Origin of the sequence: Pseudomonas sp. 2(2015) (assembly GCF_000955865.1) — a bacterium.
Taxonomy (GTDB): domain Bacteria; phylum Pseudomonadota; class Gammaproteobacteria; order Pseudomonadales; family Pseudomonadaceae; genus Aquipseudomonas.
On the sequence record NZ_JYOF01000011.1, the window covers coordinates 1 to 57671 of the forward strand.

A 57671-nucleotide genomic window follows, 5' to 3' on the forward strand; every position below is an offset into this window, starting at 1 on the left:
CGATCAAGGACGAAGTGGTTGCCCGGGTCAAAGCCGCCTATGCCAAGGTTCGTATCGGCGACCCGCGTAAAGACAACCTGGTCGGTCCGCTGATCGACAAGCAGTCCTTCAGCGCCATGCACAATGCCCTGACCCAGGCCCGCGATGAAGGCGGCCAGGTATTCGGTGGCGAGCGGCAGCTGCAGGAGCAGTACCCGAATGCCTACTACGTGGCCCCGGCGATCGTCGAGATGCCTGGCCAGAGCGCCGTGGTTCGTCATGAAACCTTTGCACCGATTCTCTACGTGCTGGCCTACGACGAGTTCGAAGAAGCCCTGCGCCTGAACAACGAAGTGCCGCAAGGCTTGTCGTCGTGCATCTTCACCACCGACCTGCGCGAAGCCGAGCGCTTCCAGAGCGCCGCGGGCAGTGACTGCGGGATTGCCAACGTCAACATCGGCACCAGCGGTGCGGAGATTGGCGGCGCCTTTGGCGGTGAGAAGGAAACCGGCGGTGGCCGTGAGTCGGGCTCGGATTCGTGGAAGGCCTACATGCGCCGGCAGACCAATACCGTGAACTATTCCCGCGAGCTGCCGTTGGCGCAGGGGATTGTCTTCGACTGAATACCGAGTCGGCCCCATCGCTGGCAAGCCAGCTCCCACAAGGATTCTGTGGGAGCTGGCTTGCCAGCGATGGCCGCGCCACCAATCCCGCCAGTGGAACAATAAAAACGCTTTCACCCTACCAGTAGAGGGTTACCCATGGCATCGCTACAACAAAAGAAACAGCGTTCGCTGCAACACGGTCTGACCTCGCGCCAGGTGTCGATGATCTCCATTGCCGGGATCATCGGCGCCGGGCTGTTCATCGGCTCGTCAACGGCCATCGCCACCGCCGGGCCGGCCATTCTGATTTCCTACACCATGACCGGCCTGCTGGTGCTATTGGTGATGCGCATGCTCGGGGAGATGGCCATCGCCAACCCCAACAGCGGCTCGTTCTCCACCTACGCCAGCCAGGCCATCGGGCCCTGGGCCGGGTTTACCATCGGCTGGCTGTACTGGTGGTTCTGGGTGCTGATCATTCCGGTCGAGGCGATTGCCGGTGCCGATATCCTGCATGCCTACTTCCCCGGCGTGCCGTCGTGGCTGTTTGCCTTTCTGATCATGATCGTGCTGTCGGGCACCAACCTGATCAGCGTGAAGAACTTCGGCGAGTTCGAGTACTGGTTCGCGCTGATCAAGGTCATTGCCATTCTTGCCTTTATTGGCGTCTGCACCCTGGCGGTGTTCGGCTTCTGGCCACTGGCCGAAGTCTCCGGCGTGCAGCAACTGTGGGCCACTGGCGGCTTCATGCCCAACGGCTTTGGCGCGGTGCTCGGCGGCGTGCTGGTGACCATTTTCTCGTTCTTCGGCGCCGAGATCGTCACCATCGCCGCCGACGAAACGTCCAACCCCAAGGACAAGATCCGCAGGGCCACCAACCTGGTGGTGTACCGCATCGCGATCTTCTACATCGTCTCGATCTTCTTCATCGTTTCGCTGGTAGCCTGGAACGACCCGGGCCTCAAGGCCGTTGGCTCGTTCCAGCGCGTGCTGGAAGTGCTCAACGTGCCGGGCGCCAAGCTGATGGTCGACCTGGTGGTGCTGGTGGCGGTGACCAGTTGCATGAACTCGGGGCTTTATACCGCCTCGCGCATGCTCTACTCGCTGGGCTCGCGGGGCGAGGCGCTGAAGATGACCAAGCGTATCTCCGGCAACGGCGTGCCGACCGTGGCGGTGATTCTCTCGACCTTCGCAGGCTTTGCCGGTTGCCTGGTCAACTATGTGTTCCCGGGCAAGGTCTTCGGCTTCTTGCTCTCGACCACCGGCGCCATCGCCTTGCTGGTGTACCTGGTGATTGCTGTGTCGCAGCTGCGCATGCGCGCCATCACCGATCGCCAGGGCACGGAGCTTGCGTTCAAGATGTGGCTGTTCCCGTGGCTGACCTGGCTGGTCATCGGCCTGATTACCCTGGTGCTCGGCTACATGCTGATCAGCCCGGCCTACCGCTATGAAACCCTGATGACCGCGGGGGTGACCCTGGCCATCCTGCTGATCTCGCTGACCCGCCGTAAAACACCGGCCAGCGAGCCGGCCGGCAGCCCGGCGGTATCGGCCAAAGGCCTCTAGCGCGGCGCTTGGCACGGCAAAAGCCCATGACCGGTTCATGGGCTTTTTCGTTGTCCGGCGTTACTATCGGCGTTGCTTTCCCTTTAAAAAACAGACAATCAGGAAGCCTATGAGTACCCAAGCCTTATCCCTGCAGGAACTGGCCGCCCCCGAAGGCGTCTGCTACGGCTGTGGCTGTTCCCACCCCAGCGGCCTGCACCTGAAAAGCCACTGGGACGCCGACGGTATCCACCTGCTGTGCCGCCACTCGCCCGACAGCACCTTCCTCGGCTGGCCGGGGCTGGTCTATGGCGGTTTGCTGGCGATGCTGGTCGACTGCCATTCGAACTGGACCGCCATGGCCTACCACTACCGCGCCGAAGGCCGCGAGCCGGGCAGCCTGCCGCGTATCGACTGCGTCACCGGCCAACTCAACCTGACCTACCTGAAACCCACGCCGATGGGCGTCGAGCTGCTGCTCAAGGCCCGGGTCGAGGGTGAAGTGGGGCGTAAGAGCCGGGTGATCTGCGAAGTCTGGGCCGACGACGTGCTGACCGTCAGCGCTGACTCGGTGTTCGTCCGGGTCGACACCGAAAAGCTCAAGCACAAGGCCCACGGCACCGCTTAAAACGGCACGGCAATGGTCAACTGGCTGTAGACGTTGGTGCCATTGCCGCCAACCTGGTTGCCGCCGTCATCGCTGCTCTTGCGCGGCTGGTACAGGCCCAGCAGCGGGCTGATGATCAGGTGCTCGCTGACCGCCCATTCGGCGTACAGGTCCAGCTCGCGGCCGTCGAGGTTCAGCGTGCCGCGCTCGTGCAGGGTCTTGTAGTTGAACAGCAGCACGCCCAGGGTCAGGGCCTCGACCGGGGTGGCCTTGAGGCCGACCAAGTGCACGTCGTTGTTGCTGTTGAACGGGCCTGAATAGTTGCCCGTGACCTCGCCCTGGAACCAGGTGCCGTAGCCGCGGTTCATGCCGTTGAACATCGAGTCCCAGCCTTCGGAATAGCGGCTGTAGCGGTAGGTCAGGTCCGGGCGCCAGGGCACCTCGGCAAAGGTGTAGCCGGCTTCGGCGTACCAGGCTTTCTCCGGCCCTGCGTGCTTGTTTTGCCAGGCATATTCGAAGGCGAAATGCGCGTTCTCGACCCCAGCATCACCGGCGCCGCGCAGGCTGTAGATGTCCATGCCTTCACGTTGTTTCTGGAACTCGCTGGCATAGCGATCATCGACATTCAGGCCGCGAATGTAAGTCAGTTCCAGGGTGCCGGGGGCAGCGCTGTAGGCCAGGGTGCCGGCGGCCAGTTCGCTGTTGGCCTGGGCGCGGTTGTCCGACTTCATCCACAACAGGCTGCCATGCAGGCCATCCTTGGCGCCCAGGCGCAGTACTGCGGTCTTGTCGAAAGCATGGCGGGCGGCCAGATAATAGGCGCCGCCGCGATTGAGCTCGCCGTCGGCCGGGCCCTTGCCGAAGTTCAGGCCGTCGTCGTTGATGATGAAGCCATCGCCGAGGGTGATGACCTGGCGACCGAACGACAGGTCCAGGCCATCCTCGCCCAGTGCCGGGATCAGTTTGCCCGAGCGCCAGCCGGCGAAGGCTTCGTCGAATTTAGTCGTGCGTTCGCTGCCATCGCTGATGCCGGCAGCATCGCCGTCGCCCCAGGTCGCCGAGCTGACCAGGTTGGCGGTGCCATAAACCGTGCCCAGTTCGCCCAGGCGCTGGTCGGCGCTCAAGCCATATTTGATAAAGCCTTCGCGCCAGGTCGAGCCGCCTGGGGTGCCGTCGTAATTCTTGCGGCTGTTGAACAGGCCGTACACGGCGAGGAAGTTGGCGTTCAGGTGGGTGTCGTCATCGGCATACAGCTCAAGTGCCTGAACCGGGGGCAGGGCCAGCAGCAGGCTGAGGCTGGTGCCCTTGAGCAAATGGGGGAGGCGGGTGGTCATGGCGCAGGTTCCCTAAAGGAGGCGTTGGTGGCCGCCATTTAGGGTTCGAAGGCCCCGGCAGGTCTTTGCTTTGCCTGCCAGGGCGGTTGATCCTGCTCGCCAGCAGGTTTAGCGCAGGGTAGCGGCCATCTTCGCGAACACGTCGAGCACGGCGCTGGCCAGGTCCTTGCTGCGTTGGCCGTTCCAGCCGGTTTCGGCGTTGGGCGCGTCGTCGTGGTCTTTGAACGGCATCTCAAGGGTCAGCGACAGGCAGTCATGGGCCTGGCCGACGCTGTTGCAGGCCAGGGTCATGTTGGCCTGGCCAGGGGCGGAGCGCGGGTAGCCATGGACCTGCTGGAAGTCCACGGTGCGCTTGCACAGGCTGTCGCGGAAGGTGGTTTCCAGGGCAGCGATACGCGCGTTGTAGCCGGGGTTGCCTTCGCAGCCGGCGGTGAACACGTGGGGGATTTCTTCGTCGCCGTGCACGTCGAGGAACAGGTCGACGCCGTGCAGCTTCATCTGCTGCTGGGCGAAGAATACCTCCGGGCTCTTGTCGATGCTCGCATCCTGCCAGGCGCGGTTCAGGTCCTGGCCCTTGGCGTTGGTGCGCAGGTGGCCGTGGATGGCGCCGTCGGGGTTCATGTTCGCGATCAGGTACAGGTCGGCTTCCTGCAGCAAGGCCTGGATCGTCGGGTCATTGTCTTGCAAGCGGTCGATCACCCCTTCCATGAACCACTCGGCCATGTGCTCACCCGGGTGCTGCTGGGCGATGATCCACAGTTTGCGCTTGGTTGCGGCGCCGTCGCCGGCGCGCAGCAACTGGATGTCACGGCCTTCGACGCTGCGGCCGGTGGCCAGCAGTTCAACGCCAGACAGGCGGGTGGCGCGTTCAATCAACTGATTGTGGCGCGCGCGCGGGTAGGGCTCGAAATAGGCAAACCAGGCCTGGGGCTGTTCGGCCTTGAGGCTGAATTCGAGGGCCTTGCCGTCGAAAGTGGTGGGCACCCGGAACCACTGTTGCTGGTCGTAGGAGGCCACGGCCTGGTAACCGCTCCAGGCCTCGTGGTAGGACGAGGCACCGGCGTTTTCCAGGACAAAACCATGGGTCTGGCCCGGGGTCAGCCCCGCAGCCTTGAAGTGGAACCACTGGAAGTGCTCGCTGCGGGTGTCGGGGCGGATCTCCAGGCGCACCCGTGCAGGGTCACTGGCATCCTTGACGAGGATGTTGCCGGAATCGAAATCGCAGTCGATGTGCAGGGGGGACAGCGTCACGGTCATCACCAGGCTCCATGTAGAGTTGTTGTGGCAACTACTCTACACGCCTGGCTCAGGACCAGAAACCGATCGCTGCCAATGCCGCCAGGCCCAGGCCGATGGCCACCGAGCAACCGCCCAGCGACAGTGCGGCGCGTGGTTGCCGGTACCAGCCGTCCTCGCCCAGTTGGCGCGCCGGAGCCAGCAGCGAGCGCCAGCGCAGCTCGGTGGCGTGGAACGCCTCGCGGTGTGCCGGGGCGCTGTCTAGCCAGCGGCGAAAATCGATGCGTTCGCTGGCCGTCACGTCCGGGCTTTGCAGGCGTACGTACCACTGGCCGGCGATGCTCGCCAGGGCGTCGCGCTCTTCGCGGGCAATCTGCAGCGCCTGGTTCATGTGGCGCTCGACAGTGATGGCCGGCAGGTCGAGGCGCTCGGCAATGCTGGCGAACGACAGTTGATCGAGGCGGCTGAGGAGAAATACCTGCTGAACGCGGCGCGGCAGCTTTTTCAGGCGCTGCAGCAGGGCATCGTCCGCCAGATGGTGGGAAAGGGGATTGTGTTCAAGGGGCAGCAACAGACGGGTCATGTACAAGCTCCTTGCTGGTCGGTGGAGTGGGGGCGTCTTCCTTGACGCTGCAACAGCTTATTCGTAACGAGATTGATTCTCAAGTGCTAATTCCGCAAAGCGCTGTTACAACCATTCACTGTGCGACATTCATTTGCTATCATCGCGGCCATTCAAGCAACACCCATCTTCATTAGCCTGAAGACCAAAAAAAAGACCCGGCAAAAAGCCGGGTCAAAAACCGTGATTAGCCTGATGAGGAGATAATCTGAGAGTCCGACCTAAGGGCTTTCAGTTTATCCAACCAGTCTCGCGACCAGTCGTGAGCAATAATAATCGTTATCATTTGCAAGTCAAATGAATTTTCTGTCATTGCGTAAAAACTTTTACGCAGTGCGCTCCCTCCTGACCGGCGGACACCAGCACCCGCCTTCGGTCGACTCCCACGTAACGTTCTGCAACAGGCTCAGGAATGCTCCTGATTGGCTGCCGTGCGCTCGAGCATGGCCCTGGCCATGTTGATCATGTGCATCGACGCCAGCGCCAGGTCGCGCGGTACGCCTTGCATGCCGTCAGCCGATTCGTAGGCGGTGGCGGCAGCGCAGCGCAATATATTGCTGGCATGGGCGGTGGCCTGGGCGCTGCTGAGGCCCTCACGGGCGACCAGCAGCGGCTCGTCGGGGCCAAAGGTCACCGGTGCCGGGTTGAGGTAGTAATCCAGCGCGCGCCGGGCGGCATCACTGTTACTTAATGCTTCGGAATCAAGGCTGAGGTCCGTTTCAGGGGATATCGGTTTCATGCGTCTGCCTGCTGTTTGGGTAAGCGATGAAAGGTGTTGGTAGATATTAATACGCTATGTAGTTATGACTATTGTTTAAATACTACAATATGTGTATTGAGCGCCAGAGGGCAGTCCGTATCGTGCCAGCGATGGATAAATGGACTGACCTGGTTAAAGCCAGGATGCGTGAACTGAAAGTCACGCAGGAAAATCTCGCCGAACGCATCGGAGTCACCCAGGGCGCCGTGGGCCACTGGCTGCGCGAGGAGCGCGAGCCGAAACTGCGGGTGCTCAACCAGATTCTGGTGGAAGTGGGGCTGCCGCCGCTGCAGATGGTTTTCCCCAATCAGGTGTCGGAAAGCAACGGTTCCTACACGGTATCGGGCAACCCGACTACTGTGGCTGGCGCCGATGGCCTACAGCACGAACTGTATTTTCGCTACCCGATTCTGGCCTGGGGCAATCTTGACCCGGTTGAGGTGGCCGATGACACGCCGTTGCAGTCAACCGACTATAAAGCGCAGGGGCGGGCGTTCTGGCTCAGGGTCGAAGGCGACGCGATGACCGCGCCGTTGGGCTTGAGCGTGCCGGAGGGCATGCTGATCCTGGTCGATACCGGGCTTGCGGCCGAACCCGGCAAACTGGTGATCGCGCGTTCGCCAGGCAGCACGGCAACGAGTTTTCGCCAGTTGAGCGAGGAGGGCGGCCAGCGCTACTTGCGCCCGCTCAACCCGACCTATCCCAAGGCCTTGTGCAGCGAGCAGTGTGAGTTGCTGGGGGTGGTGGTGCAGGCGTTGGTGAAATTCTGAAATTGCGCGTCGCCCGCATCGCCGGCAAGGCCGGCTCCCACAAAGGGCCTGTATCGACCCTTACTGTGGGAGCCGGCCTTGCCGGCGATAGGCTGCGCTAGCAGCCCCTTGGACTCAAGCCTCGTCCAGCTCCACCAGCACAGCCCCTTCACTGACCATCTCGCCTTCCTGGCAGAACAGCGCCTTGACTGTCCCGGCATGGGGCGCGCGGATGCTGTGTTCCATCTTCATGGCTTCCAGCACCACCAGCTGCGCACCGGCTTCCACCGCCTGGCCAACCTCCACCAGCACCCGTACGATACTGCCATTCATTGGCGCGCCAAGGCCGCCCTGATGGCTGTGGCTGGCATCGGCCTCGGCAATCGGGTCGTAGCGGTTGACGCTGTGCAGCTCGCCGTCCCATTGCAGGTACAGGGTCTGGCCACGGCGGATTGCCCGGTGCCGGCGGCGCAGGCCGTCTTCGTCGATCAGTAGCTGCTCGCCGTCCAGGGTCAGCTTCGATGCACCCGCCTGAGTCAGGTTGATGACCTGAGCTTCACCGTTGCAGGTCAAGTGCAGGCTGACCTGCGCCGGCACGCCGGCACGAAAGCCGTGGTTGGCGGCCCACGGCGAGTGACGGTCATCGTCACGCGGTCGCAGCGGCTGGCTCTGGATGAAGGCTTCGGCCGCCGCCTGCCAGAACGCCGCTGGCAAGGCTTGCGGTGCCGGTAGCAATTGTTCCTGATAACGCGGGATGAACCCGGTATCCAGCTCGGCCTCGGCAAATGCCGGGTGGGCGAGGATGCGCCGCAGAAAGGCGATATTGGTTTTCAGCCCGCCGATGGCAAACTCGTCGAGCATCGCCAGCAAGCGCAAGCGCGCCTGCTCGCGGGTTTCGCCCCAGGCGATCAGCTTGCCGAGCATCGGGTCATAGAACGGCGAGACCTCGTCGCCTTCGCTGACGCCGCTGTCCACCCGTCGGCCTTCGCCCGGCGCCGACTCGCGGTACAGCGCCAGGTGGCCGGTGGCCGGGAGAAAGTCATTGGCCGGGTCTTCGGCATACAGGCGCACTTCGATGGCATGGCCGTTGAGCGGCACCTGCGCCTGGGTGATTGGCAATGGCTCGCCACAGGCGACGCGGATCTGCCAGGCGACCAGGTCCAGGCCGGTGATCGCTTCGGTGACCGGGTGCTCGACCTGCAGGCGGGTGTTCATCTCCATGAAGAAGAACTCGCCGCGGGCATCGAGCAGAAACTCCACGGTACCGGCACCGACATAGCCGATGGCCTGGGCCGCCTTGACCGCCGCTTCGCCCATGGCCTGGCGCTGGGCGCTGCTCAGGCCCGGGGCAGGGGCTTCTTCGACGACCTTCTGGTGCCGGCGCTGGATCGAGCAGTCGCGCTCGTTGAGGTACAGGCAGTTGCCGTGCTGGTCGGCGAACACCTGGATCTCTACGTGGCGCGGCTTGAGCACGTATTTTTCCACCAGCATGCGCGCATCGCCGAACGACGACTGCGCTTCACGCTGGGCCGAGGCCAGGGCTTCGCCGAGCTGGCTTTCGTGCTCGACCACCTTCATGCCTTTGCCGCCGCCGCCAGCGGTAGCCTTGAGCAGCACCGGGTAGCCGATTTTCTCGGCGGCGGCGCGGAAGGTTTCCAGGTCCTGGGCTTCGCCGTGATAACCCGGCACCAGCGGCACGCCGGCCTGTTCCATCAGGGCCTTGGCCGCCGACTTGCTGCCCATGGCATCGATGGCGCTGGCCGGTGGGCCGAGGAAAATCAGCCCGGCCTGCTCGATGGCACGGGCAAAGCCTGCGTTCTCGGACAAAAAGCCGTAGCCGGGGTGGATCGCCTGGGCGCCGCTGGCTTTGGCCGCGGCCAGCAGCTTGTCGATGTCCAGGTAGCTGTCAGCGGCCTTGGCGCCGCCGAGGTCGACGCGAATGTCAGCTTCGCGGCTGTGCCGCGCTTCACGGTCGATGGCGCTGTGCACGGCCACAGTGGTCAGGCCCAGGGCCTTGGCGGTGCGCATCACCCGGCAGGCGATCTCGCCGCGGTTGGCGACCAGCAGGGTGGTCAACGGGGTGCGGCTCATGGGCGCGGCTCCTTGTGCGACGGTTGGCCCTGCCAGGCCGGGCTGCGTTTTTCCAGGAAGGCGCGCAGGCCTTCCTGGCCTTCAGGGCTGACGCGAATGCGGGCGATGGCGTTTTCGCAGTAGCGGCGGATGGCCGGGGTCAGCTCGCCGGGGCCGACTTCACGCAGCAGCTCCTTGCTGGCACGCATGGCCTGCGGGCTGTTGAGCAGCAGGTTGTCGATCCAGTTGTCGACCTGCTGTTCCAGCTCGGCGGCCGGGTAGGCTTCGGCCAGCAGGCCCAGCTCACGGGCGCGCTCACCGCTGAAGCGTTCGGCGGTGAGGGCGTAGCGGCGTGCGGCGCGCTCGCCCATGGCCTGGACCACGAACGGGCTGATCACAGCTGGCGCCAAGCCGATGCGCACTTCCGACAGGCACAACTGCGCGTCACTGGCGCCAATGGCCATGTCGCAGCAGCTGATCAGGCCCAGGGCGCCACCAAAGGCTGCGCCTTGCACCACCGCCAGGGTCGGCACCTTGAGCCGCGCCAGGTTGTACATCAGCTCGGCCAGCTCGCGGGCGTCGTCAAGGTTGGTGTTGTAGTCCAGTTGCGCCGACTGCTGCATCCAGGCCAGGTCGGCACCGGCGCTGAAGTGCCGGCCACGGCCGCGCAGCAGCACGAAACGCAGGCTGCTGTCGGCGCCGATATGGTCGATGGCGATGATCAGCTCGCGGATCATCTGCGCGTTGAAGGCGTTGTTCTTGTCTTCCCGGCTCAGCCACAGGGTGGCGAAACCACGGGGGTCCTTGATCAGTTCAAGGGTAGTGAAGTCGCTCATGGTCACATCCGGAAAATGCCGAAACGGCTCTGTTCGATCGGTGCGTTGAGGGCCGCGGACAACGCCAGGCCAAGGATCTCGCGGGTTTGCGCCGGGTCGATGACGCCGTCGTCCCACAGCCGGGCGCTGGAGTAGTAAGGGTGACCCTGGTGCTCGTACTGGTCGAGGATCGGCTGCTTCAGACGCGCTTCGTCTTCGGCGCTGAAGGCCTGGCCGCTGCGCTCGCTCTGCTCGCGCTTGACCTGGGCGAGCACGCCGGCGGCCTGTTCGGCGCCCATCACGCCGATCCGTGCGTTTGGCCACATCCACAAGAAGCGCGGGTCGTAGGCGCGGCCGCACATGCCGTAGTTGCCGGCGCCAAAGCTGCCGCCGATGATCACGGTGAACTTCGGCACCTGGGCGCAGGCCACCGCGGTGACCAGCTTGGCGCCATGCTTGGCGATGCCACCGGCCTCGTACTTCTGGCCGACCATGAAGCCGGTAATGTTCTGCAAGAACAGCAGCGGGATGCCGCGCTGGCAGGCCAGCTCGATGAAGTGCGCGCCTTTTTGCGCAGCTTCTGCGAAGAGGATGCCGTTGTTGGCCAGGATCGCTACCGGATACCCGTGCAGGTGGGCAAAGCCGCACACCAGAGTGGTGCCGAACAACGCCTTGAACTCATCGAATACCGAGCCGTCGACCAGCCGCGCAATTACCTCGCGCACATCGAACGGCTGCTTGGCATCGGCCGGCACCACGCCGTACAGCTCTTCACTGCTGTACAGCGGCGCCACCGGCGCGCGCTGCTGCAACTCGCCGAGCTTGTGCCAGTTGAGGTTGGCCACGCAGCGCCGGGCGATGGCCAGGGCGTGTTCGTCATTGTCGGCATAGTGGTCGGCGACGCCGCTGGTCTTGCAGTGCACATCGGCGCCGCCGAGGTCTTCGGCGCTGACCACTTCGCCGGTGGCAGCCTTGACCAGCGGCGGACCTGCAAGAAAGATCGTCGCCTGCTGGCGGACCATGATCGCTTCGTCGGCCATGGCCGGCACATAGGCGCCGCCGGCGGTGCACGAGCCCATGACCACGGCGATCTGGGGAATGCCGAGGGCGCTCATGTTGGCCTGGTTGAAGAAGATCCGCCCGAAGTGCTCGCGGTCGGGGAACACTTCATCCTGGCGCGGCAGGTTGGCGCCACCGGAGTCCACCAGGTACAGGCACGGCAGGCGGTTCTGCAGGGCGATGGCCTGGGCGCGCAGGTGTTTTTTCACCGTTAGCGGGTAGTAGGAGCCGCCTTTGACCGTGGCGTCGTTGGCGACGATCATGCATTCGACGCCTTCGACCCGGCCAATGCCGGCGATCACGCCTGCGGCCGGGACGTCTTCGCCGTACACCTCATGGGCGGCCAGCTGGCCGATTTCAAGGAACGGCGAACCTGCGTCGAGCAGGCGGTCGATACGTTCGCGTGGCAGCAGTTTGCCCCGCGAGGTGTGCCGCTCCTGGGCCTTGGGCCCACCGCCCTGGTGAACCTGGGCGATCAGGCTGCGCAAGGCGTCGACCTGGTTCGCCATGGCGGCGTAGCTCTGCGCGAACTCTGCTGACTTCGGATTGATGTGAGACTTGATGATCATTGTGGTTCCTCACGCAGAATCAAGCGACAAGCTTCAAGCTGCAAGACTGATCTGTGTTATGGCGGCAGTCGCGAGCCGTCAGCACTGCGCGGGCTGCATCGACTTGCCGCTTGTAGCTTGCTGCTAAGCGCTTCAGCGCGTCTCTTGGAAGAGTTCGCGGCCGATCAGCATCCGGCGGATCTCACTGGTGCCGGCGCCGATCTCGTAGAGCTTGGCATCGCGCAGCAGGCGGCCGGCCGGGAATTCGTTGATGTAGCCGTTGCCTCCCAGAATCTGGATCGCCTCAAGGGCCATCTGGGTGGCGCGCTCGGCGGTGTAGAGGATGACCCCGGCGGCGTCCTTGCGCGTGGTTTCGGCGCGGTCGCAGGCCTGGGCCACGGCGTACAGGTAGGCGCGGCTGGCGTTGAGCTGGGTGTACATGTCGGCGATTTTGCCCTGGATCAGCTGGAACTCGCCGATGCTCTGGCCGAACTGCTTGCGGTCGTGGATGTAGGGCACCACCAGGTCCATGCAGGCCTGCATGATCCCGGTCGGGCCGCCGGAGAGCACCACACGCTCGTAGTCCAGGCCGCTCATCAGTACTTTGACGCCGCCGTTGAGCACGCCGAGGATGTTCTCTTTGGGTACTTCGACGTTGTCGAAGAACAGCTCGCAGGTGTTCGAGCCGCGCATGCCCAGCTTGTCGAACTTGTTGCTGCGGCTGAAGCCTTTCCAGTCGCGTTCGACAATAAAGGCGGTGATGCCGTGGGCGCCTTTGTCAAGGTCGGTCTTGGCGTAGATCACGTAGGTGTTGGCGTCCGGGCCGTTGGTGATCCAGGTCTTGCTGCCGTTGAGGACGAAGTGGTCGCCGCGCTGTTCGGCGCGCAGTTTCATCGATACCACGTCGGAACCGGCATTCGGCTCGCTCATGGCCAGGGCGCCGATGTGCTCGCCACTGATCAGCTTGGGCAGGTACTTGGCTTTCTGCTCGGCGTTGCCGTTGCGGTTGATCTGGTTGACGCAGAGGTTGGAATGGGCGCCGTAGGAGAGGGCGACCGAGGCCGAGCCGCGGCTGATTTCTTCCATGGCCACCACGTGGGCCAGGTAGCCCAGGCCGGCGCCGCCGTATTCTTCACTGACGGTGATGCCCAGCAGGCCCATGTCACCGAACTTGCGCCACATGTCGGCGGGGAACAGGTTGTCCTGGTCGATCTGTGCGGCGCGCGGCGCCAGCTCTGCGGCGACGAAGGACTGCACCTGGTCGCGAAGCATGTCGATGGTTTCGCCCAGGGCGAAGTTCAGGGTCGGATAACGCATGCGGGCACCTTCTATTTGTTCTTGGCTCAGGGTGTGGTGTCTGCCCTCATCGCTGGCAAGCCAGCTCCCACAAGTAGCGAGTGCACCGAACACTGTGGGAGCTGGCTTGCCAGCGATGGGCTTGTAACCTTTACGTTAACGTAAACCTGCCATCGTTAGCTGTCAATCTCGCCATGACCTTTACGTTAACGTAAATATGCGCCAGAGTAAGTCGCGCTTGAATCAGCTCCCAGAACAACCACAAAAAGGGACCGCCATGAATCAACCGAGCTATACCCAGGGCCGTCAGGACAAGCCGTTGCTGGCCATGACCATCGGCCAGGCATTCGACCAGACGGTCGCCCGCTTTGCCCAGCGCGAGGCGCTGGTGGTGCGACATCAGCAGCAGCGTTACACCTGGCAGACGCTGGCCGCCAGCGTCGACCTGCATGCCCGCGCGCTGATGGCGCTGGGGCTGAAAACCGGCGATCGCTTAGGCATCTGGGCACCCAATTGCGCGCAGTGGTGCATTGCCCAGTTCGCCAGCGCCAAGATCGGCGTGATCCTGGTCAACATCAACCCGGCGTATCGCACCAGCGAGCTTGAATACGTGCTCAAGCAGTCGGGCTGCCAGTGGCTGATCAGTGCCGGTGCCTTCAAGACTTGCGATTACCACGCCATGCTTGGCGAGCTGCTGCCCAACCTCGCCCAGCAAGCGCCAGGGCAGCTACGCAGCGAACGCCTGCCGGAGCTGCGCGGGTTGATCAGCCTTGATGCCCAGCCGCCGGTGGGCTTTTTGCCGTGGGAGCGCCTGGCCTGGCTGGCCAGCGAAACCGACCCGGCCGACTTCCAGGCCCGTCAGCACAGCCTGCAGTTCGACCAGCCAGTGAACATCCAGTACACCTCCGGCACCACCGGCTTCCCCAAGGGCGCGACCCTCAGCCACTACAACATCCTCAACAACGGCTACATGGTCGGCGAGAGCCTGGGCCTGAGCGAGCACGACCGCATGGTGATCCCGGTGCCGCTGTACCACTGCTTCGGCATGGTCATGGGCAACCTCGGCTGTGTCACCCATGGCAGCACCATGATCTACCCCAACGACGCCTTCGATCCGCTGCTGACGTTGAACTGCGTCATCGAGGAGAGGGCCACCGCCCTGTATGGCGTGCCGACCATGTTCATCGCCATGCTCGATCACCCGCAGCGTAGCGAGATGGACCTGTCGACCCTGCGCACCGGGATCATGGCCGGCGCCACCTGCCCGATCGAGGTGATGCGCCGGGTGATCGGCGAGATGCACATGGGCGAGGTGCAGATCGCCTACGGCATGACCGAAACCAGCCCGGTGTCGTTGCAGACCGGCGCCGACGACGACCTTGAACTTCGCGTGACCACGGTAGGGCGGACCCAGCCGCAGCTGGAAAGCAAGATCATCGATGAGCAGGGCTGCATTGTGCCGCGCGGGCAGATCGGCGAGCTGTGCACCCGCGGTTACAGCGTGATGCTCGGTTACTGGGGCAACCCGGCGGCCACCAGCGAAGCCATCGATCCGGCCGGCTGGATGCACACCGGGGACCTCGCGAGCATGAACGAGGCCGGCTATGTGTGCATCGCCGGGCGCAACAAGGACATGATCATTCGCGGCGGTGAGAACATCTATCCGCGCGAGCTGGAAGAGTTCTTCTTTACCCACCCGGCGGTGGCGGATGTGCAGGTGATCGGCATACCCGATGAGCGTTATGGCGAAGAGATCGTCGCCTGGATCAAGTTTCACCCCGGCCACAGCGCCAGCGAGATCGAACTGCAACAGTGGTGCAAGAGCCGCATTGCCCACTTCAAGGCCCCGCGCTACTTCCGCTTTGTCGATGAGTTTCCGATGACGGTGACCGGCAAGGTGCAGAAGTTCAGGATGCGCGAGATCAGCATTGAAGAGCTGATCAAACGCTGATTTTTCGCGGGGCCAGCCCGCTCCTAGATATTGTAGGAGCGGGCTTGCCCCGCGATGTCTACGCTTTCACCGGCGGCTCGTTACTCGGCGGGTCGCCCACGGTGGGCGGCACCGTCGGTTGCACCGGCACCTCATCAGGGTCCTGCTCTGGCACCGGCGGTGGCAGTGTCGGGTCGTCGATATTCGGATCGGGCGTTTCAGCCGGGATGGGAATGTTCATGGCCTGACCTCGCAACGGGGTTGTGGATGGCATGCTCAGGGTTTCGACCCCGGGCCCGGCCAATCGCTCATTTTTTTTGAACCCCGGGCCGCGCCCCCGCTCTGAACCTTTACCGCCACTTCATAACGGAGCAACGTTCGATGACCCGCGATGAGCCCTTCGAAACCGACCGTATGACTGCGGCTAGCGACCACCCGGACCAGGCCCTGAGCCTGTCCCAGGCCTTGCTCGAACCGCGGATCGTGATCGAGAACACCGTGCCGGTGCTTGATGGCGGGCTGTTTGCGGTCAAGGCGGTGGTCGCTGAGCCGGTGCAGGTCAGCAGCAAGGTTTACGCCGACGGTCATGACGCCCTGGCAGTGATGCTCAACTGGCGCCAGGCCCACAGCCGGCGCTGGCACTGCGTGCCGATGCAGTTTGCCGGCAATGACCTGTGGCAGGCCGAGTTCACCGTCAGCGAGCAGGGCCGCCACCTGTTCAGCATCGAGGCCTGGATCGACCCGTTCGCCACCTATTGCCACGACCTGGAGAAGAAATTCAACGCAGGCGTCGCGGTGCCCCTGGAGCTGCAGGAAGGGCTGCTGCAGATCGAGCACAATATCGGTCGCAGCAACGGCCCCCTGCGTGACCAGCTGCAGGCCCTGTACCAGCACCTGCCCGGTTTGCCCGTCGACGAGCAGGTGGCCTTGCTGCTGCACCCGGACACCGCCGTTCTGATGGCCGAGGCCGAGCACCGTACCTACCTCAGCCGCAGCCCTGAATACCCGCTGGATGTCGAACGCATCCAGGCCCGGTTCGCCAGTTGGTACGAGCTGTTTCCGCGCTCGGTCACCGACGACCCCGAACGGCACGGTACCTTCAATGACGTGCACCAACGCTTGCCGATGATCCGCGACATGGGCTTTGACGTGCTGTACTTCCCGCCCATCCACCCGATCGGTATGCGCCACCGCAAGGGCCGCAACAATGCCTTGCAGGCCGAGCCCGGTGACCCCGGCAGCCCTTATGCGATTGGCGGCGCCGAGGGCGGGCACGAGGCGATTCACCCACAACTGGGCAGCCGCGAGGATTTTCGCCGGCTGGTGGCCGCCGCCGCCGGGCATGGCCTGGAAATCGCCCTGGATTTTGCCATCCAGTGTTCCCAGGACCACCCCTGGCTCAAGGAGCACCCGGGTTGGTTTTCCTGGCGCCCGGACGGCAGCATCCGCTACGCCGAGAACCCGCCGAAAAAGTACCAGGACATCGTTAACGTCGACTTCTATGCCGCCGATTCGGTACCGGCCCTGTGGCTGGCCCTGCGCGACGTAGTGGTGGGCTGGGTCAAGGAGGGGGTCAAGACCTTTCGCGTCGACAACCCGCACACCAAGCCCTTGCCGTTCTGGCATTGGCTGATCGCCAATGTGCGCAGCCAGTACCCGGACGTTATCTTCCTCGCCGAGGCCTTCACCAAGCCTGCGATGATGGCGCGCCTGGGCAAGGTCGGTTACTCCCAGAGCTACAGCTACTTCACCTGGCGCAACACCAAGGCCGAGCTGCAAAGCTACTTCGAGGAGCTCAACCAGCCGCCGTGGTGCTACTGCTACCGGCCGAACTTCTTCGTCAATACCCCGGACATCAACCCGTACTTTCTGCATGAATCGGGGCGCGCCGGCTTCCTTATTCGCGCCGCGCTGGCGGCCATGGGCTCGGGCCTGTGGGGCATGTACTCAGGGTTCGAGCTGTGCGAGGCGACGCCGGTGCCAGGCAAGGAGGAATACCTGGATTCGGAGAAGTACCAGATCCGCCCGCGCGACTTCAGCCAGCCAGGCAACATCATCGCCGAAATCGCCCAGCTCAACCGCATCCGCCGGCAGAATCCGGCCTTGCACACCCACCTGGGCGTGGCCTTCTATAACGCCTGGAACGACAACATCCTGTACTTCGGCAAACGCACTGCCGAGCGCGACAACTTCATCCTCATCGCCGTCAGCCTCGACCCGCACAACGCCCAGGAGGCGCACTTCGAACTGCCGTTGTGGGAGCTGGGCCTGGACGACCATGCCGACACCTTCGGCGAAGACCTGATGAGCGGCCATCGCTGGACCTGGCATGGCAAGACCCAATGGATGCGCATCGAGCCCTGGCACCTGCCGTTCGCTGTCTGGCGTATCGAAAAAGCCCACTAGAAAGGAGTCGAGCATGGCCAAGCGCGCCCGCCCAGCCGCCTTTATCGATGATCCGTTGTGGTACAAGGACGCGATCATCTACCAGGTACACGTCAAATCCTTCTTTGATTCCAACAACGATGGCATCGGTGACTTCCCCGGCCTGATCGCCAAGCTCGACTACATCGCCGAGCTTGGGGTCAACACCCTGTGGCTGCTGCCGTTCTACCCTTCGCCACGGCGCGATGATGGCTACGACATCGCCGAGTACAAGGCAGTGCACCCCGACTACGGCACCCTGGCTGACGTAAAACGCTTCATTGCCGAGGCGCACAAGCGCGGCCTGCGGGTGATCACTGAACTTGTCATCAACCACACCTCCGACCAGCATCCGTGGTTCCAGAAAGCCCGGCGCGCCAAGCCGGGGAGCAAGGCCCGGGACTTTTACGTGTGGTCCGACAGCGACCAGAAGTACGACGGCACGCGGATCATCTTCCTCGACACCGAGAAATCCAACTGGACCTGGGACCCGGTGGCCGGCCAATACTTCTGGCACCGCTTCTACTCGCACCAGCCGGACCTCAATTTCGACAACCCGCAGGTGCTCAAGGCGGTGCTCGGGGTCATGCGCTACTGGCTCGACCTGGGCGTCGACGGCCTGCGCCTGGACGCCATCCCTTACCTGATCGAGCGCGACGGCACCAACAACGAGAACCTGCCCGAAACCCACCAGGTGCTGAAAAAGATCCGTGCCGAGATCGATGCCAACTACCCCGACCGCATGCTCCTGGCCGAGGCCAACCAGTGGCCGGAAGACACCCAGTTGTACTTTGGCGAAGGGCAGGGCGATGAATGCCACATGGCTTTTCACTTCCCGCTGATGCCGCGCATGTACATGGCCGTGGCCCAGGAAGACCGCTTTCCGATCACCGACATCCTGCGTCAGACCCCGGAGATCCCGGCCAACTGCCAATGGGCGATCTTCTTGCGCAACCACGATGAGCTGACCCTGGAGATGGTCACCGACCGCGAGCGCGACTACTTGTGGAACTACTACGCCGAGGATCGCCGGGCGCGGATCAACCTCGGCATTCGTCGGCGCCTGGCGCCATTGCTGCAGCGCGACCGGCGCCGGGTCGAGCTTTTGTGCAGCCTGCTGCTGTCGATGCCCGGCACGCCGACCCTGTACTACGGCGACGAAATCGGCATGGGCGACAACATCTACCTGGGCGACCGCGATGGCGTGCGCACGCCGATGCAGTGGTCGATCGACCGCAACGGCGGGTTCTCGCGCGCCGACCCGGCGCGCCTGGTGCTGCCGCCGATCATGGACCCGCTGTACGGCTTCCAGTCGGTCAACGTCGAGGCCCAGGCCCACGACCCGCATTCGCTATTGAACTGGAACCGCCGCCTGCTGGCGGTGCGCAAGCAGCAAAAAGCCTTCGGCCGCGGCGCACTGAAGATGCTCACGCCGAGCAACCGGCGGATTCTCGCCTACATCCGCGAGTACACCGGCAGCGACGGCAAGACCGAGATCATCCTCTGCGTGGCCAACGTCTCGCGCGCCGCACAGGCGGCTGAGCTTGAGCTGCAGCAGTACGCCGACAAGGTGCCGGTGGAGATGCTCGGCGGCAGTGCCTTCCCGCCGATCGGCCAGTTGCCGTTTCTGCTGACCTTGCCGCCTTACGGCTTTTACTGGTTCCTGCTCGCTGACAAGGACCAGATGCCCAGCTGGCACATGGAACCGGCCCAGAGCCTGCCGGAGTTCACCACCCTGGTGCTGAAAAAGCGCATGGAAGAGCTGCTTGAAGCGCCGTCGCGGGCCACTTTGCAAGACAGCATCCTGCCCCAGTACCTGCCCAAGCGCCGCTGGTTTGCCGGCAAGGAAAGCCGCATCGAACAGGTGCAGATCGCCTACGGCGTGCGTTTTGGCGACGCCACCAGCCCGGTGCTGCTCAGCGAGATCGACGTGCAGGGCGGCGGCCAGAGCAGCCGCTATCAACTGCCGTTCGGCCTGATCGGCGAAGAAAACATCAACAGCCCGGCGCCGCAGCAACTGGCCCTGGCGCGGGTGCGCCGCGGCCGCCAGGTGGGGCTGATCACCGATGGCTTCGTGCTTGAGAGCTTCGTGCGCGCGGTATTGGCCGGCTGCAAGGACGGCTTGCGCTTGCCGTGCAGCGAGGGTGAGCTGCGTTTTACCGCCACAGAACAACTGGCGGCATTGAACCTGGGCGACGACGCGCAAGTGCGCTACCTGAGCGCCGAGCAGTCCAACAGTTCGGTGGTGGTCGGTGGCAGCCTGGTGCTCAAGCTGATCCGCCGGGTCAACCCCGGGGTGCACCCCGAGCTGGAGATGAGCGCCTACCTGACGGCCGCAGGCTTTGCCAATATCTCGCCGCTGCTGGCCTGGGTCAGCCGCGTCGACGCCCAGGGGCAACCGCACCTGCTGATGATCGCCCAGGGCTACCTGAGCAATCAGGGCGACGCCTGGGACTGGACCCAGAACAACCTCGAACGGGCCATCCGCGACGAGATGGAGCCTTCGAGCAACGATCAGGACGTGCACACCGATGCCCTGCAGGACCTTGCCGATTTTGCCGCCTTGCTCGGCCAGCGCCTGGGCGAGATGCACCTGCTGCTGGCGGCGCCCAGCGCCGATCCGGCGTTCCAGCCGCGGGCCAGCAGCAGCCGCGACAGCCAGGCCTGGAACACGCACATCAGCGCCCAGCTGAGCCGCGCCCTGGAGCTGCTGCAAGCACATCGCGCCAGCCTCGACAGCGCCAGCCAGGCCCTGGTCGACGACCTGCAACAGCAACGCAAGAGCCTGCTCAAGCACATAGCCGAACTGAGCAAACAGGCGGTCGGCGGGCTGTTAATGCGTGTACATGGCGACTTGCACCTGGGCCAGGTGCTGGTGGTGCAGGGCGATGCCTACCTGATCGATTTCGAAGGCGAACCGGCGCGACCGCTGGATGAGCGGCGGGCAAGGCACAGCCCGTACAAGGATGTCAGCGGCGTACTGCGTTCCTTCGACTATGCTGCAGCGATGGTGCTGCGCAGTGCTTCTGCTGTCGACCTTTGCGAGGCTGCCCGTCAGGCGCGTCAGCGCGTCGCCCGCCGTTACCTGCACCAGGCCCGGCATGCTTTTGTCGAGGCCTATGGGCTGGCCACCGCGGCCATGCCCCATGCCTGGCAGCAGGCTGACGGCGAGCAGGCGGCGCTGGCGTTGTTCAGCCTCGAGAAAGTCGCCTACGAAATCCTCTACGAAGCCGAGAACCGTCCGCATTGGCTGGCCGTGCCTTTGCATGGCCTGCATGGTCTGATCAGTACCTGGGGAGAGCAGTAAATGACGCAACGCAAGCGCGAGGAAGGAGGACTGGGGCAGCGCGATATCGATGCCCTGGTAAGAGCCGAACATACCGACCCGTTCGCGGTGCTCGGTCCGCACCCGGATGGTGCCGGTGGCCAGTTTGTCCGCGCCTACCTGCCCAACGCTCTGAACGTACGGGTGCTGGCCCGTGACGACAGTCGCGTGCTGGCAGAGCTGGAGCAGGGGCCGGTACCGGGGTTGTTCATCACACATCTGCGCGAATCGCAGCCGTACCTGTTGCAGATCAACTGGGCCGGCGGCGAGCAGATCACCGAAGACCCTTACAGCTTCGGGCCGTTGCTCGGCGACATGGACCTGTACCTGTTTGCCGAGGGCAACCACCGTGATCTTGCGGCGGCGATGGGCGCGCAACCGCTGAATGTCGAAGGCGTCGATGGCGTGCGCTTTTCGGTGTGGGCACCGAACGCCCGGCGGGTCTCGGTGGTTGGTGATTTCAACAACTGGGACGGCCGCCGTCACCCCATGCGCCTGCGCCATCCGTCCGGGGTCTGGGAACTGTTTGTGCCGCGCCTGCGGGCCGGCGAAGCGTACAAATACGAAGTGCTCGGGCGCGACGGCATCCTGCCGCTCAAGGCCGACCCGCTGGCCCGCGCCACCGAATTACCGCCGAGCACCGCCTCAAGGGTCGCCGGCCCCCTGGCCCATGAGTGGCAAGACCAGGACTGGATGCAGCTGCGTGGTGAACGCCAGGCCAGCAGCGCGCCGCTGTCGATCTACGAACTGCACGCCGGCTCCTGGCAATGTGAGCTGGACGACAATGGCGAAGTGGCGCGCTTTTACAACTGGCGCGAGCTGGCCGAGCGCCTGGTGCCCTATATCCAGCAGCTGGGTTTTACCCATATCGAGCTGATGCCGATCATGGAGCATCCGTTTGGCGGCTCCTGGGGTTACCAGCCACTGTCGATGTTCGCGCCGACCGCGCGCTACGGCAGTGCCGAAGACTTTGCCGCCTTCATCGACGCCTGCCACCAGGCGCAGATCGGCGTGATCCTCGACTGGGTGCCGGCGCATTTCCCCACCGACACCCACGGCCTGGCGCGCTTCGACGGCACCGCGCTGTACGAGTACGACAACCCGCTGGAGGGCTTCCACCAGGACTGGGACACGCTGATCTACAACCTTGGGCGCACCGAAGTGCACGGCTTCATGCTGGCCTCGGCGCTGCACTGGCTCAAGCATTTTCATATCGACGGCCTGCGCGTCGATGCCGTGGCCTCGATGCTCTACCGCGACTACTCGCGCAAGGCCGGCGAGTGGGTGCCGAATCGCCATGGCGGGCGCGAGAACCTCGAAGCCATCGACTTTTTGCGTCACCTCAACGACGTGGTGGCCCTGGAGGCCCCCGGCGCCCTGGTGATTGCCGAAGAGTCCACGGCCTGGCCAGGCGTCAGCCAGCCGACCCAGCAGGGCGGCCTGGGCTTTGCCTACAAGTGGAACATGGGCTGGATGCACGACACCCTGCATTACATCCAGAACGACCCGATCCACCGCACCTATCACCACAACGAAATGAGCTTCGGCCTGATTTATGCCTACTCCGAGCATTTCATCCTGCCGATCTCCCACGACGAGGTGGTGCACGGCAAACATTCGCTGATCGACAAGATGCCCGGCGACCGCTGGCAAAAATTCGCCAACCTGCGCGCCTACCTGACCTTCATGTGGACCCATCCGGGCAAAAAACTGTTGTTCATGGGCTGTGAGTTTGGCCAGTGGCGCGAGTGGAACCACGACAGCGAACTGGACTGGTACCTGCTCAAGTACCCCGAGCATCTGGGTGTGCAACGGCTGGTCAGCGACCTCAACCGTTTGTACCGCGACGAGCGTGCGCTGCACGAACAGGACTGCGTGCCGCAAGGCTTTCAATGGTTGATTGGCGATGACGCGCACAACAGTGTGTATGCCTGGCTGCGCTGGAGCGCGAATGGCGAGCCGTTGCTGGTGGTGGCCAACTTCACCCCGGTGCCGCGCGAGGGCTATCGCATCGGCGTGCCGTTTGGCGAGCGCTGGGCCGAGGTGTTCAACAGCGACGCCGAGGGCTATGCCGGCTCCAACTACGGCAACCTTGGCGAGGTGGCCAGCCAGGCCCAGCCCAGCCATGGCCAGCCGCTGTCGTTGCGGCTCAACCTGCCGCCGCTGGGGGTGTTGATCCTGCGGCCGCAGTGATGGCCAGCGCTCGCATCACCAGCGCACCCTGACACCGAGGTTGCCGATCAGGCCGTTGAGGTCATTGTCATCGACATCACTGCTGTAGTCGGCGCTGACAAACAGCGCCACTTTCGGCGTGACCCGCGCCACCAGGCCCAAGCCCAGTTCGACGGTGGCGGAGTTGCGCCCGCTGCTGATCTTGTCGACCTTGTCCAGGCTCACGGTGTCGGCATTGGAGAAGTCGTACCAGACGTTGGTGCGCACGAACGGCTCGATCGGCATGCCGCGCACGTTGTAGCGCGCCGACAGTTTGGCACCGACCCGGCCGGTCCAGTTGGGCTGCTGGTCAAAGGCTTGCTGGGTGTCGGTCTGGGTCTGGCTGCCGGGAAAGTACTGCTGGTTGATCAACTGTGCTTGCGGTTCCAGGGTCCAGTTGTTGCCCAGGCTGATCGGGTAGCCACCCTCGACCGAGAGGGTCAGGGCATGGCCGTTGCCATCCAGGCGCTGGCCGCTCTCGCTGCGGCCATTGATATCAAAGCGCGTGCCCATGGCCACCGCATCCAGGTGCCAGCCCTGGTCGTGGGTCATGCTCCAGTACACACCCAGGCTTTGCCCGTCGAGGTTGAGCACGCTCTCTTTGTTGCCGACCTGGGGTTTGCGCAGGCCGTCGAAACCGCTTTGCAGGTTGCTGTGGCCGACAAAGAAACCGGCGCGGTGAGTATTGCCGCCGCCGGTTTCACGAACGAACAGATCAGGGCTGATTTGCAGGCTCTGGTTCGGCGTGGCGAGGTTGTCGGCCTCTGGGCTTGAGGTGCGCACCGCAGTCGGGAAAAACTGCGCCCACTGGCTGGCGATGCTGTCGTTCGGTGCTGGCGCATGGCGTTCGGCCAGGCGTTCGGAAAACGCACCGAGGGTGCTCAGGCCCAGGCCGCTGGCGCTGACCGGGTTGAGCGAAAGTACAGGTTGGGCCTGCACCAGGTTGTTGAACGGGTCGTTATCCTCCAGGCCCAATGCATGGGTTTCCAACGGGGTTGCCAGTAGCAGCGACGTGGAAACCGCATAGAAAACATACTCAAAGCCCGCAGGATTCGGAGTTTTTTTCATGGCGGTTCTCCTCTGTTTTTATAAGCCAGGGTTCTGGCCTGATGTCACGGGCTGTAAAGCAAAACCAGAGGGCGACCCAAACCAGCAAACCGGTCCCTGTCGCGCGCTGAAAAGCGCGCGCTAGAGGCTCGGAATGGAATCTGCAGTTGCTGCATTACTTGTAGCTAAGGAGAGGACGGGGCGGGCGTCAAGAAAGCGTGAAATAACCGTTGTCAAGCTATTGGTAGTGGCAATTAGCTGAAATTAAACAAAAATTTACATCCTATAGCCGCAACCGCTCTTTCCAGCGGTGCGGCTATGCCGAATGATTGCTAAAGCTGCACTTCCACGGCCAATGGCAGGTGATCGGAGAGGTGGCTCCAGGGCTTGTTGCCGAGAATTTGCGGGGCATGGCTGTGGGCGTTGCGCAGGTAGATGCGGTCCAGGCGCAGCAGCGGCAAGCGCGCCGGATAGGTGCGGGCAAGCAGGCCGTGATGACGCTCGAAGGCTTCGTGCAGGTCGCGGTGCAGGTTGAGGGTGCGGTTGCCGCGCAGTTTCCAGTCGTTGAAGTCGCCGGCGATGATCACCGGGGCATCGGCAGGCAGCGAGTCGAGGAGTTTGCGCAGCAGTTGCAGCTGCTGTTGCCGGTGGCTTTCGAGCAGTGACAGGTGCACGCAAATGGCATGCACCTCGCGCTGCCCGGGCACATCCAGCACGCAGTGCAGCAGGCCGCGGCGCTCGGGGCCGGTGATCGAGACATCCAGGTTGCGGTGTTCGATGATCGGGTACTTGGACAACAGCGCGTTGCCGTGATGGCCGTCCGGGTACACGGCATTGCGCCCGTAGGCGAAATCGCTCCACATGCTGTCGGCGAGAAACTCGTACTGCGAGGTTTGCGGCCAGCCGGCGTAACGGGCGGCATGGCGGTCGTGGGAGCCGAGCACCTCCTGGAGAAAGACGATATCAGCGCGGGTGCTGCGCACCGCTTCGCGCAGTTCGGGGAGGATGAAGCGCCGGTTGAAGGCGGTAAAGCCCTTGTGGGTATTGACGGTCAGCACCCGCAGGCGCTTGACCGCGGCCGCCTGGTTTTCAGACATCATCGTCACGGAACAGCTCCAGCAACAGCAACGAGCGGCCACTGACCTGGAACTCGCTGCCAAAGTCATGATGCTCGCCTTTGCGCAGTTGCGGCCGGTCGGTGTCGATCAGGCAGTTCCAGTATTCGCCTTCCGGCACCTCGGGCAAGGTAAAGGCCACGGTATCGTGGTGGGCGTTGACGATCAGCAGCAAGGTGGCATCGGCGCCGGGGCGCAGAATACCGCTGACCTGGGCGCGGCCATCCATCAGCATGCCCAGGCAGCGCCCGTGGGCGTCCTGCCATTGCTCGACGCTCATCTCGCTGGCGTCCGGCGCCAGCCAGGTGACGTCCTTGACCCCGATCGCCTCGTTGTAGTCACCGACCAGAAAACGCGAACGGCGCAGCACCGGGTAGGCCAGGCGCAGCTTGGTCAGGCGCTTGACGAACTTGAGCAGCGCCGCGCCATCCTCGTCCAGCTCCCAGTTGATCCAGCCGATCTCGCTGTCCTGGCAGTAGGCATTGTTGTTGCCGTGCTGGGTGCGGCTGAACTCGTCGCCGGCGACGATCATCGGCGTACCCTGGGCCAGCAGCAGGGTGGCGAAGAAATTGCGCATCTGGCGCAGGCGCAGGGCCTTGATCGCGGGGTCGTCGGTGGGGCCTTCGACGCCGTGGTTCCATGACAGGTTGTTGTTGCTGCCGTCCTGGTTGCCTTCGTCGTTGTCCTCGTTGTGCTTGTCGTTGTACGACACCAGGTCGCGCAGGGTGAAGCCGTCATGGGCGGTGATGAAGTTGACCGAGGCGTAGGGCCTGCGCCCGCGGCGGTTGAACAGCTCGCCGGAGGCGGTCATGCGCGCGGCAAAGTCGGCCAGCTGGCCTTCGTCGCCTTTCCAGAAAGCCCGCACGGTATCGCGAAAACGGTCGTTCCATTCCGCCCAGCCGGGGGCGAAATTGCCCACCTGGTAGCCACCGGGGCCGCAGTCCCAGGGCTCGGCAATCAGCTTGACCTGGCTGAGCAGCGGGTCCTGGCGGCAGGCAACGAGAAAGCTGTGACGCTCGTCGAAGCCCTCGTGGTAGCGGCCGAGAATGGTCGCCAGGTCGAAGCGAAAACCGTCGACGTGCATCTCGCCGGCCCAGTAACGCAACGAGTCGGTGACCAGTTGCAAGACGCAGGGGTGGCTCAGGTCGAGGGTGTTGCCGGTGCCCGAGTCGTTGATATAGAAGCGCTTGTCATCGGGCATCAGCCGGTAGTAGGAGCAATTGTCGATGCCGCGCATCGACAGGGTCGGGCCCAGCTCGTTGCCTTCGGCGGTGTGGTTGTAGACCACGTCGAGAATCACCTCCAGACCGGCGTCATGCAGGTGCGCGACCATCTCCTTGAACTCGGCGATCTTGCCGTTGGCCAGGTAGCGCGGGTGCGGGGCAAAAAAGGCGATGCTGTTGTAGCCCCAATAGTTGTTCAGGCCCTTTTGCAGCAGATGCTGGTCGTTGACGAAGGCATGGATCGGCAGCAACTCGATCGAGCTCACCCCAAGCTGCTTGATATGCCCCAGCAGTTCGTCGCACATCAGCCCGGCAAAGGTGCCGCGATTGGCCTCTGGCACCGCCGGGTGGCGCATGCTGATACCGCGCACGTGGGCCTCATAGAGGATGGTGCGCTCCCAGGGAATGCCCACGCGCTGGTCGCGGCCCCAGGTGTAGGCCGGGTCGATGACCTTGCACTTGGGCACGAACGGCGCACTGTCGCGCTCATCAAAGCTAAGGTCGCCGTCGGGGTGGCCGATGGTGTAACCGAACAGCGCCTCGGACCATTTCAGGCTGCCGACCAGTTGCTTGGCGTAGGGGTCGATCAGCAGTTTGTTGGGGTTGAAGCGGTGGCCGTTTTCCGGATCGTACGGGCCGTGTACGCGGTAGCCGTAGATCTGCCCGGGATGGGCATCGGGCAGGTAGCCGTGGAAGATCTCGTCGGTGTACTCCGGCAGCTCGATGCGTTCGAGCTCGACCTCGCCGCTGGCATCGAACAGGCACAGTTCAACCTTGGTGGCGTTGGCCGAGAACAGGGCAAAATTGACCCCCAGCCCATCCCAACTGGCGCCCAGCGGGAAGGGCAGGCCCTCGCGGATGCGCGAGGGTTCGAGGTGATCGGCGACGGGGGCTTTACGGGTGGTCATTGGTGCTCCTTGATCAGGCAGGGGCTACGTTGCAGCCCCTGTGGGAGCTGGCTTGCCAGCGATGCGGCTAATGACTTACGCGGTCGGTGGCTTCTTGCTTGCCCTGGGCTTTTTCGGCGCTGGCGCAGTGCTTGCCGGCTTGGCCTTGGCGCTACTGGCCGGCGGCGCCTTGGCCGGTTTGCGCGGCGTTACCTTGGGCGCCAGCGCTTCGGCTTCGGCAAGCTTGCGCGCCATCGCCCAGTGCCGCTCTTCCTGGCCTTCGGGCTTACCTTCCGACTCCCAGATCTGATAGGCGAATTCACGGATACGTTTTTCTTCGACACTCATCTCTACGCTCCTGAGGACTTAACGATGTTCAACGAACAGATTGACCGGAAACTCCTTGAGTGCAGTGCTCAGCCACAGCTCCTTTGAGGCTGTGACTGCGCCTGTGGCAAAAAGTCCCGAGCAATTGCCAGGCGACAAGGCAAACGGCAAAACCAGCCGGGTATCGTCCCAGTTCTGTGCCGGGATCAGCGGTAGCGGTGATTGGCCAAGCAAGCTGCAGGCCAGGCGCGGCACCACCACCACGGCGCGCTGTTCAGCGCTCACCCGGGCAAACGCCAGGACCCGCCCGGCGTGTCTGCCGCGCACTTCGATCGGCAGGTACTGACCGCGCAGGAACAGCTGCGGGGACTGCTGGCGCCACTCCAGCACCTGGTTGATCAACGCCTGTTTGACCCGGCCGCTGCGCCAGTCCTGGAGCAACTGCGCCGTTGTGGTGCCATCCGCCAGGGCCTGGCGCCGACCGGCAAAGTCCACCGCGCGGCGGTTGTCCGGGTCGACCAGGCTGAAGTCCCAGAATTCGTTGCCCTGGTACAGGTCGGGCACCCCGGGCGTGGTCATGCGCAGCAGGCACTGCACCAGGCTGTTGAGGGCGCCCGGGCAGGCGATGGCCTGCGCCGCCTCGGCCAGGGAATGACGCAACTGCTGGCTGGCGCGCTCCAGCAGCAGGGTGTCGATGAAATCCAGGCAGGCCTGTTCATAGGCCTCGTTCGGGGCGCTCCAGCTGCTGCGCAACTTGGCTTCACGCAGGGCTTTGCGCTGCCATTGGCGCAGGCGCTCGGCATAGGCCTCAAGCGCCAACGGATTGTTCTCATCAAGGTCCAGTGGCCAGCTGCCGAGCAGGGTCTGGTACAGCAGCAGCTCATCGCCTGCACCTGGCGCTTCGCCGTCGGCCAGGGTGCTGCGCAAGGGGCTGGCCAGCTCGCGCCAGTGTTCGACCCGGCTGGCAAACCAGCTGCTGCGTTCGCTGAGCACTGCCAGGCGCGCACGGCTATCTTCGCCGCGCTTGTGGTCGTGGGTGGCGGTGGCCAGCAAGTTGTCCGGGAACTGCTCAAGGCGCGTGAGGCAATGTTGGTGAAAGTCCTCGACCGGGGCGCTGAAGCGCTCGGCATCAAAGCCGACATCGTTGCGCGACAATAGCAGTGCCGAGCGGTAGAAAGCAGTGTCTTCCACGGCCTTGGCGGCGGTGGGCGAGGTCAGTTGCTGGAAGCGCACACAGGCGTGGCGCAGGTGCTTGCGCGGCCGGCCTGGCGGCAAGCGGCGCCAGGGCTCGCCGCCGAGCCAGCGCTGCAGGTAGTCGAGCACTGGCCAGTCGGCTTCGCTCAGGCACTGGCGGGCACCGCGCATGGCTTGCTGGAAGTACGCTTCGTCTTCTGCCGGGCGCCCGCAGGCATTGATGTAGGTGCGGTACACCGGGTAGTGCTCGATCAGCGCCTGCAACGCCCGGCGAATGGCGCCCAAGGTCAGGTCGCGGCTCATCAGGTCGTCGCGGGCCACTTGCAACAGCGCCTGGGCCACCGACTCGAAATCGCCGGCCAGGCTGCCATTGAGGATTTGCTGGCGGGCCAGGCGCACTTCCTCGCTGAAGTCCGGGCGTTCGCTTAGCGCGCTCCATAGCGCCGCCAACTCTGCTTCGCCGTCTGGATCATGCTGCAGCAGCGAGACCTGGTTCATGAACTCGTAGCCGGTGCTGCCGTCGACCTGCCAGTCGCGGTGCAGCTGCTCGTCGGCGCCGAGGATCTTCTCGACATAGATCGGAAAGTGCTCCAGCGCTGCCTCCAGTGGGCGCTGGGCCAAGAGCCCGTCGACCCGCCGGCGCAGCTTGCGGCAGTAGCCGCGCGGATCGGCCAGGCCGTCGATGTGGTCGATGCGCAGGCCGTCGACCAGGCCGCGGCCGATCAGCTCGAAGACCTTGCTGTGGGTGGCCTCGAACACTGCCGCGCGTTCGACCCGCAGGCCGCCCAGCTCGTTGACGTCGAAAAAGCGCCGCCAGTTGATATCGTCGCCAGCGGTGCGCCAGCTGGCCAGGCGGTAGGACTGGCGTTCGAGCAGGGCGTGCAGGCGCTTGAAACCTTCGGGGCTGCGGCTGTCGTAGGCGCCGAGCACATCGTCCAGGGGCTGTTGGCGGGCCAGCGCCGCCAGTTCGGCCAGCAGCGGCCTGGCCTGCGCCGGCGCATCGTCAGCGCTGCGCAAGGCATTGAAGCGGCTGGCCAGTGTCTGCAGGGCTGCGCCCCCCTCGGCGAGCACCAGGCCATAGTCGGCCGGGCAGATCGGAAAGCGGTGCTCGTGGTGCTGGATATGCAACTGGCCGGTTGCAGCGTCGAAGCGCAGCGGGATGTCGCCGCCTTGCAGCATCGCGCCGTAGTCACCGGCCAGAAACGGCAGCAGCAACTGACCTTCAAGCAGCGGGTCGGGCGAGTGCCACTGGATGTCGAAGAACTCGGCATAGCGGCTGCGCCGGCCCCAGGCCAGCAGGTCCTGCCACCAGGGGTTGTCGCTGCCGACCGCCATATGGTTGGAAACCATATCAAGGATCAGGCCCATACCGTGCAGGCGCAGCGCTGCCACCAGGCGCTCTAGCGCAGCTTCGCCGCCCAGATGCGGGCTGACCTGCCCGGGGTCGACCACATCGTAGCCATGGCGCGAGCCGGGGCGCGCGCGCAGCAGCGGCGAGGCGTACAGGTGGCTGATGCCTAAGCGGGCGAAGTAGGGCACCAGCGCCGCCGCCTGGTCGAGGCCGAAGTCGGCATGAAACTGCAGGCGCAGGGTCGCGGTCAGGGCTTTCATCGGTCACGCTCCCAGGCTTGTTCGCGGGCCTGCGCCAGCAGCTCCAGGCGCCGCGCCGCATCCGCATCGTCAAGCAGCACGCTGGCCGCCAGGGCAAAGCGCCGGCGCCAGTTGGGGTGGCTGTCGAGGGTGCCGGGCAGGTTGGGTTGCTCATCGACACCCAGCAGATCTTCCAGCGGTACCAGCACCAGCGGCGCGCGGGTATGGCCAAGGTAGCGGATGCTGGCATCGATCAGCGCGTCGCTCTCGGCCAGGGCCTGGCCGTAGTTCTGTTCAAGAGTGCGCCGCAGGCCCTGGCGCTCGTGTTGGCGGCTGTCGCGCCAGTGCCGCTCGGTGATGCCGTCGATCAGGCTCAGGCGCTGGTTCCAGTCGATATCACGGGCCTGCAACCAGCCGGCCAGTGGCGGCAGGTCATGGGTGCTGGTGGTGGCCAAGGCGTTGTCGGGCCAGTCGAGGATGGGCTGGAAATGGCCGGGCGGGTCTTGCTCGAACAGCAGTACGCGCATGCCGAGGATGGCCCGGGCGGCGAGCTTTTCGCGCAGCCCCTCGGGCACGGTGCCGAGGTCTTCACCCAGCACGATGGCCTGGTGGCGCACTGACTCAAGGCTGAGCAGGCGCAGCAGATCATCGAGCGGGTAGTGCAGGTAGGCTCCTTCGGCCGGGGTGGCACCCTGGGGGATCAGCCACAGCCGTTGCAAACCCATGACATGGTCGATGCGCAGGCCCCCGGCATGGGCAAAGTTGGCCCGCAGCATCTCGATGAACGCCCGGTAGCCGTTGCGTCGCAGGCCTTCGGGCGAGAAGGCGCAGATGCCCCAGTTCTGCCCGGCGCGGTTGAGAATATCCGGCGGCGCGCCGACATTGAGGCCGGCCAGCAGCTCGTCCTGGCGGCTCCAGGCCTGGCTGCCGGCGCCGTCGGCACCCACCGCCAGGTCGGCAATCAGGCCGATGCCCATGCCATGGCTGCGCGCCGCATCCTGGGCACGTTGCAGGCTGCGTTCGATCAACCACTGGCAGAAGGCGTGAAACGCCACCTCCTCGCTGTGCTGGCGGGCGAAGGCACTCACCTCGGGGCTGTGCGGGTCGTGCCAGGCAGCGGGCCAGTCGCGCCAGTCCTGGCCGATGTCGCGCTTGAGCGCGTGCTCCAGCAGTACCTCGAAGCGGCAGTGGCGTTCCAGGGCGGGGCCGGCGTGCTGGCGATAGCTGTCGAAGTCGGCGAACAACGGGTGCTCGGTGGCGATAAAGTCGCGGTACAGCGCACGCAGCAAACGCTGGCGAAACGATGCGGCCTGCGGCCAGTCGATCAGCGGCAGTTGTTCAAGCTGCTCCAGCGGCCCGTGCAACTGGCAGGCTTCAATGGCCATGCGCACCGCACGGTCCCCAAGCAGCGCCGCCGGGCTTGCATACAGGCTGTTGAGAAACAGCCGGCTGGAGGGCGAGTACGGGCTGTAGCGCTGGCTGTCGCTGGCGAACATGGCGTGCAGCGGGCTGATCGCCAGGGCATCGGCGCCGCGTTCGGCGGCGCTGCGCACCAGCGCCTCGAGGGCCAGGCAATCACCATAGCCGCCATCGTCGGGGCGACGCAGGCTGTACAACTGGGCGCTCAGGCCCCAGCAACGCGGCGTCGGCGTGCCCAGCGCATCGGCGATGCTGTAGCAGCGGGTTGGCGCCACGGCCAGGGTGAACTGTTGCTGGTCGATCTGCACCTGGTGATAGCCGATCGGCAAGCCGGCGGGGAGCCTGGCCTGATCATCCAGTTGCAACGGTTGTTCGCTGCCATCTTCAAGCAGCACCTGGCAGTCCATCGCTGGCGGAAAATAGCCGGACAGCTGCAGGGGGAGGCCGTGGTCAACCGTCAACAGCGGCGGCAGGTGGCGAGCATCGTGGGCGCGCAGCAGCGCCTGGATACTGGCTTCGATCGCCTCAACGCTGTCGGCCGGGTGGCCTATGCCGGCCAGCACCCGCTGCAGCGCCGGGTCACTGACCCGCTGGGCGCGGCCGTTGGCGTCGATCCAGTCCACCGCCAGGCCCGCCAGTTCGGCCAGTTGCTGCAAGCGTGGGTCAGTCATGGGCAGGCTCCGCTGGAGTGGTCGGCAGCAGGCTGACCAGGGTGGTGTAGGGCGGCAATTGCGTGTTGCCGATGCAGCTTTCGCTACAGCTGAACAGGCGTGCAGCGTTGGCCGGCAGGTCGGCCACTTGCGCGGTAGGGCCAAGGTTGAGGTCAATACGCAGCTCGCCGCCGCGTTCGAGCTGCCAGCGCACCGTCAAGGCCTGCGGCCCCAGCACCTGGGCGCCGAGGGCATGGATGCCGGGCAGGTTGGGGACGATGTGGCGGGCGCGCAGGGCCAGTAATTGCCGGTACAACTGCAACCATGGCTGTTGGCTTGAGTGTGTTGGCCGCGGCCGCGAAGCGTCGAAGGTATCGAGGGCATTGGGGTCGGGAATCCGCGAGCGGGTGACGGCATCGGCGAAGTCGGCAAAACCGGCAAACTCGGCGCGCCGGCCTTCGCGTACGGCATCGGCCAGTTCATCGTGGTGATCGGTGAAAAACACAAAAGGTTGCTCGCAGCCCCATTCATCGCCCATGAACAGCAGCGGAATCATCGGCGCCAGCAGCAACAGGGTGGTGGCTGCGCGCAAGGCCTGGGGCGGGCACAGTTGGTTAAGGCGCTCGCCGAACGCGCGGTTGCCGATCTGGTCGTGGTTCTGCAGGAACAGCACGAAGGCCGTGGGGGGCAAATGCCCGCTGGGCTCGCCGCGGGGACGGCCGTTGCGGTCGGGCTGGCCCTGGAAGACGAAGCCCTGGCTCAGGCAGCGCGCGAGTTTTTCGATGGTCGACTCGCTGTAGTCGGCGTAGTACGCCTCCTGCTCGCCGGTGAGCAGCACGTGCAGGGCGTTGTGACCGTCGTCGTTCCACTGCGCATCGAAGCCCTGTTCAAGCAGGTGCGCCTGGTTGTGTTCGTTCTCAAGGGTCAGCCATACCTGACGCCCCGGGGTGATCTCGCTGCGCACCCGGCGCGCCAGTTCGGCAAGAAAATCCGGGTCGTCGATGGCGTGCACGGCGTCCAGGCGCAGACCGTCGACGCGGTACTCCTGCAGCCACATCAGGGCGTTCTCGATAAAAAAGTCGCGCACCTGGCGGCGGCGAAAATCAATCGCCGCGCCCCACGGGGTCTGGCGATCCTGGCGAAAAAAGCCACTGGCGTACTGGCCGAGGTAATTGCCGTCCGGGCCGAAGTGGTTGTAGACCACATCCATCAGCACCATCAGGCCATGGCCGTGGGCCTGGTCGATCAGTTCGCGCAGTTGCTCGGGGCTGCCATAGCTGTGCTGTGGAGCGAACGGCAGGACGCCGTCGTAGCCCCAGTTACGCTCGCCGGGGAATTGCCCGAGCGGCATCAGCTCGATGGCGGTAATGCCCAGCTCGGCCAGGGCCGGCAAGCGCTCGATCACCCCGGCATAGCCGCCGCACAGGCCGACATGCAGCTCGTAGATGACCGCCTCAGGCCAGGGCCGCCCGCGCCAGTCGGGGTACTGCCAGCGGTAGGCTGCGGGGTTCAGCAACTGGCTGGGGCCGTGCACGCCGTCGGGTTGGTAGCGCGACGCCGGGTCGGCCACCGTGAGCGTGGCGTCGATCCGGTAGCGGTAGCGGTCACCGGCCTTGCACGGCAGCTGGCCGACGAACCAACCGTCGGCCTGGGCCTGCAAGGGCTGGCGCGCACCGGCGTCGAATTCAACCTCCACCTGCTGTGCGTCCGGTGCCCACAGGGCAAACCGGGCGCTGTTGCTGTCCAGCATCACGGCCCCGTGGGTCGCGTGTTCCTGTGACCTCAAGGGCATACCTGCCATCTCCGCTTCAGCGTGGGGTTGCTCGGGCGTTTTCGACCAGCTCCTGATAAAGACGGGCATAAGGCTCGACGGCCTGGCACCAGTTGAACGGTTGGGTCATGGCCAGGCAGCGCATGGCATTGAGCAGGTTCTTCTTGCTGTACACGTAGAACGCCCGCCCCAGCGCTTCGCGGTAGCTGTCGACGGTCGATTCATCGAACAGAAAACCGGTGACGCCATTCTCGATGGTGTCGGCCAGGCCCCCGGTGTTGCGCGCCACCGGCAGCGAGCCAAAGCGCTGGGCGTACATCTGGCTCAGGCCACAGGGCTCGTAGCGCGACGGCATGAGCAGGAAGTCGCTGCCGGCGAACATGCGCCGGGCATCGGTTTCGTTGAAGCCGATGCGCACGCCGATCTGCCCGGGATGGCGCAGGGCAAGTTCGCGCATGGCCTGTTCTTCTTCCGGTTCGCCACGGCCGATGATCGCGATCTGGCCGCCCTGGCGGACGATGTATTCGGCCACCCCCAGGGTCAGGTCCAGGCCTTTCTGGTAGACCAGGCGCGAAACCACTGCGAACAGTGGCCCGTTCGAAGGTTGCAGGCCGAACAGCTCACGCACCTGGCGGCTGTTGGCAGCCTTGCCGTGCCAGTCGTTGAGGCTGAAGGGGTGATCCAGGTGCGGGTCGCTGGCCGAGTCCCAGCTCTCGTCGATGCCGTTGGGAATACCGCTGAGCAGGCCTTGCTGGGCTTTGCTGGCAAGGAAGCCATCCAGCCCGCAGCCGAACGAGGGCGTAGTGATTTCCCGGGCATAGGTGGCGCTGACCGTGGTGATGTGGCTGGAGTAGGCAAGGCCGGCCTTGAGGAACGACAGCTTGCCGTAAAACTCCATGCCTTCCTGTTGCAGGGCGTGGTCGGGGATCGCCAGTTCCGGGCAGCAGGCACGGCTGACCACGCCCTGGTAGGCCAGGTTGTGGATGGTGAACAGGGTCGGCGTCTGCAGGCCGCGCCAGTGCATGTAGGCCGGGGCCAGGCCGGCCGGCCAGTCGTGGGCGTGGACCAGGTCGGGCTTCCAGTGGACCATGCCTTCACCGGCGGCGATTTCTGCCGCGGCCAGGCCCAGGCGGGCAAAGCGGATGTGATTGTCGGGCCAGTCGCGACCGTTGTTGGCGCCGTAGGGCGTGCCCTCGCGCTGGTACAGCTCGGGACAGATCAACACATAGATGACCAGGCCATCGGCCAGGTCCATGCGCCCGATCTTGCAGGGCGGCAAGGCCGCGTGGCCGCCCAGCTCGCCGACCAGGTGGATCGGGTTGTCGCTTTCCAGCACCTGCGGGTAACCGGGAATCAAGACGCGCACATCGTGCAGGTGACGCATGGCCCGTGGCAGCGCTGCCGAGACATCGCCCAGGCCGCCGGTCTTGACCAGGTCGGCGATTTCCGAGGTGACGAACAACACTTTGCGTTTATGTGAAGAATGTCTGGGGTCAGCACCCAGTGCCTTGGCTGTCGGCGTGAAATCCGCTGCAAGCGGTTCACGCGAATCCGGGGTGAATTGCTCTACATGAGGTTCGACAGCGGCACTGATCATACTTCTCTCCGTCCCTATGTTGTGCGGGCGTGGGCGCCCGTTGTTGTTTGTCTACCGATACTGTTCTCTGTGAGTGGTATTGCCTTGCCTTCCATGCCCCGCAGCCAAGCGCACAAGCGCTACGCAAGCCGGCGTCCTGCCGACGGCGTGGTGACGATATGGGGTGGGTGGGCCGCGTCCGTTGAAGCGGAATCGATGGCCTACTTAGTTCCTGACCTACCGCGATTGCAGAAGTTTCGACTATTTTCAGTCGAGTTTTCCGGGCGATGTCTGGCCGAATACCGAGTGTAGGAGAGAATTCGTGAAGAATGTGACCCGCTGGTCACTTTTGCTCGCAGGAACCTGCAGCAGCGCGGCTGCAGGTTGTGGCGCAACGTTTCAGACGGCTTAGGCGGGAGAAATGCCGTCAAGCAGGGCAGAAAGCATCAGGTGCACAACCAACCGCGGGGACGCTCAGCTGCGCGCTGGCAACTGGCCGTCCTGGGCTTGCTGCAGAAGCAGACTGAGTTGGGCGACCTGTTGTTGCAACTGCTCGCGCTCTTCTTTAAGGCGACGCAGCTCGTCGCGGTGTACCGTCACGTAGAGGGTCTGGGCAGGCATTTTTGGCAGAAGGGTTCCCATTGCACACCTCGCATAGGGTGGTTCGTTTTTCTAACAGCGTAGCTGCTGGATCGGCGGCGATTCTGAATTCTTTTGCAGGCCTTGGGAACTTTTTTGTTTCTGGCTGTCTTGCCGTTCGTCGCTGAACCAAGCGCGCCAGGGCTGGACTAACCTTGAAGGCCTGAGGCGCTATTTTTCATTCCAGGGGAGCATCGCACATGCAATTGGGAATCGTGGGGCTGGGCCGCATGGGCGGCAATATTGCACGGCGCTTGATGCGTGGCGGGCACCGCATGGTGGTGCATGACCGCGATCGTCAGGCAGTGGAAACCCTGGTCAAGGAAGGCGCCAACGGCGCCCATGACCTTGGCGCGCTGGTAGGCAAGCTGGAGAAACCCCGGGCGGTGTGGGTGATGCTGCCGGCCGGTGAGCCGACCGAGCAGACCATCGCCCAGCTTGCTGACCTGCTCGACGCCGACGACGTGATCATCGACGGCGGCAATACCTTCTACAAGGACGACATGCGCCGCGCCGCCGAGCTGGGCAAGCGCAACCTGCACTATATCGATGTCGGCACCTCGGGCGGCGTCTGGGGCCTGGAGCGCGGCTACTGCATGATGATCGGTGGCGAGCAGGCGGTGGTCGACCGCCTCGACCCGCTGTTCGCCACTCTCGCCCCCGGGGTTGGCGACATCCCCCGCACCCGCGGCCGCCAGGGCCCGGCCGGGCGTGCCGAGCAGGGTTACATTCATGCCGGGCCCGCAGGTGCCGGGCACTATGTGAAGATGATCCACAACGGCATCGAATACGGCCTGATGCAGGCCTATGCCGAAGGGTTCGACCTGCTCAAGAGCAAGGGCAGCGATGTCGTGCCGGCCGAGCAGCGCTTTGACCTGAACCTGGCGGAAATCGCCGAAGTGTGGCGCCGTGGCAGTGTGGTCACCTCCTGGCTGCTGGATCTTACCGCCGACGCCCTGGTGGCCGACCCGCAACTGGGCGGCTACAGCGGCTCGGTGGCCGACAGCGGCGAAGGGCGCTGGACCATCGATGCGGCGGTGGAACAGGCGGTGCCGGTGCCGGTGCTGTCCAGTGCGCTGTTCGCCCGCTTCCGTTCGCGCCAGCAGCAGGGCACCTACGCCGACCGCATGCTGTCGGCCATGCGTTTTGGCTTTGGTGGCCACGTCGAGAAGAAAGCCGAATGAGCAAAACACAGATCGAAGCGGCACCGCCTTGCAACCTGTTCCTGTTTGGTGCCAACGGCGACCTGGTCAAACGCCTGTTGATGCCGGCCTTGTACAACTTGAGCCGTGATGGCCTGCTCGACAAAGGCCTGCGCATTATTGGCGTCGACCACAACGCCGCCACCGACAACGAATTCGCCGCGCGCCTGCAAGCCTTCATGCGCGAACGCGACAGGGCCAGCGAAGGCGCCAGCAAGTGCCTGGATGACAAACTCTGGGCGCGCCTGGCCAAACGCATCGGCTACCTCACCGGCGATTTTCTCGACGAGGCCACCTACCAGACCATCGCCGAACGCATCCGCAGCAACCCCAGCGCCAACGCGGTGTTCTACCTGGCCACCTCACCGCGCTTTTTCAGCGAAGTGGTGCAGCGCCTGGGCGCCGCTGGCCTGCTCGACGAAAGCGCCGGCTTTCGCCGGGTGGTGGTGGAAAAACCCTTCGGCTCGGACCTGGCCAGCGCCGAAGCGCTCAATGCCTGCCTGCTCAAGGTCATGAGCGAAAAGCAGATCTACCGCATCGACCATTACCTGGGCAAAGAGACGGTGCAGAACATCCTCGTCAGCCGTTTTTCCAACGGCCTGTTCGAAGCGTTCTGGAACAACCACTACATCGATCACGTGCAGATCACCGCTGCCGAAACCGTCGGTGTCGAAAGCCGCGGCGCCTTCTACGACAGTACCGGCGCCTTGCGCGACATGGTCCCCAACCACCTGTTCCAGTTGCTGGCGATGGTCGCCATGGAGCCGCCGGCGGCCTTTGGCGCCGATGCGGTGCGTAGCGAGAAGGCCAAGGTCATCGGCGCGATCCGGCCCTGGTCGAAGAACATGGCCCTGAAAAACTCGGTACGCGGCCAGTACAGCGCTGGCAAACAAGGGCGCAAGAAGGTCCCCGGTTACCGCGAAGAACCTCGGGTCGCGCCCGACAGCAACACCGAAACCTTCGTCGCCCTCAAGGTAATGATCGACAATTGGCGCTGGGTCGGCGTGCCGTTCTACCTGCGTACCGGTAAGCGCATGAGCGTGCGCGACACCGAGATTGCCATCTGCTTCAAGCCAGCGCCCTATGCCCAGTTTCGCGATACCGAAGTCGAGCGGCTCAAGCCCAACTACCTGAAGATCCAGATTCAGCCCAACGAAGGCATGTGGTTCGACCTGCAAGCCAAGCGCCCGGGCCCGGCCCTGGCCATGGAGAACGTCGAGCTGGGTTTTGCCTACAAGGACTTTTTCAAGATGCAGCCGTCCACCGGCTACGAGACGCTGATCTACGACTGCCTGACCGGCGACCAGACCTTGTTCCAGCGCGCCGACAACATCGAGAACGGCTGGCGCGCGGTGCAGCCGTTCCTCGATGCCTGGCAGGAGGGCGGCGAGGTGCAGCTCTATGCCGCCGGTGACAACGGCCCGACTGCGGCGGACGAACTGCTGACCCGCGATCGGCGGGTCTGGCACCCGATTGGTTGAGGGTTCACGCACAAGGGGGATGAATGCCGGGTTTGATCGAAGACTACGCCCTGCTGGGTAACTGTCGCAGCGCCGCGCTGGTAGGCTGCGACGGCTCCCTGGACTGGCTGTGCCTGCCCAGGTTCGACTCCCCGGCGGTGTTTGCCGCCTTGCTCGGCAATGAAGAAAACGGCCGCTGGCGCCTGGCGCCGAGCGAGCCTTTGGTGCAGGTCAGCCGTGAATACCTGGACGGCACCCTGATCCTGCACACCACCTTCACCACCGCCAGCGGCCGCGCGCGCCTGATCGACTGCATGCCCCTGGCTGAACACAACAGCGTGCTGCGCATTGTCGAGGGCCTGGAAGGCGAAGTGCCGTTCGAGATGGACCTGGTGATGCGCTTTGACTATGGCAACAGTGTGCCTTGGGTCGAAAAGGCCGAGCCGCTGGTGCTCTCGGCGGTGGTTGGCCCCGACCGGCTGATACTGCGCAGCGGCGCCGCCACCCAGGCCCTGGATCACCACACCGGCAGCCGCTTTACCGTCAAGGCCGGCCAGCGCCTGGCCTTCAGCCTGAGCCACCAGGCGTCACACCTGCCATTGCCTGCAGCGTTCGATGCCGAGCAAGCTTTGCAACGGACCCGGGAGCAGTGGCAGCAGTTTTCGTCGCGCTGCCCGGACGTCGGCCCCTGGACGGCGCTGGTCAAGCGCTCACTGCTTACCCTCAAGGCCATGACCTACGCGCCCACCGGCGGCATTGTCGCGGCGGTGACCACCTCGTTGCCCGAGCGCCTGGGCGGTGAGCGCAACTGGGACTACCGCTATTGCTGGCTGCGTGATGCGACCATGACCTTGCTGGCGTTCATGAACCTTGGTTACTTCGAAGAGGCCCAGGCCTGGCGCGAATGGCTGCTGCGCTCGGTGGCCGGCAACCCCGAGCAGATGCAGATCATGTACGGCCTGGCCGGCGAGCGGCGGCTGGCGGAGTATGAAGTGCCGTGGCTGGCCGGTTATGAAGGTGCACAACCGGTGCGTATCGGTAATGCCGCAGCGTTGCAGCACCAACTGGATATTTATGGCGAGGTCGCCGATGCCATGAGCCAGGCAATTCGTGGTGGCCTGCCGCGCCACCCGCGCAGCGCGGCGATTGCCCGGTTGATCATGCCGTACCTGGAAAAAACCTGGCAGCAGCCGGACGAGGGCATCTGGGAGGTGCGCGGTGGGCAGCAGCACTTCACCCATTCCAAAGTCATGGCCTGGGTGGCCTTTGACCGCGCTGCCGGCTTGAGCGATACCACCGAAGAAGGTCAGGTGCGCGCCGGGCATTACCGTCAGGTGGCGGCCAGGATTCACCGGCAGGTGTGTGAACAGGGCTTCGATGGGCAGCTGGGCTGTTTCGTCCAGGCTTATGGTTCGACCGAAATGGATGCCAGCCTGCTGCAGATTGCCCTGACCGGCTTCCTGCCGGCGGATGATCCGCGCTTTCTCGCCACCCTTGCGCGCATCGAGCAGCGTCTGCTACGCAATGGCCTGTTGCTGCGCTATGACAGCGACAGTGGCTGCGATGGGCTGACGCCGGGGGAGGGGACCTTCCTGGTCTGTTCGTTCTGGCTGGCGGATGTCTATGTGCTGCTGGGGCGGGAGGAGGAGGCCAGGACCTTGTTCGAACGTCTTGCGGCCCTGTGCAACGACGTCGGCCTGCTGGCCGAGCAGTACGACCCGCTGGGCCGGCGCATGCTCGGCAATTTCCCCCAGGCTTTCAGCCATATCGGCATCATCAACACCGCGCTGAACCTGCACCGCGCCCAGTGCCCGGTGCGCGACCGGGCGCAATGTGGTTAAAGGCATCGCGAGAGCCTGACTGGATTGCGCTGCGCGCTCGATCGCTGGCAAGGCCACCACAGGTTCGGTGAATGTAGATCCACTGTGGGAGCGGGCTTGACCCGCGATGCGGCCGGTGCAGTCAGCACATCAGTTGTGGCTAAATTGCGACCGCTTCGCGCTCGATCGCTGGCAAGCCAGCTCCCACAGGTTCAGTGCATGCAGACCCATTGTGGAGCCGGCGTTGCCGGCGATGAGGCCCGTGCAGTCAGCATTACAACCAGTAAGTCACCGCCCACCACCCCAGCCCACCCATGACCACGGTATAGGGCAGCGCCATCCACACCATGCGCCCATACGACAGGCGAATCAGCGGCGCAATCGCCGAGGTCAGCAGGAACAGGAATGCCGCCTGGCCATTGGGCGTGGCCACGCTCGGCAGGTTGGTGCCGGTGTTGATCGCCACCGCCAGGGTCTCGAAGTGTTCACGGCTCATGCCGCCGTTGACAAACGCCTGCTTGACCTCGGTGATATAGATGGTGGCGACGAACACGTTGTCGCTGATCGCCGACAACAGGCCGTTGGCGATAAACAGCATGCCCGGCTGCTGATCGGCCGGCAGCGCCAGTACCCACTGGATCAGCGGGGTAAACAGCTGCTGCTGGTGGATCACCGCGACCACGGCAAAGAACACCACCAACAATGAGGTGAACGGCATGGCGTCCTGGAACGCGCGGCCCAGGCGGTGTTCGTCGGTGATGCCGGTAAAGGCGGTAATCAGCACGATCACCAGCAGGCCGATCAGGCCGACTTCGGCCACGTGCAGGCCCAGGCCGATGATCAGGATCAGCGCCGCCAGGCCTTGCACCACCAGTGCGGCACGTTGCTGGGTGGTGCGCTGAGCGTCGTCTTCGGCGGCATAGGCGGCCAGCACCTGGCGCACGTTGTCCGGCAGCAGGGTGCCGTAGCCGAACCAGCGCAGTTTCTCCAGCAGCACGCAGGTGACCAGCCCGGCGGCCAGTACTGGCAGCGACACCGGCGCCACCTTGAGGAAGAACTCGGCAAAGTGCCAGCCCATTTCGTGGCCGATCAGCAGGTTCTGCGGCTCGCCGACCAGGGTGCACACGCCGCCCAGGGCGGTACCCACGGCGCCGTGCATCAGCAGGCTGCGCAAGAATGCGCGAAATTGCTGCAGGTTTTCGCGGTGCAGGTGGGCGACGTGCTGGTCGCTGTCCAGGTCCGAGTCTTCCCGTGGGTTGGCGCCGGAAGCGACGCGGTGATACACCGAGTAAAAGCCGACCGCCGCGCTGATGATCACCGCCGTCACCGTCAGCGCATCGAGAAACGCCGAGAGGAAGGCCGAGAGAAAACAGAACAGCAAGGCCAGCAGGGCCTTGGAGCGCACGCCGAGAAGAATCCGCGAAAACACGAACAGCAGCAGGTCCTTCATGAAGTAGATACCGGCGACCATGAACATCAACAGCAGGATCACCGGGAAGTTGTGCTGCAGCTCTTCATACAGCGCTTGCGGCGTGGTCATGCCCAGCAGCAGGGCTTCGACCATCAGCAGGCCGCCGGGCATCAGCGGGTAGCACTTGAGCGCCATGCCGAGGGTGAAGATGAACTCGATCACCAGCACCCAGCCGGCCACCACCGGGCCGAGGGTGAACAGCAGCAGGGGATTGAGCAGCAGGAACAGGCACAAGGTAGCCTTGTACCAGCGCGGCGACTGGCCAAGAAAATTGTGGGCCAGGGCGCCGGCCAGGGAGCGGGACATGAAAATGTATCCTTATGATTCAACAGCTGGGCAAAGTGCCGCATGTGTGAACGGAGATCAAGGTAAAAGTCCCGGTTTTGGCACAAGCGCGGCCTTGGCGCCGACGGGCACCTTGTTATAGTCCTGCGATCAACCTCGCCGCCTTCAAGGAGAGCACCGTGACTGACTACCAAGCGTTCAAGGTCGAACTGAACAACCGCATCGCCCACGTGCAGATCAACCGCCCGGAAAAGTACAACGCCATGAACGCGGCGTTCTGGAGCGAAATCGTCGAGATCTTCCGCTGGATCGATGAAACCGACGAAGTGCGCGCGGTGGTCATCAGTGGTGCCGGCAAGCATTTTTCTTCCGGCATCGACCTGATGCTGCTGGCCTCGGTGGCCAACGAACTGGGCAAGGACGTCGGCCGCAACGCGCGCCTGCTGCGCCGCACCATCCTGCGCATGCAGGCCTCGTTCAATGCCGTGGACAACTGCCGCAAGCCGGTGCTGGCGGCGATCCAGGGTTACTGCATCGGCGGCGCCATCGACCTGGTCTCGGCCTGCGACATGCGTTACTGCAGCAGCGACGCGCAGTTCTCGATCAAGGAAGTCGACATGGGCATGGCCGCCGACGTTGGCACCCTGCAGCGCCTGCCACGGATCATCGGCGACGGCATCATGCGCGAACTGGCCTACACCGGGCGCAATGTCGCCGCCGACGAAGCCCAGCGCATCGGCCTGGTCAACCGTGTGTTTGACAGCCATGAGGCACTGCTTGACGGAGTCTTTGCCATTGCCGCCGAAATTGCGGGAAAATCCCCCATTGCCGTGGCCGGCACCAAGCACATGATCAGCTACATGCGCGATCACCGCATCGACGATGGCCTGGAGTACATCGCCACCTGGAACGCCGCCATGCTGCAATCCACCGATCTGCGGGTGGCGGTTGCCGCCCACATGAGCAAACAGAAACCCGAGTTCGCCGACTGACCCCCGGCGGCGAACCCCGCAAGGAACCGGCACATGTCAGCGCGTTGGACCACCGCAGTACTGGACACAAACCTCACCGGCGGCTGGGCGGTTGCCCGCAGCCGCGAGGGTTTTCTGGTCGATGACAACGGCGCGCTGTTCCCGCGCGACTGGCTCAAGCGCCAGGCGCTGGACGTGCTTTGCGAGCACGGCATCGGCCATTTCGATGGCCAGCCGGTGTTCCTTCTGGAGTTGCGCAGCCCGCAGGCGGTAGCCGGCTGCAGCTGGCGCGGCTTGCGTCAGTTCATGCTCGAAGGCGACTTCGAGACCTACAAGATTCTTGGCTATGCCGCGCAGATCGGCACCTGGGCCCGCGAGCACCGCTTCTGTGGCAGCTGCGGCCAGGCCATGGAGCAAATCCACTGGGAGCGGGCGATGTACTGCGCGCCGTGTGATTTACGCAGCTACCCGCGCATCTCGCCGAGCATGATCGTGCTGATCAGCCGTGGCGACGAAATCCTCCTGGCCCGTTCACCGCGCTTTGTCAGCGGCGTGTACAGCACCCTGGCAGGCTTCGCTGAGCCTGGCGAATCGGCTGAAGACTGCCTGGTGCGCGAAGTGCGCGAAGAGGTGGCGATCGAGGTGCAGAACATCCAGTACGTCGGCAGCCAGTGCTGGCCGTTCCCCCATTCGATGATGCTCGGTTTTCATGCCGAGTACGCCGGCGGCGAGATCGTCATGCAGCCGGACGAGATCGAGGACGCCCAGTGGTTTCGCGTCGATGCGCTACCGCCGTTGCCGGCGGGGCGTTCGATTGCGCGCTATCTGATCGACCTGTACGTGGCCCGCCGCCTAGGCCTGGCCGAACCAGTGCTGCCACGCTAGGCGCACGGTCAGCGCCAGCACCACGGTGATGAACACCGGGCGGATGAACTTGCTGCCGCCGCTGATGGCGGTGCGCGCGCCGAAGAACGCGCCGACCATCAGCGCCGAGCCCATCGACAGGCCCACCAGCCAGTCGACCTGGCCGGAGAAGATAAACACCGACAGCGCTGCGGCGTTGCTGACGAAGTTCATGCTGCGCGCCACGCCGCTGGCTTTGACCAGGTCGATGGGGTAGAGCAGCAGCGTGCTGACGGTCCAGAACGCGCCGGTGCCGGGGCCGGCCACGCCGTCGTAGAAGCCCAGGGTGAAGCCCTGGGGGATCTGCCACTTCTTTTTCACCGGCGCATCGGCATCCAGCGGCGCCTTGGGCGTGCCGCCGAACAGCAGGTACACGCCACACAGAAAGACAATCACCGGCAGCATCTTGTTCAGCCATTCGGCCGGCAGGTAGTGGGCCACCACCGCACCGATCAGGGCACCGATAAAAGTACCGACCAGGGCATGACGCCACTGCGCCGGGTGGAACAGTTTGCGCCGGTAGTAGGTGAAGCCGGCGGTGGCCGAGCCGAAGGTCGAGCTGAGCTTGTTGGTGCCCAGCACCAGGTGCGGTGGCATGCCGGCGGTGAGCAGCGCCGGGGTGGTGAGCAGGCCGCCACCGCCGGCAATGGCATCGATGAAACCGGCAACGAAGGCGACGGCGGCAAGAATCGCCAGGGTGGTGGGGTCTACGCTGAGTTCGAAAGGCATGGCGTGGGCTTAACAGGACGCGCGTCGGCAGGCGCAAGGCCGCCATGTTAAACGCAAGCGTTTGCGCTGCCCAGTGCAACCCGGGTACTGAACAATTATCTATGTGATCGGCGCTGTCGGCCTCTGATGTACTGAGGCTTCCCCTTCAATCAGAGGCATCTGTGATGTCATCGCTAATGAGCAATTCCCCTGCGCCATCGTTGCCGCATGCCGGGATCGGTTACATCCCGTCGTTGGTTTCACCCCTTGAACAGGAAGGTTTGCCCCAATGGCTGCAGACTGCCGATCCGGCCAAGCGCCTGCGCCTGATGCGCATACGTGAAGAGGGCCGCACGCTGCGCCGTGAGCTGACGGCGACAATCAGTAAGTTGCAGACCCTGTATGAGTTTTGTCGACCCCAGCTTGAGAAAATGGCTGGTAAAAGTTATGGCGAAGTGGTCGACACCGTAAATGGCACGTTTCTGGTGTTCAAACCCCAGTCAGATACATTACCTAATGATCTGGATGAGGTGCTGCTGAGTCAGCGCTCAATGTACGAAGCCGCCTTGCAGAATTTCAATCAAGCGCAACTACTGCAATTGGCTCGCAACCCTTACATCAAGCTGGCCGTACCCACGGAGTTCGATCTTTTTGCTGGCTTCACCGGCAAGGATCGGAACGCCTGGAGTAGCATCACATCCATCGTGTGTTACGCCGATGAGGGTGTTGCCTATGCGTTGCGCGTTCGTTCCCTGGATATGGGCAAACAGTATCAGGAGTATTTAACCCGTGAGCTGGCTGCCGATTCCCTGGCGCAGGTCAAATGTGTCGCTGCGATGAATGTCCTGGCCGAGGAGCTGGCGATTGCCGATATCAAGGGCCTGCTGAGCAGTGCCGCTAACGTGATCGTCAACGCGTTCATCAACGGAGCGGCACGCGATGACCGCCATGGCAGTCAGATCCGTCATACCCTCAATGACGGTATCTCCCCCTACGATTATGCCGAGGAGTGGTCGCTGCACCTGCTGGGCGATGTGGCACTCAGTGAAATTCTGGTGTTTGGTGCCGACAAGCCTCAGTCGCCCTGTGTTGCCTTTGTACCGGGACATCCCCAGCAGCCATTGAAGGAGTACCCCTCCCGTTCAGCGTTCCTGAACGATCTGCAGATACAGCTGACTTCTAGCGATTTTCAGGCTTTTTTTCGCCGTTTCGTACCAATGGCCAAATGGTCCAGCGTGTTTGACGCGTTGCAGGAGCCCGACGAGTACACACGCAACAAGCGCTTGAATCTGCGCACCGAATCGCTGGGCAAAGGTTTGAAGGCACACTGGTACGAGCAAATGTGCCGCAGGCTTGGCGACGATGCCAGGTATCTGGCGGTGCCCACGGCGTTGGTGGAGGGCCGCACGAAAACGTTTGCCCCCATCCCTTATTTTCTCGAGGCTACTCAGCAGCACCTGATGTTCGGTGCCGGGGTCGGGTTTCAAGCCGGGGAAGAGGACGAAGGCCAGGCCCCTTCGGATTTCGTCAAGCCATGGCGCTGGGTGATCCTGCCCAACGGCCGTTACGGGCGTTGGGCCAGCAACCTGAGCAGCTATACCTTGCCGCCCAAGTTGCAATTCGATCCGCCCAATAGCCAAGGCATCATCCACTCGTCTCTGGGGCGGGCCATCCGTATCAATGGCCGCAGCTATTTGATCAAATTCGATGCCAGTATTGGTAAAGAGCGCTTATACCTGGATTCCGAAGCACGTACTTATAACCCGATCCTCGAACACAACGGCGCGGGCAGTTGGCATCACAGCCTGGAGCGCCCCGAACGGTGGGGGCGGCTATCGCTACTGCGTCGCCTGGGGAGCTGGCTGGACGACCTGGGTGATGACGACCTGATGCTGGCGGCGCGCCTCAGTGGGGTCACCAATGCCACCTTGCGCAGGGTGTATAGCCATGACGATGCGCCGCCTGCATTGCTGGTGTGGACGATTGGCCAATTGCGGCGGGTGCGCAAGACCGAATCGCTGCTGACTCTGGTCAAGGACGGGCGTGTGGTGCCTGCTGAGTACGAGGTGCCAGAGCTGGCAGAATTTCGTGCGTTGTATACGGTCACCGAGACTCAGGTACCCCGGCCACGACGCAGCCCACAACCGGACGATGATAACGCTTATTGCGGCCCTGACTGCGCCACACCGCCGGCGGTGCTGTTTCTGGAATGGTACGACAGGCTGTTTCGTGCATTTCTGGCGCGTAGCGAGACCACGCTGCAACTGCCTGAGCCGGCGCAAGTGGCTTCAGCCCAACAGATCGGCGAGCTTGTCCAGCACTATCCGAACCTGCCTGTGCAGATTCTTGACGAGCTGATTGCCCAGTCCTCACCGCCCGTTCTGGAACGTCTGTCCCGCGGTTTCCTAGGCCTGAACCTGTTCGAGCGTTCACGCCGGGCCTGGAACGCCTATCGGCTGACGCGGGCGCTGATGGGCTTTCGCGCGCCGGCTCAAGCCAACATCGATACCCGTACACTGGCGTTCGCATTGTTACCGGCCTTGCCCGGCTGGCACTCGGACCTGAACCTTGCGATGTACCCCGGGGATGTGCGCAGAACCACGCCCAGGCGCCTTGCCCAGGTGCCAGGTGCAGCGTCCTGGGGGCTGGGGAGCGGCGGCCCGTTCAGCTACGAAGTGGTTCAGCTGCAGGGCGAACGTTACCTTGAAAGCCGTTTCCACGTTGATTTCCATGCCGCATTGCTGGATCTGATGGGGCCGGCGCAGCGCCAACGCCTGGGGTTGGGTACGAACGAGACTGAACGACTGCGCAACTTGCTGTATGAACTGGCTGTTAGCCAGCCGACGCGCACCCTGGCCTTGCTCGGCATTGAACGTCCACGGGTTACCTTGCATCCGCATGGCTCCGAGCGCCGCGCCCGGGCGATGGCTGGCACGGGTGGGCGCTTCGAGCGCGAGAGCAGCATCGAACGGTTGCAATTGATGTTCCCTCGGGCATCCGAGAGCCATATCCAACGTATTCTCGACCAGGTGACACGACAGGGGCCAACGGTCGTTGACGCACTCAATCGACTGGAGGACGCGCGACTGCGCCTGGACGGTGCGCTGCGGGCCTGGGTTGGTGCCACCAATGTGCACGGGGCAGGTTTTGGGGCGCGCCGGCGAGGGCATATTGCCGAGCAGTTGCTCAACGCACTGGACCCGACAGTCACTGTGCTCGAGATCAACGATGCGGTTGTTGACAACCTACCCGCATTGCCGCTGGAGTTCGACGCCATACAGCGCCTAACCCTTAACCTGCCGAACATGGATACCCTGCCTGGCAGCTTTATCGCGCGCTTTGCGAACCTGCGCGAACTGCATCTGACGGCGAGGATAGACAGTTTGCCAAACGGCCTGACCGATTTGCCGCAGCTGCACACGCTGTCCTTGATAAACGCGCACATGCGTGCAGAGGACTTGAGGCCGATCGGCCTGCTTTCGCAGCTAAGGGAACTGAACATTATCAATCTGTGGCCAGCGGCAAGCCCTAGCCAAACCTTCACCTGGTACGCCGAAGATATGGCGGCCATCGCCCGCTGCCAACATCTGCAGCGATTGGTGCTCCGAGACTGCCAGGCGTGGTTCGAGGGCGATGTGATCGGTGCGCTAACGCCACTTCAACATCTGACCTATCTTGACCTGTCCGGCAACGCGTTCACGCTGTATGGGGAGAATGTTCGCGGGCTCGTTCATCTGCGCCACCTGGATCTGAGCCGCACGCCACTGCACGACGCAATCGATGTCAGGGGCATGAGCGAGTTGCGTTGCCTGGACCTGCATTACTCGTACGCCGCTTGGCCGCTAGGCCTGGAAAGCCTGACGCACATCGAGCACGCCAACCTTGAGGATGTCAATCTGCTGAGCGTGGCTGCTGGTGCTGGCCGTGTGCCTGGGCTGCGTCTGTCGGTTCACGGGCTCAATCCCACGGACCGCGAGCGATTGCTTTCGGAACTGGCGCAAGTGAATAACCTGTCAGGGGCAATTTATGGTGAAGTCCGCCTGTCACGCGTCATGATGGGCGAGTCAACAAGTGACTCCGAGGAGGAAGTTAGTGGTGGAGAGGGCGACGAAAACGCTCTGCTCGAGGGCTTGTCGACGCAGGAGCGGAGTCTGGCGCAGGAATTGATTGACGCGGACAGTAACGGCAGTCGTGCGTTCTTTGCGTTGATGAACACGATACTGTCGCGAACGCCAGCGGATGAGCGCGAAGAGGTAACCAGACAAGCCCACTCGATCATCCTGCGCATGTTCGATGAAACCCGGCGTGAGGAGTTCTACCGCGTAGCACTGGACCTGGGCTGCATAGATTCTGCAGTGCAGCGTTTTTCCGACCTGCTGGGGCTGGCAGAAGCGGATCGGGTGGTGGCCACTACCTCCGGTGATGCCCGCCCCGCGCTGATTGAACTGGGCCTGTCGCTGTGGCGGGTTCGCAGCCTGCGCGAGTCTGTGGCCAGGCGCTATCGCGATTGGTGGGCACAACGCCCTAATCCCGCCGGTCAGCCGGACTATGCCGAAATCGAGTTGTATATTCGTATCGCGTTGACGGCCCGGCTACGCTTGCGCCACCAGCCCAGACGCCAGGCCAATGCCGGCATGGTGACATGGATGACCCGTTCGATGGCGGATGAGGTCGAGACCGATGTGCTGACCACGCAGGCTCAGGATTTCCCGGTTGCCTTGAGCGACCAGCCGTTCTGGCAGGAGCACCTGGTTGCGCAAGAGTGCGCTCCCTGGAGCTACGAGGTTGAATCGGCGCTGCAGGAATTGGCCGTTGGTGAAGGGCTGCCACGCACATTGGGCGAGTCGGCACGTACCCGGCTGGAGCAACTCTTGACTCAGGCCCGCAAAGTCATTGCCGAGCGTGATGAGGTGCCGGTGAGTTCCGGGCCGCTGGTGCTGGACAACGAAGATCATCGGCTGCAGGCGTTCAACCTGATGCCGGCATTGATCCAGTTGTCCAGGGTCGAATACACCCGGCAGGTAGTCAGCGAGTACTTTGCCCAGGGCGTCCCGACACAAAGCCCGCAGCCGGGGCCTTCGGGTGTACAGCGCAAGCCCTGATCGGCAAAAGCATCGAGGCATGAAGAAAGGGGCCTGAGCCCCTTTCTTTTACGGCCAGCCCTTAGCTCAGAAAGCCACCGTCGACATTTAACGCGACGCCAGTGGTGTAGCTCGATGCGTCGCTGGCCAGGTACAGCACCGCGCCGGCCATCTCTTTCGGGTCGGCCACGCGCTTGAGCGGGATCTGCTGCAGCGCGGTGTTGAGGATCGCATCGTTCTTGACCAGCGCCGAGGCGAATTTGGTATCGGTCAGGCCTGGCAGCAGGGCGTTGCAGCGGATACCGAACGGCGCGCATTCCTTGGCGAAGACCTTGGTCATGTTGATCACCGCCGCCTTGGTCACCGAGTAGATGCCCTGGAAGATCCCCGGCGACACGCCGTTGATCGAGGCAACGTTGATGATGCTGCCGCCACCGTTGTCGCGCATCAGCTTGCCGGCTTCCACCGACATGAAGAAGTAACCGCGGATGTTGACGTCGACGGTCTTCTGGAAGGCGCCAAGGTCAGTGTCCAGCACGTTGCAGAACTGCGGGTTGGTGGCGGCGTTGTTGACCAGGATGTCCAGGCGCCCGAACTGTTCGCGAATGCCGGCGAAGACCTGGCTGATCTGCTCCATCTCGCCGATGTGGCAGGCAACCGCGGTGGCCTTGCCACCGGCGGCGATGATCGCTTCGGCAACCTGCTGGCAACCCTCGAGCTTGCGGCTCGAGACGATCACATGGGCGCCTTGCTGGGCCAGCAGGTGGGCGATGGCTTCGCCGATGCCGCGGCTGGCGCCGGAGACGAAGGCGACTTTGCCGTCGAGGTCGAACAGGTGGGTCTTGGACATGGTCTTTTCCTTGTTGGAGTCGTCAGAGTGGGGACTTGCCGATGACCTGCAGGCTCATGTGCTCCAGCAGCGTGTTCATGTGGATGAACTGGGCGAAGCGCTTGTCCTGGGTCTGGCCGTGGAAGAACCGGTAGTAGATCTGCTGGACGATGCCGGCCAGGCGGAACAGGCCGTAGGTGTAGTAGAAGTCGTAGTTGTCGATTTTGATCCCGGCACGTTCGCCGTAGTAATCGACAAACTGCTGGCGGGTGAGCATGCCCGGGGCGTTGCTTGGCTGGCGGCGCATCAGTTGCACCGGCGCCGGGTCGTCGGCTTGAATCCAGTAGGCCAGGGTGTTGCCCAGATCCATCAGCGGATCGCCAATGGTGGTCATTTCCCAGTCGAGCACGCCGATGATGCGCATGGGGTTGTCGGCATCGAGGATGACGTTGTCGAAGCGGTAGTCGTTGTGCACGATGGCAGGCTTGGGGTGATCGGCCGGCATTTTCTCGCGCAGCCAGGCGATGACCGTTTCCCAGCGCGGTGCGTCCGCGGTCAGGGCTTTTTCGTAGCGGCTGGCCCAGCCCTCGATCTGGCGTTGCACGTAGCCTTCGGGCTTGCCCAGGTCGCCCAGGCCGCAGGCGTTGTAGTCGACCTGGTGCAGCTCGACCATCCGCTCGATGAAGCTCTTGCACAGGACCTCGGTGCGTTGGGCATCCAGGCCCAGCTCCGGCGGCAGGTCCGAGCGCAAGATGATGCCCTTGACCCGGTCCATGACATAGAACTCGCCGCCGATCAGCGACTCGTCGGTGCAATGCACGTAGGCCTTGGGGCAATAGGGGAAGCCGCTGTTGAGCTGGTTGAGGATGCGGAACTCGCGGCCCATGTCATGGGCAGATTTGGCCTTGTGACCAAAAGGCGGGCGGCGCAGTACAAACTCGCGCCCGGGGTATTGCACCAGGTAGGTCAGGTTCGAGGCGCCGCCGGGGAACTGGCTGATGGTCGGCGCACCGGCCAGGCCCTGGATATGCGCTTTCAGATAAGGGTCGATCACTGCGGCATCAAGTTCTTCGCCGGGGCGGACCTGGGTGGACTGGTCGGTGAGCGTCATGCGTTTCCCTTATGTTCAAAGCCAGAGATTATTGGCCAATCTAATTCCTGCCGCGCACGCTCACAAGCACACCCGGGCGTTATAGGTGAGCGTGTTGCAGCACAATCAGCAGGTTTGATCGGCTGCGCATATATAACTACACCCCGCTCCCTGCGTGCCTTTGATTGACTGCTGCCTTCCGCCATCCATGAGGCAGCGACAATGACCGCCGACACCCTGACGCCTTTCAAGAGCCACGAGCGTTATTTCAACCAGCAGATCCCCACCTGGCTGAGCCATGCCAGCACCCATGCCATCAAAGAGCTGCATCAACGTCAACTGCCTCCCGCGAAGAGTGTCGCAGATACTGACGCGCAACTGCGCCAGGCATTGAACGACAGCCTGAGGCGTACCCAGGCTTCCAGCGCTGCGGCCGCCCGGGTTCTGAGGCAAATCAAGGGTATCAGCGAGTTTGCCGAGCCGCTGTTGCACGCTGAAATAAACAAGCGCTTGGCGCTGGATATCAGCGTAACGGCCAATGAGCTGGTGCACATGCGCGATGATGCTTCGTTGCGCGAAGATCGCCTGGCCTCGGTGTTGATATCACGCCAACCGTTGTTGCAGGCGGCCTTGCAGAATTTTACTGCAAGCGACGCAGAGATCTTTCGCACCGATGCCTACAGTGCGGTGACGGCGGTCGGTGCCCTGCAACCTTTCCCCTCGACAGTGGACCCTGAGCGACGCGCACATCAATCCATCCGTTACGCCAGCAAGCTGCCCATCAGCACCCAGCAGTTTGCAAAGCTGTGCCGGGAACTGGATATCGGCCAACAGTACCAGGATCATCTCAAGTCAATTCTCGACGCCGCCCAGAGCCGCGACGCCGTGCGCCGCACGCTGGTATCGGCGGCCAGGGACCGCTGCGAAAGCAACGTGCACGCCGCGCGTATCGCCGGCCACATCAGCGAGCCGGCCTACCGCATGCTCAAACAGATGCTCAGGCAGTCGGCAAGCGCCCCGGCGACACAGACCCTGAAGGTCAACAAGGTGTATGAGCATGGCAACAGCGCGTTCGACGGTTCGCGTTGCTACCTGCTCAACCTCTTCGGTAGCACCCTGGGCGGCGGCTTTTTGTTGCTCAGCCCCGATCCTGCCGGCCAGGCGCTGCCGGTGCCGGTCGTGGTGATAATGCCGGGCGATGCCAAGCCTGTGCAGGAATACGACTCCTACGCTGATTTTTACCGCAGCCTCAAGGCGCGCCTGCAAGACCCGCAGTTCCAGGGCTTTTTCAGTCGGTTCGTCGGGCGCCGCGGGCAATCCACCGTATTCACTCAATTGAAGCAAAGCGGCAACTGGCACGCGCACCCACCCAGGCTTCAGGAAATACGCGGCGAGTGCTTCGACTACCTGCACAGCGCGATGTTGACCAGGGCCTGGGACGACGCCAAGACCCTGGCGGTGCCGACCGCTGATGTCGATCGCGACGCCTGGTTGCAGGAGTTGAACCATTACCTGGGCTTAGGCTTTAGCATGCTCAACGTAGCCGCGTTCTTCGTGCCGGGCCTGGGCGAGGTGATGATGGTGGCCCTCGGTGCGCAGCTGCTCGGCGACCTGTTCAACGGCTTGCAGGCCTGGGAGGCTAACGACAAGCAACAGGCCATCAGCTATTTGCAGTCCTTCGGTATCAACCTGGCTATCACTGCCGGGCTGGGTGTGGCCGCGGGAGCCACGGGCGCCGCGTTGAGCCAGCCGCTGGCGATCGATGCGCTGGAGGTGGTCGAGCTACCGGGGGGTGAGGTCCGCCTGTGGCGACCGGATCTTGCCCCTTACCAGCAAAGCGCAGCACTGCTGGAGGGCCACTTTGCCGATGCGCAAGGCATTTACCGGGTCGCTGGCAAACGCTACATCCGCATCGAGGGCAAGCCATTGGAAATCACCCAGGATTCGCACCTGGGCAAATGGCGTATCGAGCACCCCGACGACCCTCAGGCTTACCGGCCTGTACTTGAGCATAACGGTGAGGGTGCCTGGCATCATGCGCTGGAGCGCGTCGACAGTTGGCCACGCCCGACCCTGGTGCGCAGGCTCGGGCACGCCTTCGAAGGTTGGGCAGACGCGGCGCTTGAGCGCATGGCCGACATCAGCGGCGTCAGCGATGCTGAGCTGCGTGCGGTCTACAGTGACGACCAACCCGCCCCGGCAGGGCTGCTCGACGTCAGGCGGCGGTTTGAAATCGATCGCCTGATCGCGGCACAGATCGACAATGTAAAGACGGGGCAGGGGTTGCAATCAGGCTTCAACTATCCGGTATCGCTGCTGCCGGAGTTACCGCGCTGGCCGCAAGGCAAAGCCATCGAGCTGTATGACAGTGCCGAACTATGGGGGCAACCGATGGTGTATGGCCGTGCGCAGCCTGAGGTAGCCGCCATCAGGCTTTCGCGCAGTGACCTGGCCGAAGGACGCCTGGCTCGCAGGGTGGTAGAGGGTTTGAGCGTGGCCGAACGCGGCAGTTGGTTTGGTAATGACCACCTGGCCCGCGACCTTGAAACCGAGATCGGCCAGCAACTGGCTGAGCAGATGCAGGCATCCAGGTCACGGATATTCGACAGCCTGTACCAGGACTCGAGCGAACCCCTCGACGCTCTGCAAACAGCGTTGCAAAGGGATTTCCAGGGGCTGTCGCGCCCGTTCGCCGAAGCGCTGGCCAAGGCGGCCAGCGAAGTTGAGCGCAGCCGCTGGCAGGATTCGGGGCGAGTACCGCTGACGCTTGCCAAGCGGGCTCGCGAGGCGTTGCGCCAGGTACGCCTGGGCCGCGCCTGCGAAGGCCTGGAAGTCAGCTACCTGGCCAATGACGACACCTACCGGCTAGCGCTTCATCTGTTGCCGGAGCTGCCCGGCTGGAGCGATTCGGTCCATTTGAGCGTGCGTCGCGACAGTGTTTTCGGCACCGAGCTCGACAGTATCGGCAGCACGGGAGCAACGACGCGAAAAACCTTGGTCAAAAGCGCCCGCGGCTGGCGCGCTTTTGACGAACAAGGCGCCGAGTTGAGCGGGCTCGAGACAGCGGATCATGGTTTCTTTACCAGCCTGCTGCAGGCTTTGCCCGACAGCGAGCGCGTGGCCCTTGGCGTGAACATCGGCGACAGCACCGCACTGCGCCGCGCCCTGCTGGTGCAGGCAGCGCGAAAGCCTGCCAAGACACGGCTGGCGCTGGGCATGGCGGTTGAGCATGGCCGCTTCAGGACGCCCCTGCCGGTGGGGGCGGGACGCCGTGGCTACCCCTTGGGCGGGGTGGTCGGGCGCTTGTTGCCGCGCACTTATGAGCAGCGTTTGCGTCGCCTGTTCCCCGACTATACCGATGGGCAGTTGCGCGACATCGTCCGCAACGCGGGTTTGCAGGGTGAAAACCTGGAGAATGTGGTCGGCGACCTGGAACAGGAGCTGGAAGCTGAACGCCAAGGCTTGTCGGCGTGGGTGGAGCAGGGGGCTACAGCCACGGCCCGCGAACGGCGCAGGCAATTGGCGATGCAGTTGCTGGATGTCTGGCAACAGCGCAGCAGGGCGCCATTGGAGGCCAGCGAGTATCAACTGGATGGAGCGCACGGCTACGTGCTGAGGCTAGACTCCCCCAGCGTCGATGCGCTGCCACCGTTGGCAAGCGAATTTGACCAGGTACTGGAGCTTGAGCTGTGCAGCATGACGGCCATCAGCGAATTGCCCGCGGATTTCCTGCAGGCCTTTCCCAACTTGCGACGTTTGAGCGTGAACTATACGCCGATCACCGAGCTTCCGGAAAACATGGCACGACTGAGAGGTTTGCGAGTGCTCGACCTCACCTACACCCGAATAGGCTTGGCTAACCTTGCGCGCTTGAGCGAGCTGCGGCAGTTGTGGAGGCTGGAGTTGCGTGGCGTGTCGGTGACGCCTTCGATCGTGTCCGCTCAGCAACTTGGGCCCTTGCGGCAGTTGTCCAGCTTGCGATTCTTGTCGCTGGTGGAGAACGATGTCAGTTTCGGGCCGGGGGCGTTTGCCGAACTGGCCGGGATACCCGCGTTGCGCCGGTTGTATTTGACCCACAATAACATCACCCTGAGCGAAGCCGATGTCAGTGAGCTGGCAGGCATCACCCATTTGTATGAACTGTCCATGGGCCATAATCCGCTGATGCGCACCCCGGACATTCGTCAGATGCCGCACCTGCGGCTCCTGGCATTGCCGAACGCGCAAATCAGCACGTGGCCGGCCGGGCTTGAGGTCAACTCGCAGATGGAGGTTCGCCTTGAGTACAACGCCATCACCGTGGTCCCCGAAGGCGCCGGAAGGATGCCTGGGTTGTCGTTCGGCTACGAGAGCATGAGCGCGGAACTCACTACCCGCCTGAGTCTGGAGCGAGGGCAGGTGGACGCCGAGCCGGGAGCGAACGTGGATTTCGAGGCGGGCGTGGATGAGGGCGAGGACGATGATCTGACGGCCTACCATGCATTGACTGAAGAACAGAGTCACACCGCGCTGGAGCTGTTTAGACTACCGGAGTCGCGCTCGTTTCGGCGCTTGCTGGCCCGCGTGTTGAACAATGGGCAAGTGGACGAGCAGCAGGCGGTGCAGTTGATTGAAGCGGCCGCGGCAGATCCTGGTCCTGAAGGGCTGGGCAGGCAATTGTTCGACCAGGCAGTCGATGCCGATACTTGTGAAGACCGCGATATCGTGGTGTTCAGTGATCTGCAGGGGCTGCGCGAAGCCAATCAGGCGCTTAGCCAGGTTGCTCTGGCGCAAGGAGACCAAGCAAGTCGGCGATTGCTCGGTCTTGGCATCAGCCGCTGGCGCCTGCAGCGCTTGCGTACCTATGTGGCGGAGCAGATCCGCGGCTGGCGACCGTCGATGCCAGACATCGACGACATAGAAGTGGAGCTGTACTACCGAATTCACCTGGCCGCACGCCTGGGCTTGCGCAATCAGCCGTCCACGATGAGGTTTCCTGGCCTTGTGACCTGGGTGACCAGCGATATGCTGGCCGAGGCGGCGCGCATCATTCGCCAGGACCAGGCTGGCTTGCTACCGCAATGGATGGGCGAGGAAGTCTACTGGCAGAATTATCTCAGACGTGTGCACAGCGAGCGCTTTGCGGCGCTGCAGGTTGAACTGGCCGAAGTCTTCGACCCTGCGATCGATTTCATGGAAGCGCTGCAACGGCTCCGGGGGGAGCAAGCGGACTTGGCAACGCCGCTTCCTGTGGTACAGGGCCAGACGGCTGAGCAGTTGGCGCTGGCATTCGGGGTAACACAAAACGAGCTGGCGCAG

37 protein-coding genes (1 of these 37 running past the window's edge) are annotated in these 57671 nt (G+C 63.7%); 15 read left to right on the top strand and 22 right to left on the bottom strand.

All coding sequences use genetic code 11. The annotated features are described in order from the left end of the window. The 3 genes from UB48_RS15280 to UB48_RS15290 form a co-directional block, all read left to right on the top strand. On the top strand, positions 1-602 hold a 602-nt coding region (locus UB48_RS15280), incomplete at its 5' end, for an aldehyde dehydrogenase family protein (protein WP_045198499.1). A 138-nt stretch (positions 603-740) separates the two neighbouring features. Then, positions 741-2150 carry an amino acid permease gene (locus UB48_RS15285; protein WP_045198501.1) on the top strand — a complete coding sequence of 470 codons (1410 nt, stop codon included), beginning with the start codon at positions 741-743 and terminating at the stop codon, positions 2148-2150. A 109-nt stretch (positions 2151-2259) separates the two neighbouring features. Further along, entirely contained in the window at positions 2260-2757 is a 498-nt protein-coding gene (locus UB48_RS15290) for a PaaI family thioesterase (protein WP_045198503.1), read from the top strand. Here the strand turns inward: UB48_RS15290 and UB48_RS15295 are convergent. From UB48_RS15295 to UB48_RS15310, 4 genes are all read right to left on the bottom strand, one after another. Then, positions 2754-4070 carry a hypothetical protein gene (locus UB48_RS15295; RefSeq protein WP_045198505.1) on the bottom strand — a complete coding sequence of 439 codons (1317 nt, stop codon included), beginning with the start codon at positions 4068-4070 and terminating at the stop codon, positions 2754-2756. The genes UB48_RS15290 and UB48_RS15295 overlap by 4 nt on opposite strands. 108 nt (positions 4071-4178) lie before the next feature. Next, positions 4179-5327, bottom strand: coding sequence for a M14-type cytosolic carboxypeptidase (locus tag UB48_RS15300; protein ID WP_045198507.1), 1149 nt, complete (start codon positions 5325-5327; stop codon positions 4179-4181). Between the two features lie 49 nt (positions 5328-5376). After that, complete coding sequence (locus tag UB48_RS15305) at positions 5377-5889, bottom strand: DUF4880 domain-containing protein (protein WP_045198509.1); 513 nt, start codon at positions 5887-5889, stop codon at positions 5377-5379. A 445-nt stretch (positions 5890-6334) separates the two neighbouring features. Beyond that, positions 6335-6667, bottom strand: coding sequence for a hypothetical protein (locus UB48_RS15310; RefSeq protein ID WP_045198511.1), 333 nt, complete (start codon positions 6665-6667; stop codon positions 6335-6337). A 131-nt stretch (positions 6668-6798) separates the two neighbouring features. Here UB48_RS15310 and UB48_RS15315 point away from each other — a divergent pair, with 131 nt between their 5' ends. After that, positions 6799-7458 carry a LexA family transcriptional regulator gene (locus tag UB48_RS15315; protein WP_045198513.1) on the top strand — a complete coding sequence of 220 codons (660 nt, stop codon included), beginning with the start codon at positions 6799-6801 and terminating at the stop codon, positions 7456-7458. 114 nt (positions 7459-7572) lie between these two features. Here UB48_RS15315 and UB48_RS15320 read toward each other — a convergent pair whose 3' ends face one another. The 4 genes from UB48_RS15320 to UB48_RS15335 form a co-directional block, all read right to left on the bottom strand. Beyond that, complete coding sequence (locus tag UB48_RS15320) at positions 7573-9528, bottom strand: acetyl/propionyl/methylcrotonyl-CoA carboxylase subunit alpha (RefSeq protein ID WP_045198515.1); 1956 nt, start codon at positions 9526-9528, stop codon at positions 7573-7575. Further along, positions 9525-10343 (bottom strand): gamma-carboxygeranoyl-CoA hydratase, encoded by an 819-nt coding sequence (locus UB48_RS15325; protein ID WP_045198517.1) that lies wholly within the window; start codon positions 10341-10343, stop codon positions 9525-9527. The genes UB48_RS15320 and UB48_RS15325 overlap by 4 nt, the downstream gene beginning before the upstream one ends. 2 nt (positions 10344-10345) lie before the next feature. Next, entirely contained in the window at positions 10346-11950 is a 1605-nt protein-coding gene (locus UB48_RS15330; RefSeq protein WP_045198519.1) for a carboxyl transferase domain-containing protein, read from the bottom strand. Positions 11951-12082: 132 nt separating this feature from the next. Beyond that, entirely contained in the window at positions 12083-13246 is a 1164-nt protein-coding gene (locus tag UB48_RS15335) for an isovaleryl-CoA dehydrogenase (RefSeq protein WP_045198521.1), read from the bottom strand. 256 nt (positions 13247-13502) lie between these two features. Between UB48_RS15335 and UB48_RS15340 the strand changes: the two genes are divergently transcribed. Continuing rightward, positions 13503-15176 (top strand): AMP-binding protein, encoded by a 1674-nt coding sequence (locus UB48_RS15340; protein WP_045198523.1) that lies wholly within the window; start codon positions 13503-13505, stop codon positions 15174-15176. Positions 15177-15234: 58 nt separating this feature from the next. On the opposite strand, the gene UB48_RS28000 is transcribed toward UB48_RS15340, so the two are convergent. Beyond that, positions 15235-15396: a hypothetical protein gene (locus UB48_RS28000; RefSeq protein ID WP_177329165.1), complete on the bottom strand. Its 162-nt coding sequence runs from the start codon at positions 15394-15396 to the stop codon at positions 15235-15237. Positions 15397-15536: 140 nt separating this feature from the next. On the opposite strand from UB48_RS28000, the gene UB48_RS15345 reads away from it, so the two are divergent. From UB48_RS15345 to glgB, 3 genes are read left to right on the top strand one after another with little or no spacing between them, the layout of a single operon-like run. After that, positions 15537-17561: an alpha-1,4-glucan--maltose-1-phosphate maltosyltransferase gene (locus tag UB48_RS15345; RefSeq protein WP_045198525.1), complete on the top strand. Its 2025-nt coding sequence runs from the start codon at positions 15537-15539 to the stop codon at positions 17559-17561. Positions 17562-17574: 13 nt separating this feature from the next. Next, entirely contained in the window at positions 17575-20886 is a 3312-nt protein-coding gene (gene treS / locus UB48_RS15350; RefSeq protein WP_045198527.1) for a maltose alpha-D-glucosyltransferase, read from the top strand. Beyond that, the gene (gene glgB / locus UB48_RS15355) at positions 20887-23097 is read left to right on the top strand and encodes a 1,4-alpha-glucan branching protein GlgB (protein WP_045198529.1); all 2211 of its coding nucleotides are present in this window, start codon (positions 20887-20889) and stop codon (positions 23095-23097) included. A gap of 15 nt (positions 23098-23112) precedes the next feature. Here the strand turns inward: glgB and UB48_RS15360 are convergent, their stop codons facing one another. The 9 genes from UB48_RS15360 to UB48_RS28005 form a co-directional block, all read right to left on the bottom strand. Next, complete coding sequence (locus UB48_RS15360) at positions 23113-24183, bottom strand: autotransporter outer membrane beta-barrel domain-containing protein (protein WP_045198531.1); 1071 nt, start codon at positions 24181-24183, stop codon at positions 23113-23115. Between the two features lie 311 nt (positions 24184-24494). After that, on the bottom strand, positions 24495-25262 hold the full coding sequence (locus tag UB48_RS15365; RefSeq protein ID WP_045198534.1) for an endonuclease/exonuclease/phosphatase family protein: 768 nt from the start codon (positions 25260-25262) through the stop codon (positions 24495-24497). Continuing rightward, positions 25252-27408: a glycogen debranching protein GlgX gene (gene glgX, locus UB48_RS15370; protein ID WP_045198536.1), complete on the bottom strand. Its 2157-nt coding sequence runs from the start codon at positions 27406-27408 to the stop codon at positions 25252-25254. Before glgX ends, UB48_RS15365 begins: the two co-directional genes overlap by 11 nt. Before the next feature lie 75 nt (positions 27409-27483). After that, positions 27484-27735, bottom strand: a complete 252-nt coding sequence (locus UB48_RS15375; protein WP_045198538.1) for a DUF2934 domain-containing protein — start codon at positions 27733-27735, stop codon at positions 27484-27486. Positions 27736-27753: 18 nt separating this feature from the next. After that, complete coding sequence (locus UB48_RS15380; RefSeq protein WP_045198541.1) at positions 27754-30519, bottom strand: malto-oligosyltrehalose synthase; 2766 nt, start codon at positions 30517-30519, stop codon at positions 27754-27756. Beyond that, the gene (malQ, locus tag UB48_RS15385) at positions 30516-32588 is read right to left on the bottom strand and encodes a 4-alpha-glucanotransferase (protein ID WP_045198543.1); all 2073 of its coding nucleotides are present in this window, start codon (positions 32586-32588) and stop codon (positions 30516-30518) included. The genes UB48_RS15380 and malQ overlap by 4 nt, the downstream gene beginning before the upstream one ends. Next, a complete protein-coding gene (treZ, locus tag UB48_RS15390; protein WP_045198546.1) occupies positions 32581-34359 on the bottom strand; it encodes a malto-oligosyltrehalose trehalohydrolase in 1779 nt (592 codons plus the stop codon). The genes malQ and treZ overlap by 8 nt, the downstream gene beginning before the upstream one ends. Before the next feature lie 16 nt (positions 34360-34375). Next, positions 34376-35935, bottom strand: coding sequence for a glycogen synthase GlgA (gene glgA / locus UB48_RS15395; protein ID WP_045198548.1), 1560 nt, complete (start codon positions 35933-35935; stop codon positions 34376-34378). Positions 35936-36388: 453 nt separating this feature from the next. Then, positions 36389-36556 carry a DUF6026 family protein gene (locus UB48_RS28005; RefSeq protein WP_176794265.1) on the bottom strand — a complete coding sequence of 56 codons (168 nt, stop codon included), beginning with the start codon at positions 36554-36556 and terminating at the stop codon, positions 36389-36391. A 170-nt stretch (positions 36557-36726) separates the two neighbouring features. Between UB48_RS28005 and gnd the strand changes: the two genes are divergently transcribed. Genes gnd through UB48_RS15410 form a run of 3 tightly spaced genes read left to right on the top strand, consistent with a single transcriptional unit; the run spans position 36727 to position 41056 of the window. Continuing rightward, on the top strand, positions 36727-37737 hold the full coding sequence (gene gnd / locus UB48_RS15400; RefSeq protein ID WP_275560030.1) for a phosphogluconate dehydrogenase (NAD(+)-dependent, decarboxylating): 1011 nt from the start codon (positions 36727-36729) through the stop codon (positions 37735-37737). Further along, entirely contained in the window at positions 37734-39236 is a 1503-nt protein-coding gene (gene zwf, locus UB48_RS15405) for a glucose-6-phosphate dehydrogenase (RefSeq protein WP_045198552.1), read from the top strand. The genes gnd and zwf overlap by 4 nt, the downstream gene beginning before the upstream one ends. Positions 39237-39259: 23 nt before the next feature. Then, on the top strand, positions 39260-41056 hold the full coding sequence (locus UB48_RS15410; protein WP_045198554.1) for a glycoside hydrolase family 15 protein: 1797 nt from the start codon (positions 39260-39262) through the stop codon (positions 41054-41056). A gap of 253 nt (positions 41057-41309) precedes the next feature. Here UB48_RS15410 and nhaB read toward each other — a convergent pair whose 3' ends face one another. Beyond that, positions 41310-42812 (bottom strand): sodium/proton antiporter NhaB, encoded by a 1503-nt coding sequence (gene nhaB, locus UB48_RS15415; RefSeq protein WP_045198556.1) that lies wholly within the window; start codon positions 42810-42812, stop codon positions 41310-41312. 158 nt (positions 42813-42970) lie between these two features. On the opposite strand from nhaB, the gene UB48_RS15420 reads away from it, so the two are divergent. Further along, a complete protein-coding gene (locus tag UB48_RS15420) occupies positions 42971-43783 on the top strand; it encodes a crotonase/enoyl-CoA hydratase family protein (RefSeq protein ID WP_045198558.1) in 813 nt (270 codons plus the stop codon). Between the two features lie 33 nt (positions 43784-43816). Next, complete coding sequence (nudC, locus tag UB48_RS15425) at positions 43817-44647, top strand: NAD(+) diphosphatase (RefSeq protein WP_045198560.1); 831 nt, start codon at positions 43817-43819, stop codon at positions 44645-44647. On the opposite strand, the gene UB48_RS15430 is transcribed toward nudC, so the two are convergent. Next, positions 44615-45394 carry a TSUP family transporter gene (locus tag UB48_RS15430; protein ID WP_045198562.1) on the bottom strand — a complete coding sequence of 260 codons (780 nt, stop codon included), beginning with the start codon at positions 45392-45394 and terminating at the stop codon, positions 44615-44617. The two genes, nudC and UB48_RS15430, sit on opposite strands and share 33 nt — an antisense overlap. A gap of 176 nt (positions 45395-45570) precedes the next feature. On the opposite strand from UB48_RS15430, the gene UB48_RS15435 reads away from it, so the two are divergent. Next, the gene (locus UB48_RS15435; RefSeq protein WP_177329166.1) at positions 45571-50475 is read left to right on the top strand and encodes a DUF6543 domain-containing protein; all 4905 of its coding nucleotides are present in this window, start codon (positions 45571-45573) and stop codon (positions 50473-50475) included. Positions 50476-50536: 61 nt separating this feature from the next. Here the strand turns inward: UB48_RS15435 and UB48_RS15440 are convergent, their stop codons facing one another. Both UB48_RS15440 and UB48_RS15445 read right to left on the bottom strand, forming a co-directional pair. Then, positions 50537-51304, bottom strand: coding sequence for an SDR family oxidoreductase (locus UB48_RS15440; protein WP_045198566.1), 768 nt, complete (start codon positions 51302-51304; stop codon positions 50537-50539). Positions 51305-51326: 22 nt separating this feature from the next. Beyond that, positions 51327-52394 carry a phosphotransferase family protein gene (locus UB48_RS15445; protein WP_045198568.1) on the bottom strand — a complete coding sequence of 356 codons (1068 nt, stop codon included), beginning with the start codon at positions 52392-52394 and terminating at the stop codon, positions 51327-51329. Positions 52395-52595: 201 nt separating this feature from the next. Between UB48_RS15445 and UB48_RS15450 the strand changes: the two genes are divergently transcribed. Further along, positions 52596-57671: the 5' portion of a DUF6543 domain-containing protein gene (locus UB48_RS15450; RefSeq protein ID WP_045198570.1), read on the top strand. The gene runs 123 nt beyond the window's last position; only the first 5076 of its 5199 coding nucleotides appear in the window; the start codon lies at positions 52596-52598; the stop codon falls past the right edge of the window.

Coding starts and splice junctions, on each gene's coding strand:
- UB48_RS15330 (WP_045198519.1), bottom strand. CDS start 11,950: ATGATCATCAAGTCTCACATCAATCCGAAGTCAGCAGAGTTCGCGCAG.
- malQ (WP_045198543.1), bottom strand. CDS start 32,588: ATGACTGACCCACGCTTGCAGCAACTGGCCGAACTGGCGGGCCTGGCG.
- zwf (WP_045198552.1), top strand. CDS start 37,734: ATGAGCAAAACACAGATCGAAGCGGCACCGCCTTGCAACCTGTTCCTG.
- UB48_RS15445 (WP_045198568.1), bottom strand. CDS start 52,394: ATGACGCTCACCGACCAGTCCACCCAGGTCCGCCCCGGCGAAGAACTT.
- UB48_RS15335 (WP_045198521.1), bottom strand. CDS start 13,246: ATGCGTTATCCGACCCTGAACTTCGCCCTGGGCGAAACCATCGACATG.
- UB48_RS15300 (WP_045198507.1), bottom strand. CDS start 5,327: ATGACCGTGACGCTGTCCCCCCTGCACATCGACTGCGATTTCGATTCC.
- nhaB (WP_045198556.1), bottom strand. CDS start 42,812: ATGTCCCGCTCCCTGGCCGGCGCCCTGGCCCACAATTTTCTTGGCCAG.
- nudC (WP_045198560.1), top strand. CDS start 43,817: ATGTCAGCGCGTTGGACCACCGCAGTACTGGACACAAACCTCACCGGC.
- UB48_RS15290 (WP_045198503.1), top strand. CDS start 2,260: ATGAGTACCCAAGCCTTATCCCTGCAGGAACTGGCCGCCCCCGAAGGC.
- UB48_RS15380 (WP_045198541.1), bottom strand. CDS start 30,519: ATGAAAGCCCTGACCGCGACCCTGCGCCTGCAGTTTCATGCCGACTTC.
- UB48_RS15345 (WP_045198525.1), top strand. CDS start 15,537: ATGACCCGCGATGAGCCCTTCGAAACCGACCGTATGACTGCGGCTAGC.
- UB48_RS15285 (WP_045198501.1), top strand. CDS start 741: ATGGCATCGCTACAACAAAAGAAACAGCGTTCGCTGCAACACGGTCTG.
- glgX (WP_045198536.1), bottom strand. CDS start 27,408: ATGACCACCCGTAAAGCCCCCGTCGCCGATCACCTCGAACCCTCGCGC.
- UB48_RS15360 (WP_045198531.1), bottom strand. CDS start 24,183: ATGAAAAAAACTCCGAATCCTGCGGGCTTTGAGTATGTTTTCTATGCG.
- UB48_RS15365 (WP_045198534.1), bottom strand. CDS start 25,262: ATGATGTCTGAAAACCAGGCGGCCGCGGTCAAGCGCCTGCGGGTGCTG.
- UB48_RS15295 (WP_045198505.1), bottom strand. CDS start 4,070: ATGACCACCCGCCTCCCCCATTTGCTCAAGGGCACCAGCCTCAGCCTG.
- treS (WP_045198527.1), top strand. CDS start 17,575: ATGGCCAAGCGCGCCCGCCCAGCCGCCTTTATCGATGATCCGTTGTGG.
- UB48_RS28005 (WP_176794265.1), bottom strand. CDS start 36,556: ATGGGAACCCTTCTGCCAAAAATGCCTGCCCAGACCCTCTACGTGACG.
- UB48_RS28000 (WP_177329165.1), bottom strand. CDS start 15,396: ATGAACATTCCCATCCCGGCTGAAACGCCCGATCCGAATATCGACGAC.
- treZ (WP_045198546.1), bottom strand. CDS start 34,359: ATGCCCTTGAGGTCACAGGAACACGCGACCCACGGGGCCGTGATGCTG.
- UB48_RS15310 (WP_045198511.1), bottom strand. CDS start 6,667: ATGAAACCGATATCCCCTGAAACGGACCTCAGCCTTGATTCCGAAGCA.
- UB48_RS15430 (WP_045198562.1), bottom strand. CDS start 45,394: ATGCCTTTCGAACTCAGCGTAGACCCCACCACCCTGGCGATTCTTGCC.
- glgA (WP_045198548.1), bottom strand. CDS start 35,935: ATGATCAGTGCCGCTGTCGAACCTCATGTAGAGCAATTCACCCCGGAT.
- UB48_RS15340 (WP_045198523.1), top strand. CDS start 13,503: ATGAATCAACCGAGCTATACCCAGGGCCGTCAGGACAAGCCGTTGCTG.
- UB48_RS15440 (WP_045198566.1), bottom strand. CDS start 51,304: ATGTCCAAGACCCACCTGTTCGACCTCGACGGCAAAGTCGCCTTCGTC.
- UB48_RS15410 (WP_045198554.1), top strand. CDS start 39,260: ATGCCGGGTTTGATCGAAGACTACGCCCTGCTGGGTAACTGTCGCAGC.
- UB48_RS15375 (WP_045198538.1), bottom strand. CDS start 27,735: ATGAGTGTCGAAGAAAAACGTATCCGTGAATTCGCCTATCAGATCTGG.
- UB48_RS15435 (WP_177329166.1), top strand. CDS start 45,571: ATGAGCAATTCCCCTGCGCCATCGTTGCCGCATGCCGGGATCGGTTAC.
- glgB (WP_045198529.1), top strand. CDS start 20,887: ATGACGCAACGCAAGCGCGAGGAAGGAGGACTGGGGCAGCGCGATATC.
- UB48_RS15315 (WP_045198513.1), top strand. CDS start 6,799: ATGGATAAATGGACTGACCTGGTTAAAGCCAGGATGCGTGAACTGAAA.
- UB48_RS15305 (WP_045198509.1), bottom strand. CDS start 5,889: ATGACCCGTCTGTTGCTGCCCCTTGAACACAATCCCCTTTCCCACCAT.
- UB48_RS15320 (WP_045198515.1), bottom strand. CDS start 9,528: ATGAGCCGCACCCCGTTGACCACCCTGCTGGTCGCCAACCGCGGCGAG.
- UB48_RS15325 (WP_045198517.1), bottom strand. CDS start 10,343: ATGAGCGACTTCACTACCCTTGAACTGATCAAGGACCCCCGTGGTTTC.